Source organism: Nostoc sp., assembly GCF_036917755.1.
Lineage (GTDB): Bacteria > Cyanobacteriota > Cyanobacteriia > Cyanobacteriales > Nostocaceae > Nostoc.
The window spans coordinates 1-42487 of the sequence record NZ_JBALFC010000024.1 but is presented as its reverse complement, the minus strand read 5'-3'; the positions used below and the strand labels follow the sequence as shown (position 1 = coordinate 42487).

At 42.8% G+C, this 42487-nt stretch carries 34 protein-coding genes and 1 pseudogene; 20 read left to right on the top strand and 15 right to left on the bottom strand.

The genetic code is table 11. From position 1 onward, the window contains the following. Nucleotides 1–169: 169 nt before the first annotated feature. Together glgA and hemC are read right to left on the bottom strand one after the other, a co-directional pair. Nucleotides 170–1609 (bottom strand): glycogen synthase GlgA, encoded by a 1440-nt coding sequence (gene glgA, locus V7L05_RS08020; protein ID WP_335163461.1) that lies wholly within the window; start codon nucleotides 1607–1609, stop codon nucleotides 170–172. 137 nt (nucleotides 1610–1746) lie between these two features. Continuing rightward, entirely contained in the window at nucleotides 1747–2718 is a 972-nt protein-coding gene (gene hemC / locus V7L05_RS08015) for a hydroxymethylbilane synthase (protein WP_335163459.1), read from the bottom strand. A gap of 461 nt (nucleotides 2719–3179) precedes the next feature. On the opposite strand from hemC, the gene V7L05_RS08010 reads away from it, so the two are divergent. The 6 genes from V7L05_RS08010 (at nucleotide 3180) to V7L05_RS07985 (ending at nucleotide 7697) form a co-directional block, all read left to right on the top strand. After that, on the top strand, nucleotides 3180–3473 hold the full coding sequence (locus V7L05_RS08010; protein WP_335163457.1) for a BrnT family toxin: 294 nt from the start codon (nucleotides 3180–3182) through the stop codon (nucleotides 3471–3473). After that, the gene (locus tag V7L05_RS08005) at nucleotides 3470–3688 is read left to right on the top strand and encodes a CopG family antitoxin (protein WP_334785465.1); all 219 of its coding nucleotides are present in this window, start codon (nucleotides 3470–3472) and stop codon (nucleotides 3686–3688) included. The genes V7L05_RS08010 and V7L05_RS08005 overlap by 4 nt, the downstream gene beginning before the upstream one ends. Nucleotides 3689–3783: 95 nt before the next feature. After that, nucleotides 3784–4350 (top strand): Uma2 family endonuclease, encoded by a 567-nt coding sequence (locus V7L05_RS08000; protein WP_335163455.1) that lies wholly within the window; start codon nucleotides 3784–3786, stop codon nucleotides 4348–4350. Between the two features lie 315 nt (nucleotides 4351–4665). Continuing rightward, complete coding sequence (locus tag V7L05_RS07995; RefSeq protein ID WP_335163453.1) at nucleotides 4666–5853, top strand: glycosyltransferase family 4 protein; 1188 nt, start codon at nucleotides 4666–4668, stop codon at nucleotides 5851–5853. Nucleotides 5854–6151: 298 nt separating this feature from the next. Continuing rightward, the gene (locus V7L05_RS07990; protein ID WP_335163451.1) at nucleotides 6152–6589 is read left to right on the top strand and encodes a DUF6918 family protein; all 438 of its coding nucleotides are present in this window, start codon (nucleotides 6152–6154) and stop codon (nucleotides 6587–6589) included. 193 nt (nucleotides 6590–6782) lie between these two features. Beyond that, entirely contained in the window at nucleotides 6783–7697 is a 915-nt protein-coding gene (locus V7L05_RS07985; protein WP_335163449.1) for a M23 family metallopeptidase, read from the top strand. 294 nt (nucleotides 7698–7991) lie between these two features. Here V7L05_RS07985 and V7L05_RS07980 read toward each other — a convergent pair whose 3' ends face one another. Beyond that, the gene (locus V7L05_RS07980; RefSeq protein WP_335163447.1) at nucleotides 7992–8759 is read right to left on the bottom strand and encodes a circadian clock KaiB family protein; all 768 of its coding nucleotides are present in this window, start codon (nucleotides 8757–8759) and stop codon (nucleotides 7992–7994) included. A gap of 412 nt (nucleotides 8760–9171) precedes the next feature. Here V7L05_RS07980 and V7L05_RS07975 point away from each other — a divergent pair, with 412 nt between their 5' ends. Then, nucleotides 9172–9555 (top strand): nuclear transport factor 2 family protein, encoded by a 384-nt coding sequence (locus tag V7L05_RS07975; protein WP_335163445.1) that lies wholly within the window; start codon nucleotides 9172–9174, stop codon nucleotides 9553–9555. A 33-nt stretch (nucleotides 9556–9588) separates the two neighbouring features. On the opposite strand, the gene V7L05_RS07970 is transcribed toward V7L05_RS07975, so the two are convergent. Further along, on the bottom strand, nucleotides 9589–10371 hold the full coding sequence (locus V7L05_RS07970; RefSeq protein ID WP_335163443.1) for a tetratricopeptide repeat protein: 783 nt from the start codon (nucleotides 10369–10371) through the stop codon (nucleotides 9589–9591). Nucleotides 10372–10606: 235 nt separating this feature from the next. Between V7L05_RS07970 and V7L05_RS07965 the strand changes: the two genes are divergently transcribed. After that, a complete protein-coding gene (locus tag V7L05_RS07965) occupies nucleotides 10607–10900 on the top strand; it encodes a hypothetical protein (protein WP_335163441.1) in 294 nt (97 codons plus the stop codon). A 49-nt stretch (nucleotides 10901–10949) separates the two neighbouring features. Here V7L05_RS07965 and pyrR read toward each other — a convergent pair whose 3' ends face one another. From pyrR to V7L05_RS07950, 3 genes are all read right to left on the bottom strand, one after another. Continuing rightward, nucleotides 10950–11486, bottom strand: coding sequence for a bifunctional pyr operon transcriptional regulator/uracil phosphoribosyltransferase PyrR (gene pyrR, locus V7L05_RS07960; RefSeq protein WP_335163439.1), 537 nt, complete (start codon nucleotides 11484–11486; stop codon nucleotides 10950–10952). A gap of 115 nt (nucleotides 11487–11601) precedes the next feature. Continuing rightward, on the bottom strand, nucleotides 11602–12576 hold the full coding sequence (gene cbiB, locus V7L05_RS07955; RefSeq protein ID WP_335163437.1) for an adenosylcobinamide-phosphate synthase CbiB: 975 nt from the start codon (nucleotides 12574–12576) through the stop codon (nucleotides 11602–11604). Between the two features lie 196 nt (nucleotides 12577–12772). Next, complete coding sequence (locus tag V7L05_RS07950; protein ID WP_334949528.1) at nucleotides 12773–13213, bottom strand: Rrf2 family transcriptional regulator; 441 nt, start codon at nucleotides 13211–13213, stop codon at nucleotides 12773–12775. Between the two features lie 396 nt (nucleotides 13214–13609). Here V7L05_RS07950 and V7L05_RS07945 point away from each other — a divergent pair, with 396 nt between their 5' ends. After that, nucleotides 13610–14023: an AbrB family transcriptional regulator gene (locus tag V7L05_RS07945; RefSeq protein ID WP_334943702.1), complete on the top strand. Its 414-nt coding sequence runs from the start codon at nucleotides 13610–13612 to the stop codon at nucleotides 14021–14023. Nucleotides 14024–14395: 372 nt separating this feature from the next. Here V7L05_RS07945 and V7L05_RS07940 read toward each other — a convergent pair whose 3' ends face one another. Next, nucleotides 14396–16300, bottom strand: a complete 1905-nt coding sequence (locus tag V7L05_RS07940) for a chloride channel protein (RefSeq protein WP_335163435.1) — start codon at nucleotides 16298–16300, stop codon at nucleotides 14396–14398. A 456-nt stretch (nucleotides 16301–16756) separates the two neighbouring features. Here V7L05_RS07940 and V7L05_RS07935 point away from each other — a divergent pair, with 456 nt between their 5' ends. The 5 genes and pseudogenes from V7L05_RS07935 (at nucleotide 16757) to V7L05_RS07915 (ending at nucleotide 21167) form a co-directional block, all read left to right on the top strand. Continuing rightward, on the top strand, nucleotides 16757–17143 hold the full coding sequence (locus V7L05_RS07935) for a hypothetical protein (protein ID WP_335163433.1): 387 nt from the start codon (nucleotides 16757–16759) through the stop codon (nucleotides 17141–17143). A 631-nt stretch (nucleotides 17144–17774) separates the two neighbouring features. Then, complete coding sequence (locus tag V7L05_RS07930) at nucleotides 17775–18659, top strand: hypothetical protein (RefSeq protein WP_335163431.1); 885 nt, start codon at nucleotides 17775–17777, stop codon at nucleotides 18657–18659. Between the two features lie 331 nt (nucleotides 18660–18990). Next, entirely contained in the window at nucleotides 18991–19533 is a 543-nt protein-coding gene (locus V7L05_RS07925) for a Uma2 family endonuclease (protein ID WP_335163429.1), read from the top strand. Between the two features lie 344 nt (nucleotides 19534–19877). Continuing rightward, nucleotides 19878–20051: pseudogene (locus V7L05_RS07920) on the top strand (IS1 family transposase); the annotation flags it as partial. Nucleotides 20052–20420: 369 nt separating this feature from the next. After that, a complete protein-coding gene (locus V7L05_RS07915; RefSeq protein WP_335163427.1) occupies nucleotides 20421–21167 on the top strand; it encodes a DUF561 domain-containing protein in 747 nt (248 codons plus the stop codon). Nucleotides 21168–21281: 114 nt separating this feature from the next. Here the strand turns inward: V7L05_RS07915 and V7L05_RS07910 are convergent, their stop codons facing one another. Further along, on the bottom strand, nucleotides 21282–22430 hold the full coding sequence (locus V7L05_RS07910) for a DegT/DnrJ/EryC1/StrS family aminotransferase (protein ID WP_335163425.1): 1149 nt from the start codon (nucleotides 22428–22430) through the stop codon (nucleotides 21282–21284). Nucleotides 22431–22739: 309 nt separating this feature from the next. Between V7L05_RS07910 and V7L05_RS07905 the strand changes: the two genes are divergently transcribed. The 4 genes from V7L05_RS07905 to V7L05_RS07890 all read left to right on the top strand — a co-directional run bounded on the left by V7L05_RS07905 (nucleotide 22740) and on the right by V7L05_RS07890 (nucleotide 26714). Beyond that, nucleotides 22740–23516 carry an ABC transporter permease gene (locus V7L05_RS07905; protein WP_335163423.1) on the top strand — a complete coding sequence of 259 codons (777 nt, stop codon included), beginning with the start codon at nucleotides 22740–22742 and terminating at the stop codon, nucleotides 23514–23516. Between the two features lie 107 nt (nucleotides 23517–23623). After that, a complete protein-coding gene (gene rlmN / locus V7L05_RS07900; protein ID WP_335163421.1) occupies nucleotides 23624–24718 on the top strand; it encodes a 23S rRNA (adenine(2503)-C(2))-methyltransferase RlmN in 1095 nt (364 codons plus the stop codon). A 231-nt stretch (nucleotides 24719–24949) separates the two neighbouring features. After that, the gene (locus V7L05_RS07895) at nucleotides 24950–25837 is read left to right on the top strand and encodes a class I SAM-dependent methyltransferase (RefSeq protein WP_335163419.1); all 888 of its coding nucleotides are present in this window, start codon (nucleotides 24950–24952) and stop codon (nucleotides 25835–25837) included. A gap of 370 nt (nucleotides 25838–26207) precedes the next feature. Continuing rightward, nucleotides 26208–26714 carry a hypothetical protein gene (locus V7L05_RS07890; RefSeq protein WP_335163417.1) on the top strand — a complete coding sequence of 169 codons (507 nt, stop codon included), beginning with the start codon at nucleotides 26208–26210 and terminating at the stop codon, nucleotides 26712–26714. A gap of 426 nt (nucleotides 26715–27140) precedes the next feature. Here the strand turns inward: V7L05_RS07890 and V7L05_RS07885 are convergent, their stop codons facing one another. The 6 genes from V7L05_RS07885 to infC all read right to left on the bottom strand — a co-directional run bounded on the left by V7L05_RS07885 (nucleotide 27141) and on the right by infC (nucleotide 35716). Beyond that, complete coding sequence (locus tag V7L05_RS07885) at nucleotides 27141–27320, bottom strand: replication restart DNA helicase PriA (protein ID WP_335163415.1); 180 nt, start codon at nucleotides 27318–27320, stop codon at nucleotides 27141–27143. Nucleotides 27321–28338: 1018 nt separating this feature from the next. Continuing rightward, nucleotides 28339–30216, bottom strand: a complete 1878-nt coding sequence (uvrC, locus tag V7L05_RS07880; RefSeq protein ID WP_335163413.1) for an excinuclease ABC subunit UvrC — start codon at nucleotides 30214–30216, stop codon at nucleotides 28339–28341. Between the two features lie 269 nt (nucleotides 30217–30485). Next, complete coding sequence (locus V7L05_RS07875) at nucleotides 30486–33482, bottom strand: HEAT repeat domain-containing protein (protein ID WP_335163411.1); 2997 nt, start codon at nucleotides 33480–33482, stop codon at nucleotides 30486–30488. A 22-nt stretch (nucleotides 33483–33504) separates the two neighbouring features. Continuing rightward, nucleotides 33505–33657 carry a hypothetical protein gene (locus V7L05_RS07870; RefSeq protein WP_335163409.1) on the bottom strand — a complete coding sequence of 51 codons (153 nt, stop codon included), beginning with the start codon at nucleotides 33655–33657 and terminating at the stop codon, nucleotides 33505–33507. 429 nt (nucleotides 33658–34086) lie between these two features. Continuing rightward, complete coding sequence (locus V7L05_RS07865; RefSeq protein ID WP_335163407.1) at nucleotides 34087–34815, bottom strand: carbonic anhydrase; 729 nt, start codon at nucleotides 34813–34815, stop codon at nucleotides 34087–34089. 367 nt (nucleotides 34816–35182) lie between these two features. Then, nucleotides 35183–35716 (bottom strand): translation initiation factor IF-3, encoded by a 534-nt coding sequence (gene infC / locus V7L05_RS07860; protein WP_335163405.1) that lies wholly within the window; start codon nucleotides 35714–35716, stop codon nucleotides 35183–35185. A 572-nt stretch (nucleotides 35717–36288) separates the two neighbouring features. Between infC and V7L05_RS07855 the strand changes: the two genes are divergently transcribed. Both V7L05_RS07855 and V7L05_RS07850 read left to right on the top strand, forming a co-directional pair. Then, nucleotides 36289–37641, top strand: coding sequence for a P-loop NTPase fold protein (locus V7L05_RS07855; RefSeq protein WP_335163403.1), 1353 nt, complete (start codon nucleotides 36289–36291; stop codon nucleotides 37639–37641). A gap of 259 nt (nucleotides 37642–37900) precedes the next feature. Beyond that, on the top strand, nucleotides 37901–42487 hold a 4587-nt coding region (locus tag V7L05_RS07850), incomplete at its 3' end, for a WD40 repeat domain-containing protein (RefSeq protein ID WP_335163401.1).

Genomic DNA, 42487 nt, shown 5'->3' with positions numbered 1-42487 from the left:
GAGTCATTGGTGATTTTTTCGTCTCCTTACCTCCTGCATAATCTCTTACTTTTGTCAATGTTCATGTTAAGAAAGATGTGGGTAATGGATAGCTTAAAAAGTGGGGATCTAAAAAGCCCCCTTTTTAAGGGGGTTGGGGGATCTTTTATGCGTAAGTTATTTAGGCGGCTCAGGACTTGCTACTGGTGACTGCTTCGTTTAACACTAACTCTGGTTGTGGTGTCTCCTCTTCTTCTGGCAAACCGTAAATTGATCTATACAACTTCACGTATTGCTTGGCAGATTGATACCAACTAAAATCTTGACTCATGCCGCGTTTTTGTAGTTCTTGCCATTGCGGTTTGAAACGGAAGCCTTCCCAAGCCCGGATCATACAGGTGAAAAGGTCTAGCGGTTCATAGCGGTCAAAGCAATAACCTGTACCTGCCGCATTTTCGGGATCATGATGGGTTACGGTGTCAACTAATCCACCTGTGCGGCGAACAATCGGTACAGAACCGTAGCGCAAAGCCATCATTTGGCTAATTCCGCATGGTTCAAAACGACTAGGCATTAAGAAGGCATCAGTACCAGCGTAGATCCGGCGAGACAGGGCATCGTTATATAGTAAGTAAGTTGCCATGCGTCCGGGAAAGCGGGATGCTAATTGCCACATCTGAGTTTCATAGTAGCGATCGCCTGTTCCTAACAGCACAAACTGTGCATCTGTATAAGATAGGAAGCGATCGAGGATTTGCAATATCAAGTCAATGCCTTTTTGTTCCACTAATCGGGTCACAATCCCAATTAAAAAGGCTTTGGAATTGACTTCTAACCCTATTTCTTGTTGCAAAGCAATTTTGTTGGCTTTGCGTTTATCTAAAGTATCAGCAGTAAAAGTTTGAGCAATGTATTTGTCATTTTCTGGATTATAAACTTCAGTATCAATTCCGTTGATAATCCCAGATAATTTACCGCTAATGAAGGACAGCAAACCTTCTAATGTTTCACCATAAGTTGGTGTCTTGATTTGCTCCGCATAAGTAGGCGAAACTGTATTTACCTTATCGGCAAATTGCACCGCCGCCGCCATTACATTGTGTCCTTGCATATACCAGGGACACCAAGTAATTCTCTCTAAATACCAACGCCACGGTCCTTGATAAGCCAGATTATGAATGGTAAATACTGTGCTGATATCAGGATCTTGGTGCATCCACACGGGAATCATCCCCGTATGCCAATCGTGACAGTGGATAATTTCTGGTTTCCAGTAATTCCAGGCAAACTCGGCTGCCCCATTAGAAAATAAGGTGAACCGCCAGTCTTCACCTTCTCCCGAATAAATGTGGCGCGGTAGGAAGGCGGGATGTCCAAATAAGTACAAGGGAACATCAGTACCAGGCAGAATGCTTTCATAAACAGCAAATTCCTGGAACATGGCAGAGCCTCGCCAGATGGGTTCTTTGGGAATTTCCATTTTGTCTGGCAGGAAGCCATAGTAAGGCAAGAATATCCGCACATCATGCCCCATTTCTCTCAAGAATTTGGGTAATGCCCCGACAACATCACCCATTCCTCCTACTTTCGCAATGGGTGCTGCCTCTGCTGCAACAAATAGAATCCGCATGGTAATTTTTGCTTCCCTGAGTCTATATTCTCAAATTAACTCTTTGATCCCGACCAACGCGATCTGTCGCGTCTGACACATCTTTTTAGTGCAACGGCGATCAATTCTTATCTAATCACATCGGCTTGCCTAATTGCTTAGGAACCGCGCTGAATCACCGCAAAAATTTCTGATAAAATTTCTTGCGCTCCCTGTTGTCGCAACAGTTCTGCTAGTTCTATGCCTAGTGCTTCGGCATTGTTGGCAATCCCTGTGACGGTATCTTTTACGAACTTTTGACCATCTACACTGGCGACTATCCCTGTTAAGGTCAAATTCTCACCAGATATTTCTGTATTTACACCAATAGGTACTTGACAGCCGCCCTCTAGAGAGCGTAGAAAAGATCGCTCGGCAAGACAGCGATCGCGCGTTTGGCGATGTTCGATCGCTTTGAGTAGAGATAGCAATTCACTATCATCAGCACGGCATTCTATCCCTAAAGCACCTTGTCCAACAGCGTGGAGGGAGATTTCTTTGGGTAGGACTTGATGAATGCGCTCGCTCATTCCCAATCTTTCTAACCCTGCTGCTGCCAAAATTAGGGCATCGTATTCGCCTGCATCCAGTTTTGCCAACCGTGTAATCAAGTTTCCCCGGACATCCTTAAATGTAAAGTGGGGGAAGTGGTGGCGTAACTGTGCTAACCGCCGCAGCGAAGATGTACCAATTACCGCACCCTCTGGCAACGTATCGATTTGTTTATCTTTGTGCTTTTCATGCACAACTAATGCATCTGCTGGGTTTTCACGTTCAGTAATTGCTGCTAATGTTAACCCTTCTGGTAAGTGAGTCGGCAGATCCTTGAGGGAATGAACCGCGAAGTCAATCTCCTGATTGAGCATTCCGACTTCAAGTTCTTTAGTAAAAAGTCCTTTATCGCCAATCTTAGCTAATGCTACATCCAAGATTTTATCGCCTTGGGTAGACATGGTATGGACTTCAAAAGTGATATCAGGAAAGCTTTTCTGGAGTTGCTCTTGTACCCAGTAGGTCTGAACCAGAGCAAGTTGGCTTTTGCGTGAACCAATCCGAATAGTGCGTGGGGGACTAGAAACTACTGAAGTCATAAAACAATATATCAAACGAGGCGATAAATTCACTCTCATCTAGACTACCGTAGTCAGGGACTTATACGAATTTTGGGTTTTGGATTTGGGATTTTAGATTACAATTCTTTACCAAAAGCTGGTTTTAGGCGATGTCTACGACGGGCTGCGCCTACGCAACCTGGGTAGCAAGTTGCTTCATCAACTCAATTTTCCAAGATTCCTATAAGCGGGGTGCGATCGTATCTAAGTTATAAGAAGAATTCAGCTTGTTCAAGATTAGCGATCGCGCGGGTTTTACTCAATGAATTGAGAGCTTAGGCTTCACGTTTAGGAATTCTTCCAATAGAACACTCATCAAATCGTAGACAAAATTGCTGTATTCTCCGCGACAAAGTTGAGCTTTGAGTGAGCATTGGAAAATTTCCATTTTTCAGTCCACTCAACTTGCTTATGATATACATTGTAATTACACTGTAAGTATGAGCGAGTTGAGATTTGAGTGGGATGAGCGAAAAGCTAGGTCTAATGAGCAAAAGCACGGTGTATCATTCAATGAAGCAGAAACCGTCTTCTATGACAAGAATGCCCGTTTACTCTACGACCCTGAGCATTCTTTAGAAGAGGATCGTTACATAATCTTGGGAATGAGTGATTCACTACGCTTGTTGCTGGTGTGTCATCTGTATCAGGAAAGTGAGGAGGTTATCCGTATCATCTCGGCTCGTAAAGCTACTAAGCGAGAGCGTCAACAATATCAGAGTTTTTTCTTATGAAAGAAGAGTATGATTTTTCTCAATCTGTCAAGAATCCGTATATTAAGAAGCTTAAGAAGCAAGTGACGATTCGACTTGAGGAGGATGTCGTTGATTACTTCAAAGTTCTTGCTGAAGAAACTGGCATTTCCTATCAGAGCCTGATCAACCTTTATTTACAGGATTGTGTAAAGTCGCAGCGCAAACCCTCGTTGGAGTGGGTGAGCAACGCCTAACAAATTGGATTCCTATAGAGGCGATCGCCTTGTTGTATCCAGCCAGTGCCGAACGTTGATAAACTGGATCTAGTACTTTCGGAGTAGCAGAAGTCATGAGTGTTGCAAAATCTGCATTCCTAACCTTAGAGGAGTTTCTGAAGTTACCAGAAACAAAGCCTGCAAGTATTTATATTGATGGTGAGATTATCCAGAAACCAATGCCGAAAACCCGCCACTCCCGACTTCAAGCTAAGTTGATTAATTGGATTAATGAAGTCACAGAGAAAAGGCAAATCGCTTATGCTTTTCCAGAGTTGCGTTATACTTTTGGTGGTCGTTCAATTGTTCCAGATGTAGCGGTTATTCCTTGGCAACAAATTGAGTTTGACGAGAACGGAGAAACTGTAGATGATGTGCTAATTGCTCCGAACTGGACAATTGAAATTCTTTCTCCAAATCAGAGTTCCAATCGAGTTACAAGCAATATTTTGCACTGCTTAAAATATGGTTGTCAGTTAGGATGGTTAATTGATCCTGATGACCGCTCAGTTCTTGTATTTAAACCACATCAACAACCAGAATTTTGTCATAGAGAAGATAGCTTGACTGTTCTAGATGGTGTTGATTTAGAGTTGACAGTTGAACAGATATTTGGCTGGTTAAAGATGAAAGCAGAGTGAGCAAGCCCTTAAAAGGTTGTTTGGAAAGTAGTAAAGTATACTAAAAATCCCGCTTCCATTCCTCTCCTCCACTCCTGAGAGGCTTTTAAACCCCCACGCTCTTGATTCTGAATTCTAACTTCTGAATTCTGACTTCTGAATTCTTCTTCAAATCTCACCAATTAATGCCACTGCAAAAGAAGCTTATATTAGTCCGAACTTGTCCAACAGTTGATAACCTTTGATAAACTTTAACAAAATCACTGTTAAAAAATCTAAAAATTTTAGATAAATATAGTTTTTTAGATATTTGCAAAGTGTCGGGGAGTCTAATAGATGAAGATATTGGTACTGAGTTGGGAGTTTCCACCAAGGATTGTTGGGGGAATTGCACGGCATGTAGCGGAGTTATACCCGGAACTGGTAAAGCTAGGGCATGAAGTCCACCTGATTACGGCAGAGTTTGGTCAGGCATCGATGTATGAAGTAGTTGAAGGAGTAAAGGTGCATCGGGTGCCAGTCGGACATAGTAACGACTTTTTCCACTGGGTAGTGAATCTCAACCTAAGTATGGGAGATCACGGTGGTAAGTTGATCTTAGAGGAAGGGTCTTTTGATTTAATTCATGCCCATGATTGGTTAGTCGGAGATGCCGCGATCGCTCTCAAGCATAATTTTAAAATACCGCTAATTGCCACAATTCACGCCACAGAATACGGGCGCTATAACGGTATTCACACAGACATTCAAGGCTATATAAATGGCAAAGAAAACTTGCTGGCTTTCAACGCTTGGCGAATTATCGTTTGTAGCGACTATATGCGCCAAGAAGTAGAACGAGCGCTACACAGTCCTTGGAACAAAATCGATGTCATTTATAACGGTATCCGAGCCGAAAAGAAACAGCATCACGTAGATTTTCATGCTCTGGATTTTCGCCGCCAATTTGCCACAGACAATGAGAAAATCGTTTACTATCTCGGTCGCATGACCTACGAAAAGGGTATACCTGTATTACTCAATGCCGCACCCAAAATACTTTCTCAAATGGGAGGTAAGGTTAAATTTGTAATCGTTGGTGGCGGCAATACTGACCATCTCAAGCGCCAAGCCTGGAATTTGGGAATTTGGCATCATTGCTATTTCACAGGTTTTCTTTCGGATGAATACTTAGATAAATTCCAAACTATCGCTGACTGTGCCGTTTTTCCTAGTCTTTACGAACCCTTTGGAATTGTGGCTTTAGAAAGCTTTGCTTCTCGTGTTCCTGTAGTAGTTTCTGATACTGGTGGTTTTCCTGAAGTGGTGCAACATACCAAAACAGGTATTGTGACTTGGGTGAACAATCCCGATTCTTTAGCTTGGGGAATTTTGGAAGTGTTGAAAAATCCAGGTTATCGGCAATGGCTGGTGGATAATGCTTATGAGGATTTAGAGCGACGCTTTAGCTGGCCGAAATTAGCCAAGCACACTGAACAAGTTTATCAGCGAGTTGTCCAAGAGCGATCGCAAATTCCCTGGTAAGACAGATCCCCGACTTCTTGAAGAAATTGGGGATAATTTTAATTTAAAGGTGTCAATTTAAGAGGATGAAGCCCAATTTGCGCTTGTTTAAGCGTCAATCTCAAGGGTGGCGCTTACGGCCTTTGTTTAAGCAATCTCAGGGATTGTAGGGTACGGGCGAGGTAGTCTCTTTAAGATTGCTTAGGCGATCGTCTTATGTTCATAACATCCTCTAAGTCTGATACCATTTTCTGTAATTTCCTGCTTACTAAAAAAATCAGTCGAATAGAAATTAAGTACTTAGATAAGGAAGAGTGAAATGGGACTTAGCGACGGACTTTTGAACCCGACTAAAAAGGCTATGGTCATAAATGACTGTTGCAATATGATAGAAGGACAGCTTGCATCCAAATCAGGTATGAGCGGCATCGCTTTAAAAACTGCCTTCGCCGCCCTGAAAGGGGTCAAGCCAGGGTATATCCCCTACGTGGTTGAGCAAATCCTGCCGCAGTGCTTCACAGCACTTGATCCCATATGGAGTCAAGGCGTAGAGAAAGGCGATCCAATTGAACACCTGAGTGCGAATCGCACTCATACGGCAGACGCGCTACTGGGTGTCACCGATGCCAGAGTCAAGAACGCAAAGCGCCAAATCGTCCGAGGAACCTATGAAAAACTTCGCGGTTCAGCCAAAAAGCACGTAGAAGAAGCAGTGCCAGAGTTAGCAAAAGTAATCGATAATTACACTAAGGTCTGAACCAGAAGGGAAAAATTATCATAAACGTATGCCGCCGTTCGATGCCTCGGTGGCTGGCATACGGGGCAGATATTATATCGTGTCCGGTTAAAGACTTATTTATCAATTTAATTTCCTGATATATACCGAGTAAGCTTGAAACAAAAAATAATCAGAAACTATCTGAATTATTGTTTTAATCGGCTTACACCTGATGAAAAAAGTTACCGTTTATCGATACCGTACTTATGGACTAATTGGGTTAATATCCTTAACCGTCGTATTAGGTACAACTACATCCGCTCTAACACAGTTAGCAGACGATTCCCAAATTTGGCAAACTCCTATCCCTGCTTCTAACTTAATCTGGCCGACTCAAGGGTTTATTTCTCAAGGCTTCCGCAAATATCAACATGAAGGAATTGATATTGCAGGGGCAGCTGGAACTCCGATTGTTGCTGCTGCATCCGGCATAGTTGTAAAAGCAGGTTGGGATGATTGGGGATTAGGCAATGCCATAACTATTAAACATCTCGACGGCAGCCTTACTGTTTATGGTCACAATCGCCGTTTGTTGGTGAGCAAAGGTCAACAGGTCATTCAAGGTCAAATTATTGCCGAGATGGGATCTACAGGCAATAGTACAGCACCTCATCTGCATTTTGAGGTTCATCCAAATGGTCTAATAGCAGTTGACCCTCTTCGTCTGTTGACATCCTTAACTGCAAGTGTTGGTTCTGGTTCTAGAGTTCAGCAAGTGGATAACCCGAACCGCCCAGTCTCGCCACCTCCAGTAGCACAGCAAGTTTCACCTTCACAGCCAATTGCAATAGATTTTGCACCTGTTAACACTGATACTAAATGCAATGGAGTTACCATCATTGAGGGTGAGACTGCAACTATTCGTGTAAAAGTCTGTGAAGAAAATGGTCAGTTATTTTATATTGGGCAGTTGAAGCAAGACCCAAGTAAGCCTATAAAGATAGCAGCTTTGAATATTGGTAAAGGCAGATATCGAGCAGATAATGGTAGTTTTTATTATTTAGTTAGCTCTAAAAAAGTGGAAGTTTGGCGGAATGGCAGTCAGATACGTTCTGACAGTTTTTATAGTTTAACGAAATTGCCATAAAGCTATAAAACAGGAGTCAGAATACAGAATTCCGAATTCCGAATACTCTACCCATAAAGGAATAGAGTTTTAAGACGAGAATATTTTAATTTTTTTCGCCCACAATTCGGCTTGGTTTTAAACCAATATTCATTACCCAGTCGGACTCCAATTCAATTCTGACTCCTGAGTTCTGAATTCTTCTTATAAACTTGTTCCCTATATGTTTCAATCCCTATACAATCCTGAGCATTCCCCTTATATCCTGCCACTGATTCTGAGTACAGAATTCAGTGGGGGACAAAGGCGTAAAAGTTAAAATTTTTCCTTAGCAGCTAACATCTGTAAAATCTTTTCTACATGATCCAACTCTCCAACGATTCGCCGAATTGGGTGAGGCCAAACTTTGACAAGGGTAGGAGTTGCAGAAACCTGATTGAGTTCTGCTTGTTCTGGATGAGTTAAAACATCAATCACTTTCAGAGTATAAGGATGTCCGAGCGATCGCTCTAACAATTCGTGTAAATTTTGCAGGATGCGTTCGGTAGTACTGCTATGTCCTGCAACAAACAAGCGCAGAACATAACCTTGTGCGATCGCTTCCTTTTTTTGTACTATTACTGGTTGGTGGTATCTTGGCACAGGTTCAGAAAGGTCTAGACGGACAATTAAATCGTGATCCTCCCAAAGCTGCGGGAATGACGAACGATAAGTTGTTAACACCATGCGATCGCACAATCCTTCCTGCCAGGGAGCTGCTTGCCATACTAACTCCCCTGTGCTAAAAATGGCATTAAGCAAAGTTTGATGTCTAATTACAGCCGGATAAGCTTCGGCGAAAGTTCGCACTTGTTGAGTGCGCGGATCTAACCAGTGGTCAATAGTCGCAGTATAACAAGGCACTAAAAAGTGCGGTGGCTCTGGCAAATCTAGGATTTCTTGCAAAGCCGAGCATAAATGTAAGTGCCATCGACCTTGCTTGCTAGGATCGATGCAATAAATTAAATCTCCTCCAGGTGTAAATAGCGCAATGCCTTTAAACAACTGGGGTGTAGATAGTTTGTTTGTCGTCAAGTTATTCACAAAGGCTAGGAAGCTAAAAGTAAAAAATTCTCTCTTTTACCTTTTACCTTAGCTATAACCGCAACCAGGATCAGCGAGAAAATTGGGAACCCATTAAAATTGGCGTAAATCTCATTATAAAGACTCGAAGGAAATACTCTTGCGAAGAAGAACTCCAACCCGCTCCGACGTCGCTAACGCTTCTCTACCCTGACTTTTCACGTTATGTAGAAGACCCCACGAAAAACCTAACCCCCTAACCCCCAAATTCAAAGTCTCTCTTCTCTACCAGAAGTGCAAGGGACACTATCGACTGTCGATACGAGCTTCACCCGTACTTCTACGGGTAAGCCACGCTACGCGCAGCATCTCCGACAGGAGAATCGATTGAAACTCCCACTCCTAATTCCTAACTTTAAATATTTGATTACCTATGACGAAAGATGAAGTCTTAGCGGCTAATGCAGCTTTTTATCGAGCTTTTGAAAGAAAAGATATTGAGACAATGAGTGCAGTATGGTCACAAGGAACTGGTAGTTTTTGTATTCATCCTGGAAGTAATATACTGCGAGGTTGGAAAGAGATTCGCACTTCTTGGGAACAGATATTTAAAAATACCGCTTATGTCGAAATTAACACAGATGTAATTGCTACAGAACTAAGTGATAATATCGCCTACGTTGTGTTGAGAGAAAATGTGTTTCAAGTGGTAGGTGGGAGAAGACTTGAAGCACAATCAACAGCTACAAATATATTTCAGTTTCTTGGTGGGAAGTGGTATTTAGTTCATCATCACGGTAGCCCAATCATGCGGTAGATTAACTACTAACCAATGGCCAATGTCCAATGACTAACAACTAATCAAATCTTGAAACTGTCTATCTTCTCGAATATTGTCAAAATCAGTATCAGTTTTTGCTATCTCTTGCCATTCAGCATTTAGATTGATAGCTTGTTGCAAATTCTCTATTGCCAAATCGATATTCTCTAGTAAACTATAACAGCAAGCTTTGTTGTACCAAGCTTCTTGGTAGTCGTGTTTAATTTTGATGGCTTGCTCGTAAGAGATAATCGCTTCTTCAAATCTTCCCAGTTTTCCTAGCGCAATGCCCCGGTTGTAACAAGCATCGTGGTAGTCGGGTTTGATTTTCAGGGCTTGGTCAAAAGAGGCGATCGCTTCTTCTAATCTTCCCAAATTAAATAGCGCAACGCCCCGGTTGTACCAAGCTTCGTGCAAGTCGGGTTTGATTTTGAGGGCTTGGTTATAAAAGGCGATCACTTCTTCTAATCTTCCCAATTTTTCTAGCGCAACGCCCCGGTTGTACCAAGCATCGTGCAAGTCGGGTTTGATTTTGAGGGCTTGGTCAAAAGAGGCGATCGCTTCTTCTAATCTTCCCAAATTAAATAGCGCAATGCCCCGGTTGTACCAAGCTTGGTAGTCGTCGGGTTTAATTTTGAGGGCTTGGTCATAAGAGGCGATCGCTTCTTCTAATTTTCCCAAATTAACTAGCGCATTGCCCCCGTTGTACCAAGCTTCGTAGTCGTCGTCGGGTTTAATTTTGAGGGCTTGGTAACTTTTCTCTGGAATGCGTCGCTGGCGATGTCGCCAGATGAGCCACCCGAAATAACCCACAATCGCCGGTAACGCACGTGAGAGCAGCTTGTTAATAGTACTTTATAGTTGGTGTAGAATTCTACAATTGGCTGAAGAAGATTAAACACGCAGTTTATTTTGAGCGATCGCTACCTAATTGCTCCTTAATCACACTGTAGTTGTTCTTAGCATTTGGTATTAAGCCCTTAGCTTCTAAAAATAACTGCTGATTCAGCCGTATTTTAGTATTAGTGTAGCGATCGTAGTTAAGTTTTTGAGCAGAGAACTCGGAACTTCGACCTCTGAACTCAGAACTTTAACCTTTGAACTCGGAACTTGGATCTTTGAACTCGGAACTTCGACCTTTGAACTCGCAACTTCGACCTCTGAACTCGCAACTTCGACCTCTGAACTCGGAACTTCAACCTTTGAACTCGGAACTCTGACCTTTGAACTCGGAACTCCGACCTTTGAACTCGGAACTTTGACCTTTGAACTCGGAACTTGGTGTTCAGAACTCAAAACCCAAACCAGAAGAGCTATAGTTCAGCCTCCCAACTCCAAATGACAAATGACTAATGACAAATGACTAATGACAAATGACTAATAACTAATGACTAATGACTAATCAACTCCACTGCATCTCGTCCATCGCAATTTTGTAAGTAAACTTTGACAATTTCTTCTTTAGCAGTAGGCAACTGCTTGCCAATAAAATCTGGGTGAATTGGTAATTCTCGATGGCCTCTGTCTACCAACACAGCTAAACGAACCACTTCTGGTCTACCGTACTCGTTTACGGCATTCAAAGCAGCGCGAATAGTCCGTCCTTTGAAAATCACATCATCTACGAGTACAACTGTTTTCCCTGTCAGGTCAAAAGGAATGTTGGTTTTCGCTGGAGTCCGCAACCCAATTTTGTCGAGGTCATCTCGATAAAATGTAATATCCAAAGCACCGACCGAAACGGTTACACCTTCGAGCATCTCAATCTGACGCGCCAACAATTCGGCTAATAACGCACCCCTGGTATAAATACCGAGAAGCACTAATTGAGACAAATCACGCGTCCTTTCCACAATTTGAGAGGCAAGGCGAGTCAAGGTACGACGGATTTCTTCGGATGAGAGAATTTCAACTACTTTGGCAGACATAGCTATAGACTGATACCCCTGAATGATGAATCATATTAGAAATTGGGGGAGTGGGGAGTGGGGAGTGGGGAACATGAGAATCTTAATCACTTCCCTACTCCCTATTCCCTACTCCCTACTCCCTATTTTGGAGTATTAAGAATATAGCGATCGCTATTCCTAACCATAGCAAAAAACAATATCGAGTCAGCTGCAAAGCATTCTGAATAGAAGTTACAGTAATCGGATAAATAGCATCTCCTAGCAGTGGTTTGTACTTAGCTATCCCGCGATACCAATTTGTACCCCCCATCTGCACACCCAAAAAAGCAGCATAAGCGCACTCACTCCAGCCAGAATTGGGACTAGGATCGTTAATTGCATCCCGAAGACAAATTCGCCAAACGTGCATCGGTTTACCCGATAACAACGCCAAAGTCACAACTGTTAACCGACAAGGTAGCCAAGTCAAACAATCTTCCAACCGCGCACAGAACCATCCCAAATAAGTATAGGGTGCTTCTCGGTAGCCCACCATTGAATCAAGGGTACTGCTGGCTTTATATGCTAAAGCCAAGGGAGTTGGCCCCACAACTGGCACAAATACACCAACAATTGCATAAAAAAGCGGAGCCATTACCCCATCAGTGGCATTTTCTGCAACCGTTTCTAAAACGGCTCGGAAAATTTCTGCTTGTGAGAGGTTTTGGGTATCTCGACCAACGTAATTACTTAAAATTTTCCGAGCTTTCTCCAAATCTCCCGCTATTAAAGGTTGTAAAACAGCCATTGCTGCCGTTCGCAAACTTCTGCCAGCAAAACAACTAGCCAAAAGAATGCTATCTATTGCAATTCCCAACAACGGATGAACCCATCTGGCAATTTGAATAATCAAAAAGCCAACAAGACCGCTACCAATTATTAGGATAATGCCTAGTACAATTCCAGCTAGGCGTTGTGTTAGAGAATTTTGACACAATTGAAGAAAAAATTTGCTCAGGCGAGAAATTACCCACCCCATAACTTGTACTGGATGAGGCCAATCCCAAGGGTCGCCAATTAAATAATCTAAAAGTGCCGCAATTATTAAGATATAGATGCTATTAGTCATAAGTTATGAGTCAAGGGTCAAAAGTCAATGGTCAATAGCCCAAATATTGACCGTGCCAATTTTGGATTGAAGAAAAGCCGATTTTAGATTTTTTTTGGTTCATGCCGGACTAACGTTCCGCTACGCGCTTTCACCCCTTGTGGGTGAAACAAATCCAAAATCCAAAATCCAAAATCCAAAATCGATTGACCATTGACTAAACCACAAAACTAGCTTCTTCCCCAAGAGAAGCTTGCCAGCTACGAGCATCGTAATAAAGGTCTGCCAGAGTAATACTGTACAAAGCTTCTTTGAGCTTTTGGTTGAGTCTCTGCCAAAGGCTAAATGTTACCCAATCTTCAGCTTGTGCAGGTGCTGGGGTGTGATGGGGTAAATGGCTAGTCTCACCAACTGCTTCTAAAATTTGTCCTATAGATATTTGTGCAGGCTCTCTTGCCAATTGGTATCCGCCGATGCTACCACGAATTGATTTCACTAAAGACGCACGACGCATTTCTATTAGTAGTTTTTCGAGGTAAGGAGCGGGGATATCTTGGCGTTTAGCGATCGCTCTCACAGATACAGGGCCATATCTTGGCTGTAAACTTAAATCTAGCAACGCCTTCACACTATAGTGCCCTCTGGTAGTTAGTTTCATTTTGGCAAGCTTTGTTGTTTGTCCTTTGTCCTCTGTCCTTTGTAAATAACCAATGACTAATGACCAATGACTAAGGATCAGTTTTGCTTATCATTCCGTGACTCAGTTATCATCCTCAGCAACGAGACAACCTTTTGAGCGTTAGTTTAGAAAACTTAAAACTTGTTATAGTCTAGCAGTGATTCACAAACTATATATATAGTTATCAGCATTGCCAGCATTCTCTAAAATAGATTGTCTTGGAAATATTGTTAATCACATAACAATTGTGCCGATGAGTGTAATATACTTGGCTAGGTTGAGATAAAAACTAAAGGATTATGTTCCTATTAGCTCAACCTCAGCTAAAATAAAATCGATTCCAACACTTCAAACATTCGTTTTCGACCTAAGTTGATGCCTAAACTGAAAAAAATTGAACCCCTACTCGGTGATGAACTGCTCAAAAAAGTCAAAGAGCTAGAGAGTGAGAGCAAAGAAGACAAAGCCAAAAAGTGCGGCTACTATACCATTACCAAAAACGGTATAGAGCGCGTCAATATGATGAAGTTCTTAAATGCCCTAATTGATGCCGAAGGCATTCAGTTGGACAGTACACCCAGCGCTAATGGACGTGGTGGACGTAGTGCTAGCTATAGAATTAGTGTGCAATCGAATGGTAACTTACTTATAGGTTCAGCTTATACAAAACAGATGAATCTGAAACCAGGAGATGAGTTTCTGATCACTTTAGGCAAAAAGCACATTCGTCTGAGACAGGTAGATCCAGAAGATCGGGAAGATGATGAAGCCATAGAAGCCACGGCTTAATAAATCGTCATTAGTCAATTGTTATTTGTCCTTTGTGAAAACCAATGACTATAAATGGTCATTAGTCAATTGTCATTTGTGAAAACCAATGACTATAAATGGTCATTAGTCAATTGTCATTTGTCCTTTGTGAAAACCAATGACTATAAATGGTCATTAGTTAATTGTCATTTGTCCTTTGTGAAAACCAATGACTAATGACCAATACTTCTTTAGGAGAGGCTGCACTTCGGCATACTTCGACTGCGCTCAGGACAAGAGGCTCTGTTACCACGCCAACGGCAACGCTACTTTGACCCCTCGCCGCAGGCTCAAGGCAAGGCATCGCTCAGTACAAGTCAGTACAAGTGACCAATGACCAATGACTAATGACTAATGACTAATGACTATATCTGTGGTGGGTAAGACTGGTAAATAGTGGCGAAGTGCCTTGCGCGTAACTGCTAAATTGCAGGTGAATGCAATTTGCTCTCTTTCTAGTAAACCCAAAATGCGATCGGGTTTGTCTCGTGCTACCACTGGCAATTGATGCAAACCTCGAAGATTCATTCGGTCTAAAGCTTCAGATAATAGTTCATCTTGCCATGCGTAGAGGATTTCAGTAGTACAAATATCTATCAGGGTTTGACTGGATAAATTATCTGGAATTTCAGTTAGCGAATTTGGGTAAGTTTGCCAAAGAGCAAGGGCACGGTTAATATCTTCCAGAGAAAGTATACCAACTAATTGCTCTGCTTCATTAATTACTAAAGCACTACGGACGCGATCGCGTGTCATTTCCACAGCTGCGTCTAACACCCCAAGGGTTGCAGGTAGCTTTTTTGGACAGGGATACATGGCATCTTCTACCAAAATTTGCTGCACAATTTCCGCTTTTTCATCTTTCAATTCCGAAAGACCAATTTGTTGTAAGTTAGAGTTAGAGTTAAAAGTTGGTTTAATCCTTTCCACTAGCCAAACACTCAAACCCACAGCAGCCATCAACGGTAAAACAATCCGATAGTCGCGGGTTAATTCAAACAACATTAAAATAGCCGTTAATGGCGCTCTGACACTAGCAGCCAGTACTGCTGCCATTCCTACCATTGCGTAAGCTGGGGGAGCCGCCATCTGATCGCAAATTGCCGGGAATGCCACAGCCAAAATTTTGGCGTAAGCTGATCCAAAAGAAGCACCTAAAAACATTGCTGGTGCAAACAAACCGCCAATGAAACCACTACCCGTACTAATTGCAGTCATCAATAACTTCACTACCAACAGCACCACCAACAAGTAGAGGGGAAACTCCACATCCTGAAGCATTGCTTCGACAGTTTCATAACCAACCCCCAGAATTTGCGGAAAGTGCAAAGCAACTGCGCCAATGATTACACCGCCAATAATTGGATGAATCGGCTGAGGAATTCGTCCCAAAAAGGCAAAACCAGGAACCTTACCAGCAAAGCAGGCTTTTGCTCCCCGAATTGATTGAGTATAAGCCAGAGAAACTAGACTGGCCCCTAAACCCAAGCCAAGATAAAGGGGTAATTCCAACGGACTGCGGACTTGGTAAGCAGGTAAATCAAAAGCAGGTTGTGTCCCCAAACCAATTTGAGCAATTAATGCTGCTACCACCGCCGCTAGCAGCACCACACTGACAGCAGAAGTAGCGAAAGATGTAGCTCCCATCACCACCTCTAGGGCAAAAAATACTCCGGCGATGGGAGCATTAAATCCCGCCGCAAGTCCAGCCGCCGCGCCAGCACCCAACAGCAAACGTTGTCGTTCTTGAGATACATTCAGGATCACAGAGAACAACATCCCAAAATTTGCGCCAATTTCTACACTCGGCCCCTCTGGCCCCAAAGAAGCACCGCTCCCCAAAGAAACAGATGCGGCCAACATCTTCGTAACTGGTCGTAGTGGTCGTCTAATCTCTGTTCCCTGAGAGGCGGCGATTAAAGATGAAAGTCCCGGGCCAAAATCTTGAGTGCGCCAGCGCATCAAGCCAACGATTAATCCGCCAAGGATGGGAACGCAGGCTAAAGTCCAAGCACCCCAGACGCCGATTTGACCCATTAAATTTTCCAGCATCAGCTGGTGAATCAGTTGGATTAAATAGTGAAAGGTGACTACACCCATACCAGTACCACCGCCAATGAGCATGGCTAAAAACAGCACAACGGTTTCTGGGGATGGTTGAAAACGATTAATTAGGTGAGCTAAACGAGCAGAAGGTGTAGGAAAGGCAGGTTGTTCCGTTACCTTCCTCAGTTGAGTGGGAGGCAAGAGAGTCATTGAGAGGCGGGGTAAATGTAAGAAAAAATTTAAATTTTTATCTGTTACTTCTCATTGTGAGCCATTATTTAGCAACCAGACAAGTAGACTTTATTTGCTTGATTTATAAAGCTTTAGTAAAAAATGTCATTGTGCAAAATTTTTGTGGAGAGAATGGTTAAATGAGAGACAATTATTATTTAAGGATCAACGAGCGCTAGTGCGGTGCGAGTGGGCACCAACACTATTCTTTCTAGAGACAACAGAGTTTTTGAGGGCTGCGTGGAGGCACCTGCAAACATTAACTAGGAGTCATTCTTGCCTAAATCTAGCTATACTCGTGTTGCGACCATTGACTCATCCTTGGTAGTAATACAATATATGTATGATTTATGGCTGATGTCAGAGCATAGATTGATCCCAATTCAATATATCTATTGTTATAGAGCGAGTAAATGGACTAGGCGGACGAGGTAAATGAATATACACACTTTTGATAATCATTATGTTACTTGCCCAATTTGCCAAAGAAATGCTACGCCCAAACCAGTTAAAACGCGCATGGGCTTGTTTTGTTGTCCCTATTGCCAGGAACGGCTAGTAGTCTGCCAAAGCGGTCATTATGTCCGCGATCCGTTTACTTGGAGACAATTGATGATTTCTTCGGCGCTGCGTCGTCAAAGCCGACCTTTAGCAAGGATTATCAGAGATTTTGTCCTGCTTAAGCGTCCGATGATCGCTCTAGCTGTAGGAAGTGCTATTTTCTTCAGTGCGATCGCTCTGACTCAGGAAAAGACAAACTACGATCGCCAAATCTTTCCCACAACAGAGAAAGTTAATCAACCAGGAAACAAATCTCAGTAAATGGATTACTTTGATATAAATCAAATTTTACTTTGGTTCTTGTAATTTTATAAGTAAATACTCCTCTGAAACCGTGTCTTATTCGCCTGAAATAGGACACGGTTTTACATCATCTTCGCTTAAACCCGGATTTCTCAGTCGATGAACCAAGAATCCCACGGCTTTAAAGGTGGGAGTGTCAACCCCAACTCTTGGAGACGCTACGCCAACGGGGAATTCAAAATTCAAAATTCTTGCATTCAAATCCCCATAAATAAATTTATTTGCTCTGAAACTAGGACTTTTTGTGCCTTGTGCTTATACCGTTTTACTTTAATAATGATACAAATACGTTGGTAGGGGTACAGCAATGCTGTGCCCTACGAGAAATCTATATGTATCAGGCTTTGTGTGAAATGGTATTAGGCATCGCGGCACAATTGTTTCTATGTTGTCCATAAATCAATTTAGTTGCTCTGTATCCTTTCCTCCTTCGGTAAAAGATGTATTTTTTGCCACGCAGATGAGCTAATTTGACGTTAACACTATATAGTTGCTACAACGGTGAACTAATTAGTTCCTGATGGAAATTACCTAAAAATATTTTGATAACTTTCTTACTATTATGTTGAGAGGAATACCCAGTCAATTTATGCCATTTCAGATGCTACGCCGAAGTTCTGAGCGTCGGCTTTCAACCTACCCAGCTTTCAGCCGCTTCTGCGGCTACAGACTTCTGGCCTTGTTAGTGGGAGGATGGTTAGTGCTGATTCCCGACTCTACCCCAGCACAAGCACAAATCCACAACAGCAAAGTCTTACTGGCTCAAGAAGCAGGTGAAATTTTACCGCCACCGCCAATAATTCCCTTTAGCCAACAGCCATCACCGCAGTTACAACCAGTACAGGACAATCAATTAGAGCAAAATTTTCAGCCCTCCCAACCAGTCCAAAACAATCAATTAGAGCAGAATTTTCAGCCCTCCCAACCTCCACAGTTTAATCAATATAACCAGAACTTTGAGCGCTATTTAGTTTATGTTGATGGTAGTGATTTGCAGACGCTACAACAAATACGTCGGATTGAACCCAGTGCTTACATTCGCCAGTATCAAGGACGGAATGTAATTCAGTCAGGAGTTTTTAACAAAGTATCTAACGCCCAACAACGAGTCAGTGAGCTACAGTCACGAGGTATATATAGCGCTCGGATTATCAGCTTTGCTAATGGACAGGAAATAGGTGTAGGCGATCGCAATAATCGCAATAATATAACTGCTACTAGGCCAGTCTCTAGATATTATGTCGCGATTCCGACCACTTCAGAACAGTTACCTGCGATCGCAGCCCAAATTAGGCAAAATCTAGCCCGATTTAGCCAAGATTTAGGACGATCTGGCGCAGTCCTCGAAAGGACGCAACCACGAGGCCCACACGTAGCAGTCGGGCCTTTCTCTGATCGATTCCAAGCTGAGGAATGGAATAAATATCTGCGAAATATCGGATACGCTAATGCCAGGGTTTACTACGGAAAGTGAATGAGTTAAGAGAGACGCGATTAATCGCGTCTGTACAGGAGTTAGGAGGATTTTGGATTGAAGAAAAAATCTAAAATCCAAAATTGAATGACTCGCCACTCCCTCGATTCTTAACGTAGGGATTAAATAATTACTACTGTTGTCAAAAAAGTATCAGCATTAATTTTAAGTATTTTAATTTATTCCATAAAAGTAGCCGAAGAACCCTTTTTCGAGAACAGGTAGAATTTACCAGAGCAATTTTCCATCATGGAGAAGCAAGGCGATCGCTCCTAGAGAGGTCTGTTGTCTCCATAATATAAATATAGGGCGTGTGATGATTAGAGGTTTTATGTCCCTAACGTTTGAAGACTTGGAAAAAATGCAGCGACAGTATCCTGACTTTCGCATGGAACTAGTCAAGGGTAATATTATTGTCATGAGTCCATCAGGATACGAATCAGATGAGGTCGCAGCCGCGATGATTGCCCAGTTATCTAACTGGGTTAGACCGCGCAAACTTGGACGAACAGCAGCTTCTAGCGCTGGTTTCAGGTTGCCAAATTCAGATTTGCGCGCACCGGATGCCTCATTTGTTTTAGCCGAACGCTTGCGTCGCAGTCCGAAGTCTTTTGCTCAATTGGCTCCCGATTTGACTGTAGAGGTGAAGTCCCCTAGTGATAATTTAGAGGATCTGAGAACCAAGATTCAAGAATTTCTGAGTTTGGGAACTAAGGTAGGAATTTTGCTCAATCCAGATGAGCGGATTGTTGAAGTTTACAACTTTGGACAAGAGGCAATAATACTTCGTGATGGCGATGTTTTAACAGTTCCCGAACTGCTCCCAGGATGGGAAGTACCAATTGCAGATTTGTGGCCTCTAGAGTTTGACTAGGATAATTACGAATTACGAATTACGAATTATTTTAACTTTCTGGAGTTTAAAAACTACCGAATAGGGACGTGTTTTGGAATTGAAAAGCTTCTGGTCGTTTTCTGCAAGATGATATCGCTCTGGGGTAATTCTTGGCTCTTCAAATTCATCCACAGAAAAACCTGCTGCCTTGAAAGCTTTCCAGTAATCGGAAAGAGGACGGTGAAACCAGATAAATGGTGTTGTAAAATGGTTCCAAGGTTGGTCGTTGCGTTGCGTCCTTTCAAAATAAGAAGAAGCCCAAGCATAACAAACCGTCCCATCCTCATTTACAGTCGTCGAGTCGCCTTGGGGAAAGCAAGGATGTGAGTAAAACGTATATGACTAGAGTTGAAGGCGAAAATACCCGCTTGCGTCACTATTTTGCACGACTACACCGCAAAACATTGTGCTATTCAAAGTCAGTAGATATGCTGAAATATTCAATTCGATTATTACTTCATTATTTGAAGTATTGGGAAATACCCGTATTGAATTAAATCATCCCGCATTTATGCAACGCCGAATATCCCAGTCTCTAGCTCTATTATCCCAGAGTTCAAGTATTTCTTTCTCGTCAAAGTTTGCCATTATTTCTTCAGTCATATTTTCCTCCTGAAAAGAATAACTTAATTATTTTCAGACAAGTATCTGCGGGACTTTACAGTATATTTTGATGCCGCACTAGATTTAATACTTAGCTAAATTGTGATAGTAAACTCCAAGAGTAAAATTTTATAAGATAGTGATCGCAAATCCGAAAAAAGAATAAAACTATCAAGATTTGGCAACTACCATAGTGATTTAGTCCTTCATCAACTGAGGGACGGTAGAATATACCTAATTTTCGTAGCTTCAAAAACCAAACCATGACGATGCATTCCACACTCCAACGTGCATTTACTAACCGCCGCGTCCTGAAAGTGATTAGCGGCTTGAATAACTTCGATACCGCTAGCGTCGCTGCTATTGTTAAAGCTGCTGAATTTGGCGGTGCTACTTTTGTCGATATTGCCGCCGATGCAGCCTTAGTCCAGCTAGCTAAAAGTTTGACAAAATTACCAATTTGTGTATCAGCAGTAGAACCAGAGAAATTTGTGCAAGCTGTGGCAGCTGGTGCTGATTTAATTGAAATCGGGAATTTCGATTCCTTCTATGCTCAAGGACGCCGCTTTGAGGCTCCAGAAGTGCTAGCGCTGACTAAACAAACCCGCGCTCTCTTCCCGGAAATTACTTTATCTGTCACCGTTCCTCACATCCTGGAACTAGATCAACAGGTACAGTTAGCAGAGGAATTGGTGAAAGCTGGAGCGGACATTATCCAAACCGAAGGCGGTACTAGCAGTAACCCAGTTCATCCTGGAACTCTAGGATTAATTGAAAAAGCTGCCCCTACCTTGGCAGCAGCTTTTGAGATTTCCCGTGTGGTGTCAGTGCCAGTATTATGTGCTTCCGGCATTTCTAACGTTACTGCACCATTAGCGATCGCGGCTGGCGCGGCTGGTGTTGGTGTTGGTTCGGCCATCAACCAACTCAATAGCGAAGTTGCCATGATTGCCGCCGTGCGTGGCTTGGTGGAAGCGTTAGCGACTGCTAGCAGCCGCGCGATCGCTTAGTAGTTGAGGGGGATGAGGGGGATGAGGAGGATGAGGGGGATGAGGAAGTAATGGTAAAAATTTACTTCTTATCGTGCTTTTCTCCCTCATCTCCCCCTGCTCCCTCATCTCCCCTTACCCCAAAGAATCCTTCAACGCATAAATCACCTGGTCTTGCTGCTGTTGTGTTAGTTCTGGGAACATCGGCAAGGATATGACTTCATGGCAAGCTTGCTCTGCTATTGGTAAGTCTCCAATTTGATAGCCCAGACTTTGATAAACTGGCTGCAAATGTAAAGGGTGGGGGTAGTAAATCATCGAACTCACGCCCTGTTCTTGCAATTGACTACGCACCCAATCTCGATATTTGGCGCTAGAACCATTTCGCCCTTCGCCTGATATACGAATCGTGTATTGATTCCATACCCCAATACCCCCAGGTAATTCTTGAGACGGGACGATACCCGGAACTTGACTAAGAAACTGGTAATAATAGTTGGCGATATCTCGTCGGCGATCATTCCAAATATCTAAATAACGCAGCTTAATCTGCAAAATAGCCGCTTGGAGAGCATCCAAGCGGCTATTTACACCGATTTCTTCGTGTAAATATCTAATTCTACTACCATGATCCCGTAGTATTCGGACTTTAGTAGCGATCGCTGGATCATTAGTCGTTATTGCTCCGCCATCGCCGCAACCACCAAGATTTTTGGTAGGGTAGAAACTAAAGCAACCAATATGTCCAATGCTTCCGACTCTTTGATTAGCCCAAATTGCTCCTGTAGACTGAGCGCAATCTTCAATTATTGACAAATTGTGAGAATGTGCGATCGCCATCAATGATGTCATATCCACGGGTTGTCCAAATAGGTGAACCGGGATAATTGCTTTAGTTTTGGGTGTAATCGCCGCCGCGACTTGCTCCACATCCAAATTAAACGTAGTCGCATCAATATCAACGAAAACAGGCTTTGCACCCACGGCGCTAATCACTTCAGATGTCGCAATAAAGGTAAAAGGCGTTGTAATCACTTCATCGCCTGCACCAATTCCCAAGACTCGTAACGCTAAGTAGAGCGCATCAGTACCAGAATTACAAGCCACACATTCACTAACAGTATTATAAGCGGCAAACTGTTGCTCAAAGCCTTCGACTAAGGGACCGCCGATATAGCGCCCAGAAGCCAGAACCTCTAAGACGGCTGCACTTATTTCTGCTTCGATGGCGGTGTATTGCTGCTTAATATCAAAAACAGGGATGGGATTTACACTTTGGATCATGAGTTCTCATTTTATCGGGAGATACAAAGGATGCACTTCGACAGTCAATTTTTGCTTAATCAAATAGGAGCTACTAAAAGACTATCGCCCAAGATACGCATCTATTAGGGTTTTTACTTAAATTGTGGGGCGGTTAATTACCGCACATTTAATTTACAGATAGTAGACATACTAGGTGTTTGCCATGTTAAGGTCGTACCATTTTGAATTGATGAAAGTGATATATATCATTCAAGATCCAACACATCGGATCAAAGTTCCTCTTGTGTGGGCTGCTTTGATAAAAAAATACCAGGAGATAGAGAACCCATGCAGGATCTGATCAAACTGGATTTCGGGGATTTAGCTATTGCTGTGGGATTGATGGCGATCGCCATTGGTGTATCTGCCTGGGAAAAATTAGGATTAGAGTTGAACTTAGCCCTTGCTACTGGGAGAACCATCTTACAACTTCTTGTATTCGGATACATTTTAGATTTCATCTTGGCTTTGGACAATGCTTGGGCAGTTTTGACACTATTAGCAATAATGCTGACAATTACGGCGATTGTCGCACGAAATCGCATCAGCCAAAAAATTCCTCATGTGTTGCCTTTGGTCTGGGGTGCAATTTTAATTAGTACCGCTCTGACAGTGCTTTACACCAACTTCTTGATCATTCAACCAGAAAGATGGTATGAACCACAGTATGTAATTCCCCTAGCAGGGATAGTTTTAGGTAATGCTACCAATGCAGCTGCGATCGCAGGCGATCGTCTTGTCAGCACTATTAATTCCAGCCATCTCGAAATCGAAACCCATTTAAGCTTAGGTGCAACTCCAGAGCAAGCAGTTAGTCAGTACCGCAAAGACGCCATCAGAGCGGCATTGATTCCCACTCTCAATCAAATGATCCTGATCGGGATGGTGGCAATACCAGGAATTACCACCGGACAGTTATTAGCTGGTGTCAAACCCCTGGATGCTGTATCCTACGAAATTTTGATTATGTTTATGGTGGCTTTCGCTAACTTGCTGACAACAGTTTTAGTTACTAAGGGGTTATGTCGTCAGTTTTTTAATTCCGCCGCCCAGTTAGTGATGTGAGGGGGTTAATCTAGATTAAATTCTGAATTCTGGCGACTGATGCCTTTATTCTGATTTGTTAATCTGGCGGTGTAGGATAGAGATCCAGCATCAATTCGTGATTTTTTATGTCTGCTACGCCTCTTGTATCTCAGGTTGACTTACACAACCCAGAAAAATCAGAATTAATCCCTCCCCTTCTAGGTGCGACTCTTGCAGAGTTAAGCACTTGGGTGCAGCAGCAGGGACAACCTGCTTACAGAGGAAAACAACTGCATGAATGGATCTATGACAAGGGGGTGCGATCGCTATCTGATATTTCTGTCTTCCCTAAGCATTGGCGGAAAGAAGTAGCAGAAATTCCGATTGGGCGCTCAATTTTACATTACCGCTCTGTGGCACCGGATGGCACAGTCAAATATCTTTTACGATTAACAGACGGGCAAATTATTGAAACTGTTGGTATCCCTACCTTCGCAGAAGGGGGAGAAGGCCCAAAAGCCCGTCTGACGGTTTGTGTTTCTACTCAAGTGGGTTGCCCAATGGCGTGTGATTTCTGCGCTACTGGTAAAGGCGGCTACAAACGCAACCTAGCACGTCATGAAATTGTCGATCAGGTGTTAACTGTACAAGAAGATTTTCAGCAACGGGTTAGCAATGTGGTGTTTATGGGACTGGGGGAACCGTTGTTGAATACTGAAAATGTCCTAGCAGCCCTGAAAACCCTGAATCAAGATGTCGGTATCGGACAGCGATCGCTTACAGTTTCTACAGTTGGGATTCGCGATCGCATCCGTGAATTCGCACAAAACCATTTGCAAATCACTCTGGCGGTTAGTCTGCACGCACCCAATCAAGCGTTACGGGAAAAACTCATCCCCAGCGCCCGCGCCTATCCTCTAGAAGATTTGCTGGCTGAATGTCGGGAATATGTGGAAATCACTGGCCGCCGCCTTACCTTTGAATATGTTCTCCTTGCTGGTGTTAACGATTTACCAGAACACGCATTAGAACTTTCAAAATGCCTGCGAGGATTCCAAAGTCATGTGAATTTGATTCCTTATAATCCCATCCAAGAAGTAGATTACAAACGCCCCAACCGCGATCGTATTCAAGCCTTTGTCAACATCCTCAAGCAGCAAAATACTGCTGTTAGTGTCCGTTATTCCCGTGGTTTAGAAGCCGATGCTGCTTGTGGGCAACTAAGAGCAAGTAAGAATTAAACCTCTTGCACTCAATAAATTTACAGCGCATTTCAAGGAAAGTGAGGTACACAACCAAAGTCTCAAACCCTGGTGTAAAAGCTGTTTTACTTCTGAATTCTGACCCCTGAATTCTGAATTCTGCTGTAATTACTTTAATCTCACAGATACCTGGCAATACTGCTCGGTTAAAATATTTAAGGGTTTGCTCATGTAGCGAACTGAAGCAGGATATTAATAGAGGTGATAGCTATGGCAACTTCTTCATATTCAGTTCTCAGACCTTATATTGCTGCTGATTTTAGAGCCGATTTAGATAAACAAGATATCCTAAATTTCCCTATTTCTAGTTCCAGTCCAGCCATCAAAGCGAATAGTTATTACTTTGGGCATCCAGAATGGGCAAAAAACTATTTTGAAAACTGTCATCGTGATCAAATATTCAAGTCCTGCTGGGAAGCCGCCACGGGGACTTGGGATCATAAAATTGTTGTAGACATTGGTTGTGGCCCGGGCAATTTGTATGCAACGCTTGGGGGAAAACCACAATTATTAATTGGTGTAGATATTAGCTATGGGGCATTGTCTATGGCTCAACGTCTTGGCTATATACCAGTGCTTGCAGATGCCCACGAACTTCCTTTCATTTCTAATTTTGCTGATATGGTAGTACTTAATGCTACACTACATCACTGTGATTACATGGACATCGTGTTGGAGGAAGCAGCGCGTTTAGTCCGTCCAGGGGGTATCCTAATCACAGACCACGACCCTCAGTTGACTGCCTGGAACTTCCAAGGATTAGGTTTGTGGTTATGGAACTTACGCTTAGGGCTATATCGGCTAATCAAACGAGGAGGTCATACCTCTGCAAGCGAGCAAACTTGGGGATTAGCAACTGAGGTGCATCACCGACCTGGGGATGGAGTAACGCCCAAGCTCTACTACAAAATTCTGGAGCCACTTGGCTTTAGTGTCAAGGTTTATCCTCACAACCATACAGTTGGTGCAGAGGTATTTCAAGGCAATCACGGTAAATCTGACAAGAAGTATCGCTTGGCTCAACTATGGTCTGGTATCAATCCTAATTCACCAGAAGCAGCATTATCGCTGATGTGTGTTGCCACACGCCATGTTTGACCAAATAAGGGACTTCCAAATAAAAAAATATCCCAAAACTGACGCAAAAACCCACTCTATTTTTCCTCTCTCTGTGTTGCGCCAGTTGCTTCTCCCAGGGGGAGACGCTGCGCGAACAAGTCGGGGAACCCGACGCCAGGTGCTTCAAGTCGGCGGAGCCGTCCAATGCACTGGCTCCCCAACGCACTGGCTTCTCTGCGTCTGGAGTGGTTCGTTTATTTGGATAATTTATTTCTTGGAAATCCCTAAGCATGTTCAACGAAGAAGAATTCTTGTTCATATCTCCAGTGATAGAAGCAGATGTCTCCAGTGATAGAAGCAGATGAAGTATTTAGGGCTATAGAATTATAACGATTGACAAAATTACTGTATGTTGAATCGATCATTGATGCTTAAATTATGGCTACTAGTAATTGTGATTGCAAAAAGTTTGCAGATGAATTCTCCTGCCTATGGACAAGTAATTCAGACGAATCCTCAGCAACCTGAGTCCTTTCAAGAAAGAATTAGACAACAACAAGAGGATCAAACTCAGCAAACACAAGAGCAACTTAAGGAAACATGGCTACGGCTACACTTTCCACAACCACAACAACAACAACAACAACTGAGAATACAACAGCAAGAATTTTCACGACAACGGGAGCAACTCAGACGCCAGCAACAACTGAGACTACAACAGGAAGAAACGAGACTACAACAGCAAGAATTTACACGACAGCAACAACAGAGAATCCAACAGCAACAACTCAGACAAGATCAAGAACTTAGACAACAGCAACAATTGAGATTAGAACAACAGAGACAACAGCAACAATTGAAATTAGAACAACAGAGACAACAGCAAGAACTCAGACAACAAAATGAGAACCTGTAAAGTGTTCAAAATTTTTGAGAAATAACTTTATTGTTGAAGAACAATACAGAATTATGAATTCTGTATTCTGAATCAATTAATATAGGATTCAAACTCGCACTTCGACTTTTTGGCAAAGCTCAGGCCAGGCAAAAGTGGCACAGTGAGCCTGTCGAACTGCTCAATGACCAGCACTAATTTTAGACCACACTTCGGCGCTGCTCTGTTACCACCAAATTTTCTTGTTTTGTGGGAAACTTAAACCCGTTTATTCACATTCGCCCTTCTCCTATGGGAGATGCTACGCGAACGGGTTCGCCAGTCGCTTCTCCCAAGGGGAGACGCTGCGCGAACAAGTCGGGAAACCCGCCCAACGTGCTGGCTCACCAGTTACACAGAATTCAATTCTGACTCCTGAATTCTGACTCTTGAATTCTGTTTTATTATCTAGCGCTGTGCGTAAATGCCAGGGGCATAAGCCTCAATGACTTTGCCTGTGCGGGTGCAACTAATCATCAAGTAGTCACAACTTGGGCATTGTGTCCGAGTTAATTGACTATCAGAAATATAATAACGCTCGGCATGACTACCACAATTTGGGCAGTAAATCTTTTGTACTGTCTGCATTTTAAAACCCCTGGTTCTAATTATTTTTTATTTTGTAAAGTTACAAGTTAAACCAGGAAAACTTCTGGTTCGACCCAACTTAACAAACTGCCGTAATATTTGGTTGATTATTTTAAACAAAATTTCCGGTTTGAAAACTTTTCGATATCTCTATCTATTATCTTAAAACTTAGGTGATTTTACCCTCCTACTTTAGACACATAAATTATTTTTTAATTGAATACTGCTTAGAGATTTACTGATCCCTATAATTAATTCCTTGAGAGAGCCTTGTTTATAGCTATTTCAGATGGCTAAAAAAAAGCTGTTCTTGTATTGAAAAATTAAAACCTGGAAATTACTGTATCTTTAGTAACAAAATCTCCATCTTAATATTTAGTTAATATTTGCCAACAAGATTTATGAGATTAAATTCTGCTGATCATCTGTCGCGCCTACAAGTTGCACTTTTTGAAGACTGTAACCCTTTATATAGGACTAGTATTTGATTTTTGAAATGCACGTAGTGGACTGTCTACACAAAATAGTGCATTAGATGTAGAGGTAGGTTGGGTGGAGCACAACCCAACTGATTATCAGGATGTTGGGTTACGCAAAGCCTCCACCCAACCGACAATTTTTTTGCAACATTTTAGCCAAGAGGGTCCACTACAAGACTACCGAGATTTTTTCAGAAATCAAATATGATTCCTATATATCGAGAATGCTTTAGAAAAGTAAAGACGCGACAGCTTATAATTACCAACATCAAATAAATCTTGAGCTTCGTTCCTATCCCGCCTGGGAATAAATTCCGAGGCTAATAGCTAAAGTTCTCTTAAGAGGACTAAATACAAGATTTTAAGCCATGTAGATGGCTATCATCTGTAAAAGGGAAAATTTTAGTCCACTTGAGTAGACTTTAGCTATCAGCCCAGAACTTAAGTTCTGGGCGGGATTGCCAATCTGTGCGACACTTTGACTGTTACGAAAATGTGGGTAGCGACAAGTCTTGAAGGCGAAAGTGGGAGTTGTGACTTTAAGCAGGATGAAAATAATCGTAAATTTCTTGAGCCAAACGCGGCCCAATTCCTGCTACTTCAGCTAGTTGTGTGGTTGTTGCTTGCCGAATATAATCAACTGAGCGAAAATGTCCTAGTAGCTGCTTTTGTCGATGATGTCCTAAGCCGGGAATTTCATCTAAACGCGATCGCTTCAATTTATCACTACGCTGCTGACGATGGAAACTCACTGCAAACCGATGCGCTTCATCCCGCAGCCGCCGCAATAACTGTACTCCCGGTTGTTCTGCATCAGTTATCAAAGGTTTAGATTCTCCCGGTAAAAAAATCTCTTCTCGCTGCTTTGCTAAACTCACAACTCGCAAGTCTTCTAATAAATTCATCTCTTGCAAGATGGCGATAACCGATGATAACTGACCTTTACCACCATCGATCATGATTAAATCAGGCCAATCAGGATTACCCAAACGTGCTAATTGCTGATCTTCCCCATACTTACGAAACCGACGCTGGATAACTTCAGCAAGACTGGCAAAATCATCTGAGTGTCCTGCTGTCACTGTGGGATTTTTAATTTTGTAGTGGCGATAGTGTTGTTTGGCGGGTAATCCGTCGATAAACACAACTTGCGAAGCTACTGCATTTGACCCTTGAATATGGGAAATGTCATAACCTTCGATGCGGTGAGGTACATCTGGTAAATCGAGAATGGTGGCTAAATCTTGCATTGCTTGGTGATTGCGATCGCCAAATTTCTGCATTCTTTGCAATTCATACTGAGCATTTCGCTCTACCATCTCAATTAATTCTGCCTTAGTTTGCCGCAAAGGAGTCAAAATTGTGACTTTTTTACCTTTACGTTGAGTTAAGACATCTGCCAATATTTCTCCATCTGGTAAATCATGCTGCACCAAAATCTCTATGGGTATTTCCACTGAGTCAGCCGTTTGGTAATGTTCCTCCAAAGCGCGTTGTAAAATAGCTCCTGGTTCCGCGTGAGCATCCGCCACAAAGGCCAAACGTCCCACCAGTTGCCCAGCGCGAATCTGAAATAGTTGAATGCAGGCGTGTTGTTCGTCGGCTGCCAGGGCGATCGCATCCCGCGAAACTGTATCATCTGGTAAGGAAACTTTTTGGTCGGCTGTCAGGGACTTTAACCCAGAAATTTGATCGCGAATTCGTGCTGCTGACTCAAAATTCAAGTCCTGAGCGGCTGCGTTCATCTGTTGGGTCAAAATATCAATCAGTTCCTGAGTTCGACCTTGGAAGACCATCGCGATCTTTTGCACAATTTTGCGATATTCTTCTGGTGAAACCATCTGTTGACACACACCCGGACACCGCCCTAAATCATAATTTAAGCAGGGACGGTCTTTAAAAAGTGGTTGAGGTCGTTGTCGCTGTGGAAAGATCCGCTTGCAGATGCGGACAATTTCTCGTAATAAACCAGCATCAGTATAAGGCCCGTAAAATTTATCCTTTTCTTTGCCAAATTGACGTTTACGGGTAATAAAAATTCGTGGATAATCTTCTGACCAAGTGATGCAGAGATAGGGATATTTTTTATCATCTTTGAGCAGCACGTTAAAGTATGGCTGGTGCTGCTTGATCAAATTGGCTTCTAGCGCTAAGGCTTCGGCTTCAGTATCAGTGACAATGAATTCAATTTCAGTCACCAACTTTACCATCCTGGCGATGCGTTCACTCTTGTTGTAGCCATCGCGGAAATAGGAACGGACACGCGATCGCAACTTACGTGATTTACCTATATATATAATACGATCGCTCTTGTCTCGCATGAAATAAACCCCCGGTTCCGGTGGTATTTCAGCTAGACGGTTTTCCAATCGTTCTGGTTCTTTAATCAGTGGTAATACTTCAGTAGATATTGTCACAACCCAAATTAGGTAATCTTTTTCTATTTTAAGAAAAATTATTTTTTTGTGCCGATTTCATAGACTATTTACAGCAGAATTCAGAATTCAGAATCCAGAATTCAGAAGTAAAACAGGGTTTATACCTCGCTTTGGGATGAATCGTTGTGTACTTCACTTTCCTTCAATTGTAATTTTTAACTAATTCGGTGGATTTAAGTCCCCGGCAACAAGTAAGCCGCAAGTTTTGTGGCGGGGTCTGAGTCTCCTATGCATTACTTAATTACGAATTATTTCACCTGGTATTTTTCGACCAACTCTTTAACTTGAGCGGACACCAAAGGATGTGAATCTTTTTGTAACTGGGGTAGAATTTGCTGGAGAACGCGCTGTGAAACCATATTTAAGTATGCGATCGCAGCTTCTCTAACAAAGCCAGTTGGATGACGCAAACTCACTAAAATCTCAGAACTTGTCAGTCGGATGCGAGTTACTTGAGCATAATGAAAACAGCAAGCTAGACACCAGTCAGAAAGGAAGTTACTCAACATCAGCAATCTGTGGAGGCGATCGCTAACTAACATATTCTCATATTCTCCGATCTTGGCTTCCACAAGATGTTGCAATTTTTCTGACTGCGGTCGGTTATCTAAAATATTCAGCAATAAGGACTTTGAAGACAAAGTTATGGTATGCTCTAAGATTTCTAACCCCCGCGCTAAGTTTACCACTGAGAGCGATCGCAGATTGAATGTTGCTGCCTGCATCTTTTCTGGCGAGTAAAGCAGTTTTAGTAGCAGTAGCAGCCGCTCTTTGACATCCAATTCTAATTCTAAAAGGGCGCGTTGCAATAACTCAGAGACAATCAAAATCCTCTGACTCGATTGATGATTTTCTTCTTGGTCTAATGTTTGAAAGTCTATGTATGCGGCATAAATCTCACCTAAAAACTTTAATTCCTGCTTGATTAAATTTTCTACCCGACTTTCATAAAACCGATCAACTAAATCTTTAAGTCCTGGTTGTTTATGTATTTTTAGTAAGCTACGAAGAATATGATCCCTGGTAGTACCCCAAGATGTTTCCAAGTTTTCCCATAAAGCCTCCAATGCTTCCTGAGTGCCAATTTGAGCAATGGTTCGCCAAGCGTACATTCGCACTACTTCCGGTTTGTAAATATTCGTAGCCAACCGCAATAGCATTTCTAAAGCTTCATTTTCTAATCCCACTAGGGCTGATATTGCTGTACCGCGGGTTGATTTGTAATAAAGTGCTGCAATCAGTGCCGAATAGTACTCTTCTAAATGGGTTGCTGCAATCATTTCTAATACAGCACAGCGCACCCGTAAGGACTCATCTTGTAATAAATTCGGGATGTGAATCCGCAACGCCTGCAAATAAACTGCTTCTCTGAGCGCTCTGACTCCATTCACTCGTTCTCGTTCTAGCTTATGAGTCAACATCCGGCGCATGGTTTGGGTAGCTACTACCTTTTGCATGGGCGTTCCCTGGCGTAAGACTAAAGCGGCGGCGGTGGCGCGGATGAGTGAGTTTTGCCGGGGGTTGAGGTATTCTTCTAGGAGGCTTAAATTCGGATTTGGTTCAGCCAGCCAAACATAGCGCAGTGCTAGGGCAAAAACTTCGGGGTTAGTTTCTTGAGATTGTTCTAACAAAGGACGGATGGCGGTTAGATAAGCGGGATTTACACCTCCCATCAGCATCACTTCCAAACTTTGGCGCTGCAAGTCTGGGGTTAACTTGATTAGTAGAGGTGCTAAAACTTCCGCAGCTCCAAGGGAATCCATTTGGGCTAAAAGTTCAATGCAAGAGCGTTTATCAGCCTCGCTGCCTTTTTCTGCTAAAGCTTTGACTACCCCCTGTTTGAAAAATCGTAAGCCCACATTGGTTGCACTCAATTGACCCCGCGCCACACTCAAGACTAACAGTTGAACATAGCGCGATCGCAATTCCCAAACTACTGTTAAACAGGTGCCAGCTATCAGCATTGTTTCTGATACCAACACCCATTTTTGCATTGATACTGGTACAAACCGCCCACAAAACAATAGAGTTACAAAAATTAGCGCTCCTGTCAAACCTGTAGCGATCGCTTCGGCAGTTCCGCCAGATAAAGTCTGCATCCGGCTGCGAATTCCCTCTGGAATCGGTTGGTACAGTATGGGGCCGCTACTCATGACAAAGGTGTAGCGCAGAAGTTCATCACAGAATTTGACAATTATCAAACCCCAGAAGAAGCTTTGTGATTGCATAGCTGGAATTAAATTCAGCAATACCAGCACTCCTGGTAGAGCAAAGCCAATGGTGATTGGTAAAAGCGTGGCTGTGAAAAATACCCCCATCCTTTCGATGAGTCGGCTAGAAACAAACCACTGCAACGACAACTCACACAGTCCCAACATTCCTCCAAAAAAACCCAAGAAACTGGCGAGTTCTCGCTCGCTCAAATTGGCTTGGAGTTCGCGCAGATACTGAAAATCTATTAACAACCCAATGACTTGCAACAAACCCACAAAGGCAAACAACGAAAAGACATAGCTTTTCAGTGGACTTTTGATGAAACGCTTCCGTGAGGCTTGTTCTTCAGGAATTAGCCTTTGTGGGGTTTCAGGAAAAGCGGCTCGATAGTGATGAGTTAAATAGAATAGAATCCCCGATCCTAATAAAATCATTACACAGGCGATCAGGATGATCTTATTCAGCGAGGTGTATTGCACTAGCCAAGGCAAACTAAAGCCACTGATTACATCTGCTACCAAAAGACCACTACTAACCAGTGGGTAAGTGCGCTTAATCTCCCGAATGTTAAATAGTTGGTTGGCGACGATGGAGGTGTTGAGGTCATTGACTACATAAAGTGCGTCTACCCATAGCCGCAGCAGAAATACCGAAATCACCGCCAGGTAGGAAAAATGTGATCCCCAACGGACTAAAATTAATAAAACTAATGGCATTAACATGCAAGGTGCGATCGCTACAATCACCTGGCGTAAGGGAAAAATCTTTTGCAGCCAAGAGTATAAAAAAACCAGTCCGGCACTCATCGCAGCACTGGCAATATACATCCACGGCAGTAGATTAGTCCCATATTCATCCAAAAACAGCGCCACCGTACTGTCCTCTGCCCACCGCAATCCTACAGATACAGTTGTGTAAAAGAGAAACATCAGCTGAGTCCGTTCGCTCTCCTCTGGTCGGAGATTCACCCACTGTAGTAGTCGTGGTAAAGCAACTTTATTTGCAGCCAACCAGTGATTTTTCAGTTCCATGCAGTTTTATTTTCTGGTAGTATCACCATGCAAGGGGAGCAGGGGGAGATGAGGGAGCAGGGGGAGATGAGGGAGCAGGGGGAGCAGGGGAAGAAAATACTTCCTCATCCCCCTCATCTCCCTCATCCCCTGGAAATAGCAAAAGTCCTGAGCAACTGAGTATTATGTTTCCCACTCAGCCTTCAGGACTATCGATTTTAAATAAATTTAAACGACCTCAGAGGTAGGAGCGGACAAATGGCCTGTATTGCGTGACAACTCTCACCGCTAAAGCGGGAGCATCTCAAATCATCGGTGAGAATTTAAGATAATCTTACTTTTGTCAATTAGAAATTATGCTGAAAAATTCAAAGAAGTGGAGGTATTAAGTTAACTCTTATACTGAACTGATGTGTCAAGAATGAATGATGCGTGTCAAGATTACGCGTAGGCGTAGCCCAACCTAGGCATCGCCTGCTTAAAAATTGTGTTTTCAACCCTGATTTTCAGCAATATTTTAAGTACTATTACTTATTGACAAATAGTATCCGACCTTAACCTCTCACGAATGATCTCAAATTCACAAATCAGACTTGCTGCTATGACTTTAGCTTTATTTCAAACGCTAACTGACTTGGCCAGCAATCACTTCCACCATACCGTTATCTAGGTCGTAGCGTCCGCCAACTATCTGAAGTTTCTTGCTTTTTACCAAGTCAGCAAGAGGTTCAGAGATTTTTATTTGCTTTACCACCATTTGAATATTTGCTCGCACCGCATTGTCTAGCAGATCCCCCGATTTGTCCCTAACCGATTCCACAGCCGGCTGAATCGCCTTGACCAAAGTGCTGACGTGAGCACCCACCTTCCCGCCCGCAACCGCCGCCGCAACTGCGCCACACCGCTCATGTCCTAGTACCATTACAAGCGGGACATTCAGGTGTTCAGCAGCGTACTCAATGCTACCCAAGACGGCATCATCAATGATATTGCCAGCTACCCGAACAACAAACAGATCACCAATTCCCTGATCGAACACCAGTTCAGGAGGTACGCGCGAGTCAGCACAACTCAAAATAATTGCAAACGGATGTTGTGCCTTCGCAATTTCTAGGAGGCGGCTCTTACCTTGATGCGGATGATTCAAATGCAGAAAGACGTATCGTCGGTTGCCCTCCATTAATAATTGGAGACCTTGCTTGGCAGAAATTGTTGCCGCTTCTAATGTAGGTGTGGCGGCAACTGCCTGATTGGGAATGAGCAAATTAGTACTTAGTCCGGTAGCGATCGCGCCAGTACCCGCAGCTAAGAGAGTTCTTCTGGACAATTTAGCGGAAAATTTATTAAGAAGCATTAAGTTTCCTCAATTTGCATTAGTAAATAAGCTAATGAGCATTTAAATTGCATAAAACCAGGGTTGTAACCTTTACTACAAGCAAATCAGTCTGGAAAAATGAATGGTGATTAGCTTATAATCAACGATTTCTGACAACATAACCTTCAAAAAATTGACTGCAATTAGAAAATATACTGATCTTTTAACACCCATCTAAGGGAATACGAAGACTCGCTATCACCGCCAAGCTGCGCTGTGGCAAAAATACCCTTGCAAAGGGCTAGATGGAATTGAGAACTGCTATAGTTTGACTCTCTGTAATAAAAGAATCCCCCGACTTTTAGCCAGGGGATCATCAAACTCGGTCTATTAAACAGTTAGAGGATTATTTTTTAGGCGAGATGAGCATCATCATGTTTCGCCCTTCTTTTTTTGGCGCTTGTTGAAGCTCACCAAATGGCTCCAAATCCGTTGCCATTCGCTTAAGCAAATCTTCTGCTAGGTCGCTGTGTTGAATTTCTCGACCCCGGAACATGACAGTAGCTTTGACTTTATCGCCATCTTTCAAAAAGCGCTCTGCTTGCTTAACACGCACGTTATAGTCGTGTTCTTCTATTTTGTAGCGCATCTTAACTTCTTTGACATCAGCCGTGTGCTGCTTTTTCCGGGCTTCCCGCGCCTTTTTTTCCTGCTCAAACTTGTATTTCCCGTAGTTCATAATCCGACAAACCGGCGGGTCAGCTTTGTCACTGATTAGCACTAAATCTAGCTCTTTATCTTCTGCTAGTTGTAGTGCTTCCTGTGGGGGCATAATTCCCAGCTGGCCGCCGTCAATGTCGATGACCCGAATTTTTGGGAAGCGAATTCGTTCGTTAATTTGGGGCAGATCGCGAGTTCTTTTCTTCTCAATCACAGCCATTATGATTTATGGGAGCTCTTAATGAAGGATTTGGTGTTGTCTAAATTGGTATGCCTCAGATGGCAAAATACTGAAATAAATCAGGAGATGGACTGAAATAAGTCAGGAGATGGAAAAATAGTCTACACTTCTAGGGTAGCTAATCCATAAAATAGTTGCGTCGTTGTTTTTGTTATTCTACTCACTCTGAAAGAATTTTTCTGCAAGAGTTAATCTAAATTACCCAACTTAGACTCATGTTAAATATTATTACAATATTGTACGACTTACGGACTGTACAAATGAATCATGGTGTGCATTTACAAAAATAGGTCGTTTTGGGCTTTTATTAATCATTCTTTGATGCTATATAAGCCCGCGTTGTAGGGGCAATTCATGAATTGCCCCGGAGCGCGTGTAATTATTTTGCGTAAGTCTTAGCAATGACGAAAATAGGTTACTTTGCGTAAGTGCTGCAATTGAGACAGCCAAACCGAAAATTCTCGGAAATATTCACCTGAAATACTGTAATTAAGTTTATCCTTGTGATCGAGGATATCTAATTTATACAAAATAAATATATTAGCAGTCTCATGCCCATAGATTTACGAGCATTTTTTCAGGCAACTGACCCCAGCCGAACTCTGTTTGTCAACAATCAGTCAGATGTGAAATACTACATAGACTTTTCTTCGGTGCGAGGTGGGGATATTATCGGCAAACTCAAGCAGAAAATTACTTTTTTCAAGCCGAATGAACCTACCTGCACCCTATTTACTGGGCATATTGGTTGTGGTAAATCCACGGAACTATTGAGGTTACAAGCGGAACTGGAAAAGTTAGGCTTCCATGTAGTCTATTTTGAGTCTAGCGAAGACCTGGAAATGACTGATGTGGATATTGCTGATGTGCTGCTAGCGATCGCTCGGCGTGTGAGTCAAAGTCTGGATAAAATTACCCTAGCGGAACCCAACAAGTTTAATGAATTGCTGCAAGGTGCTTGGAAGGTCTTAAACTCCGAGTTGACGGGGGTAAAAGTTAAGGTTCCAAATGTCGGCGATTTTGGTGTAACCTCTGATGAAAAAGATAAGCTTTCTCTGTCTGTGGGCATTGGTGAAATCACCGCGAAGATGAAAAATGACCCAACGCTACGGGAGAAACTCAATCAGTATTTAGCACCACAAAAAACGAAGCTGCTGGAAGCGATTAATCAAGAATTGTTAGAACCTGCTGTGGTTAAACTCAAACAGCAGGGTAAAAAAGGTCTGGTGGTAATTGTCGATAATCTTGACCGCATAGATAATCGTGCCAAACCTTGGGGTCGTCCGCAGCAGGAATATTTATTTGTCGATCAGGGTGAGTTTTTGACAAGGCTTAATTGTCATCTAATTTACACCATGCCCTTGGCTTTGAAGTTTTCTAATGATTACGGAATGCTTACCCAGCGTTTTCCAGAAGATCCTAAGGTGTTACCAATGGTACCTGTAGAATGGCGTGATGGCAGTGTTCATACACTGGGAATAGCACTCATGGAGCAAATGGTATTAGCAAGAGCTTTTCCCGATTTCACACCAGAGGAGCGTTTAAATAAAATTACCGAGATTTTTGATAGTGCTGCTAGCCTAGAGCGGTTATGTAAAATGAGCGGTGGTCATGTGCGGGACGTGCTGAGGCTGCTGAATACCTGGATTATGGAAGAAATGAGTCTTCCTTTAACCCGTGAAACCTTAGAGCAAGTTATTCGTTCTCGTCGGAATGAAATGGCTATGCCGATTTCTGATAATGAGTGGCAATTGTTACGTCATGTCAAGGAAAAGAAAAAAGTGAATGATGACCACGGATATCAAAAACTGATCCGCAGTCGGTTTGTCTTTGAATATCGGGATGGTGGCGAGTCTTGGTTTGATGTTAATCCCATTTTGTCAGAAGCCAGGGAGTTGCAATGAGGAATCAGAGAAGTGATGAATAATTAGATTATGAAACCTGAAACCAGAAATGTTTTGTTAAAAGCTTACGCACAATTGCACAAAATCACAGAATAATTGTACTCAGCCTCGGATAAAGCCGTAGAAAACGTTTAACAAAATAGAATAAAGGCACCAGTCGCCAGAATTCAGAATTGAATGCTGTGGGACTTGCAGATAGCGAGTCCGTGAGCGTCTGAATAAATGGGTTTAAGTCCACCCAATCTAGATTTATCAGCTGATGACAGACTCACAATCCCCAGAAGATGACTATGTAAACAGCGATGTCGACGACGGGCTTCGCCTACGCTCTCTGCAACAATTAGCTTGGGCGATTGAGTCCTCCGTGGGACAGTTTAAGCTAATTTTGGCACGGTGTAATTATGCTAGAGAGCGCGATCGCTTAATCCCCAGATTGCGTGAAATTTGTCAAGTCGAAATTCGTGTCTTGGCGGTGCAGCAATCTCGCAGGACTCTTTATACTGCGATTCAGGAAGAATTCGGCGAAGAAATACCAGCCTGTGTGATGGTTGTGGGTTTGGAATCAGTGCAGAATTTGCCTGTGATGTTAACTTCTGCCAATCAGGTGCGGGAAGAGTTTCGCAAGAATTTTGCTTTTCCATTAGTGGTGTGGATTGATGATGAAATCTACAAACAGCTAATACAGCTTGCGCCAGATTTGGAAAGTTGGGCAACTACGAGGAATTTTGCCATATCAACACAGGAATTAGTAGCTTTTATCAGCAAAACGGCTAATCAATGGTTTAGTAATAATTTAAATTTTAGCGCCGATGTATATATAAAACTGGAAAAGGAGCTAGAAGCAGCGCAAAGAGATTTACTCAATCAGCCAGATGTTTATAATTTAGAAATTCAAGCTAATTTAGAATCTTTATTAGGTTTTATCAAACAGATAAATAATCACAAAGATTCGGCTTTGGAACATTATCATAAAGCCTTAGAGCTTTGGCAGCAAAGTAGTAATTTAGAACGAGAGACAAAAATCCCTGACTTTTCACCTCATGTGGAAAACCTAACCCCCCAGCCCCTTTCCCTAATAGGGAAGGGTGAGAATTCCAAACCTCTCTCCTTGCAGGAGAGAGGTTTTCCAGAACCTATGAAAAGGCAGGCAAAAATCCTCGGTGAGATTGGGTTTTGCTGTTATCTCAAAGCTTTTAAACATCAAGATATCAATCATCCAGATTGGCAGACAACTTGGCATTCTGTTCAAGAGTACATAAATTTTATTAACCAGTTTCAAAGCCCAGATTTAATTGCTAATGCAGTAGTTAAATTCGGTGATATCTTGCGAGACTTGCAAAAGTGGAAAACGTTGCAGAGTCTTTCAGAACAAGCTTTAGTAATTCATCAAACTCACAACCAGCCAAGGGAATTGGCTAAGGATTACGGTTTTTTAGCTGAGGTGGCTTTGTTTCAAAAAAACTGGGTTAAAGCAAATCAGTTTGTTCAGCAAGCTTTGAAAGTTTTTGCCACGATTCCCAATCTGGAATCAGCGAATGTATCAGGAGTTTTATCTGATCTTCCTGAAAGGGTTTTAGAATCAAAGGATTTGAGCTTATATCAGTTTATTCTAAGTCGTTCTCAATACCATTTAGGTCAAGCTCAAGAAGCAACTCTCAGCTTAGAAACTGCTAAGGATATGGGTAATCCCCTAGAAGATGTCAGGCTTTATTTGGATATTCTTAGTTTTTTGCAGCAGCTTTATTTTGAGCAGAAAGAATATCTCAAAGCATACAAAATCAAACAGCAACGGCGTTCCATTGAACAGCAATTTGGCTTACGGGCTTTTATTGGTGCGGGTAGGTTAGAAGCTACAAAACAGGCATTTGTAGAGAGGTTGCGCTCAAACTCTCTACAAGGAAATATTGCTCCAGAAATTACTGCATCTGGTCGCCTATTGGATGTAGAACGTTTGATTGGACGCATGGGTCGCCCTGATTATAAGTTGATAGTAATTCATGGGCAATCGGGTGTAGGCAAAAGTTCTCTGGTAAATGCGGGACTGGTACCAGCTTTAAAGAATAAAGTAATCGGTATTCAAGATTATTTGCCGGTGGTAATGCGTGTTTACACCAACTGGGTGGAAGAGTTGGGGAGTCTTTTGGGAAGAGATGAGGGGGATGAGGAGGATGAGGAAGAGTTAAAACTTCGTTCATTTATCTCGGAACTTGATTCAGCCATCCCAGAATCTGATTCAGCCATCTCGGAAGTTGATTCAGTCATCTCGGAACTTGATTCAGCCATCTCGAAACTTGATTTAGCCATCTCGGAATCTGATTCAGCCATCTCGGAAGTTGATTTAGCCATCCCAGAATCTGATTCAGCCATCTCGGAAGTTGATTTAGCCATCTCGGAACTTGATTCAGCCATCTCGGAACCTCATTCAGCTATCTCAAATACTCAAAATTCCCACTCCTCACTCCCCACTCCCCACTCCCTGCTCTGCCAACTCCGCAAAAACGAACAACACAACCTCCGCACAGTACTAATTTTTGATCAATTTGAGGAATTTTTCTTTGTTTACACCGAACCTGCACAAAGAAAGCAATTCTTTAAGTTTCTGGGAGAGTGTCTGAATGTTTTATCGGTGAAAGTTATCTTATCGCTGCGGGTAGATTACATCCATTACTTACTGGAGTGCAATGATTTGTCTAGTCTCAAGATTATTGGCAATGACATTCTCAGTAATAATGTGCTTTACAAGTTGGGGAATTTCTCGCCTGCTGATGCGAAGTCAATTATTCAGCATTTAACTGAAAATACTAGTTTTCAGGTAGAACCTGCTTTAGTTGAACAAATGGTGCTAGATCTAGCCGGAGAATTGGGTGAAGTTCGTCCCATTGAGTTACAGATTGTGGGGGCGCAACTACAAACGGAGAATATTACAACTCTGGCAGAATATCGGCAGCGTGGCACTAAGGAGAAATTGGTTAAGCGTTATTTGGAAGAAGTTGTTAATGATTGCGGTGAAGAAAATCAGCAAGCAGCAGACATATTACTGTATTTGCTGACGGATGAAAAAGGAACTCGCCCTCTGAAGACTCGCGCTGAGTTGGAACGCGATTTACAGGAGTACTTATCGGAGATCCCCTCAACTCGTTTTAGAAAGGGGGGCTTAGTTTCTTCCACACCCTTTTTAAGGGGATCGGCGAATGCGGGGGAATCAGAAACTAGGGAGCATAAAGCTTTTGACATCAGCAAATCAGATTTGATTGTAGAAATTTTTGTCCAATCCGGCTTAGTGGTTTTGCTACCAGAAAACCCGGCAAACCGTTATCAACTGGTACATGACTACATCGCCGCCTTTATTCACAAGCAACACGAACCGAAGTTAAAGCATGTGATGGCGGAACTGGAAAAAGAACGAGAACAAAGAAAACTAAGTGACGCAAAACTTCATAACTTTCTCAAACGCGCCCTTTTTGGTTCCGTGACCCCAGGATTAGTATTAACTGGGCTGGCAGTAGAGGCAAATGAGCAAAGAAAAGTAGCCGATATAAATGAAATTAATGCCCTGAATAATTCTTCAGAAGCGTTTTTTGCCTCTGAACAACATCTAGATGCTTTAATAGCAGCCTTAAAGGCAGGTGGAAAACTCAAACGCACAGCTTGGATACCAGAAAGAAGCGATACCCGAACACAAACTCTAGCAACTTTACGGCAAGCGGTTTACTTACAGCCAAACGAGAAGAAAGAAAACCGCGCCATAGAGGTGAATACTTTAGAAGGTCATAGCAGTGCGGTCAATAGCGTCGTCTACAGCCCCAATGGACAACAGTTAGCTTCCGCTAGTTGGGACAAGACCATCAAAATCTGGGATGTCAGCACTGGTCAACTCCTCAAATCCCTGACTGGTGATTGCACTGCGGTCAGTAGCGTCGCCTACAGCCCCAATGGACAACAGTTAGCTTCTGCTGGTTATGACAAGACTATCAAAATCTGGGATGTCAGCAGTGGCAAACTCCTCAAATCCCTGACTGGTCATCGCGGTTGGGTCAATAGTGTCGCCTACAGCCCCAATAGACAACAGTTAGCTTCTGCTGGTTATGACAAGACCATCAAAATCTGGGATGTCAGCACTGGTCAACTCCTCAAAACCCTGACTGGTCATCGCGTTTGGGTCAATAGCGTCACCTACAGCCCCAATGGACAACAGTTAGCTTCTGCTGGTAACAAGACCATCAAAATCTGGGACGTCAGCAGTGGTAAACTCCTCAAATCCCTGACTGGTCATTGCGATTTGGTCAGAAGCGTCGCCTACAGCCCAAATGGACAACAGTTAGCTTCTGCTAGTGATGACAAGACCATCAAAATCTGGGATGTCAGCAGTGGCAAACTCCTCAAATCCCTGACTGGTCATTGCGATTTGGTCAATAGCGTCGCCTACAGCCCCAATGGACAACAGTTAACTTCTGCTGGTGACAAGACCATCAAAATCTGGGATGTCAGCAGTGGTCAACTCCTCAAATCACTGACTGGTCATAGCAATGTAGTCTTTAGCGTCACCTACAGCCCCAATGGACAACAGTTAGCTTCTGCTAGTTATGACAACACCATCAAAATCTGGGATGTCAGTAGTGGTCAACTCCTCAAATACCTGACTGATCATAGTAGTGCGGTCAATAGCGTCGCCTATAGCCCCAATGGACAACAGTTAGCTTCTGCTAGTTATGACAACACCATTAAAATCTGGGATGTCAGCAGTGGTGAATTCCTCAAATCCCTAACTGATCATCGCAGTGCGGTCTATAGCGTCGCCTATAGCCCCAATGGACAACAGTTAGCTTCTGCTAGTTATGACAACACC

Coding starts and splice junctions, on each gene's coding strand:
- V7L05_RS07875 (WP_335163411.1), bottom strand. CDS start 33,482: ATGGAACTGAAAAATCACTGGTTGGCTGCAAATAAAGTTGCTTTACCA.
- V7L05_RS07990 (WP_335163451.1), top strand. CDS start 6,152: ATGGGACTTAGCGACGGACTTTTGAACCCGACTAAAAAGGCTATGGTC.
- glgA (WP_335163461.1), bottom strand. CDS start 1,609: ATGCGGATTCTATTTGTTGCAGCAGAGGCAGCACCCATTGCGAAAGTA.
- V7L05_RS07855 (WP_335163403.1), top strand. CDS start 36,289: ATGCCCATAGATTTACGAGCATTTTTTCAGGCAACTGACCCCAGCCGA.
- infC (WP_335163405.1), bottom strand. CDS start 35,716: ATGGCTGTGATTGAGAAGAAAAGAACTCGCGATCTGCCCCAAATTAAC.
- V7L05_RS07930 (WP_335163431.1), top strand. CDS start 17,775: ATGCCATTTCAGATGCTACGCCGAAGTTCTGAGCGTCGGCTTTCAACC.
- V7L05_RS07910 (WP_335163425.1), bottom strand. CDS start 22,430: ATGATCCAAAGTGTAAATCCCATCCCTGTTTTTGATATTAAGCAGCAA.
- V7L05_RS08005 (WP_334785465.1), top strand. CDS start 3,470: ATGAAAGAAGAGTATGATTTTTCTCAATCTGTCAAGAATCCGTATATT.
- V7L05_RS08010 (WP_335163457.1), top strand. CDS start 3,180: ATGAGCGAGTTGAGATTTGAGTGGGATGAGCGAAAAGCTAGGTCTAAT.
- rlmN (WP_335163421.1), top strand. CDS start 23,624: ATGTCTGCTACGCCTCTTGTATCTCAGGTTGACTTACACAACCCAGAA.
- V7L05_RS07890 (WP_335163417.1), top strand. CDS start 26,208: ATGTTGAATCGATCATTGATGCTTAAATTATGGCTACTAGTAATTGTG.
- V7L05_RS07950 (WP_334949528.1), bottom strand. CDS start 13,213: ATGAAACTAACTACCAGAGGGCACTATAGTGTGAAGGCGTTGCTAGAT.
- V7L05_RS07895 (WP_335163419.1), top strand. CDS start 24,950: ATGGCAACTTCTTCATATTCAGTTCTCAGACCTTATATTGCTGCTGAT.
- V7L05_RS07865 (WP_335163407.1), bottom strand. CDS start 34,815: ATGCTTCTTAATAAATTTTCCGCTAAATTGTCCAGAAGAACTCTCTTA.
- cbiB (WP_335163437.1), bottom strand. CDS start 12,576: ATGACTAATAGCATCTATATCTTAATAATTGCGGCACTTTTAGATTAT.
- V7L05_RS07940 (WP_335163435.1), bottom strand. CDS start 16,300: ATGACTCTCTTGCCTCCCACTCAACTGAGGAAGGTAACGGAACAACCT.
- V7L05_RS07925 (WP_335163429.1), top strand. CDS start 18,991: ATGTCCCTAACGTTTGAAGACTTGGAAAAAATGCAGCGACAGTATCCT.
- V7L05_RS07985 (WP_335163449.1), top strand. CDS start 6,783: ATGAAAAAAGTTACCGTTTATCGATACCGTACTTATGGACTAATTGGG.
- V7L05_RS07915 (WP_335163427.1), top strand. CDS start 20,421: ATGACGATGCATTCCACACTCCAACGTGCATTTACTAACCGCCGCGTC.
- V7L05_RS07885 (WP_335163415.1), bottom strand. CDS start 27,320: ATGCAGACAGTACAAAAGATTTACTGCCCAAATTGTGGTAGTCATGCC.
- V7L05_RS07945 (WP_334943702.1), top strand. CDS start 13,610: ATGCCTAAACTGAAAAAAATTGAACCCCTACTCGGTGATGAACTGCTC.
- V7L05_RS07975 (WP_335163445.1), top strand. CDS start 9,172: ATGACGAAAGATGAAGTCTTAGCGGCTAATGCAGCTTTTTATCGAGCT.
- V7L05_RS08000 (WP_335163455.1), top strand. CDS start 3,784: ATGAGTGTTGCAAAATCTGCATTCCTAACCTTAGAGGAGTTTCTGAAG.
- V7L05_RS07935 (WP_335163433.1), top strand. CDS start 16,757: ATGAATATACACACTTTTGATAATCATTATGTTACTTGCCCAATTTGC.
- V7L05_RS07905 (WP_335163423.1), top strand. CDS start 22,740: ATGCAGGATCTGATCAAACTGGATTTCGGGGATTTAGCTATTGCTGTG.
- pyrR (WP_335163439.1), bottom strand. CDS start 11,486: ATGTCTGCCAAAGTAGTTGAAATTCTCTCATCCGAAGAAATCCGTCGT.
- hemC (WP_335163459.1), bottom strand. CDS start 2,718: ATGACTTCAGTAGTTTCTAGTCCCCCACGCACTATTCGGATTGGTTCA.
- V7L05_RS07995 (WP_335163453.1), top strand. CDS start 4,666: ATGAAGATATTGGTACTGAGTTGGGAGTTTCCACCAAGGATTGTTGGG.